Annotated in this window: 50 protein-coding genes (1 of these 50 running past the window's edge); 41 read left to right on the plus strand and 9 right to left on the minus strand. The window is 50.9% G+C overall.

The window, feature by feature from the left end; translation table 11 throughout:
- Positions 1 to 22 precede the first annotated feature (22 nt).
- Positions 23 to 1,036, minus strand: coding sequence for an asparaginase (locus tag ACXMYH_RS04425; protein ID WP_118529377.1), 1,014 nt, complete (start codon positions 1,034 to 1,036; stop codon positions 23 to 25).
- Between the two features lie 94 nt (positions 1,037 to 1,130).
- Between ACXMYH_RS04425 and ACXMYH_RS04430 the strand changes: the two genes are divergently transcribed.
- The 12 genes from ACXMYH_RS04430 (at position 1,131) to ACXMYH_RS04485 (ending at position 15,631) form a co-directional block, all read left to right on the plus strand.
- Complete coding sequence (locus ACXMYH_RS04430; RefSeq protein ID WP_118604958.1) at positions 1,131 to 1,310, plus strand: DUF4250 domain-containing protein; 180 nt, start codon at positions 1,131 to 1,133, stop codon at positions 1,308 to 1,310.
- 210 nt (positions 1,311 to 1,520) lie between these two features.
- On the plus strand, positions 1,521 to 1,952 hold the full coding sequence (locus ACXMYH_RS04435; RefSeq protein ID WP_329751604.1) for a putative ABC transporter permease: 432 nt from the start codon (positions 1,521 to 1,523) through the stop codon (positions 1,950 to 1,952).
- A 343-nt stretch (positions 1,953 to 2,295) separates the two neighbouring features.
- Positions 2,296 to 3,036 (plus strand): lysophospholipid acyltransferase family protein, encoded by a 741-nt coding sequence (locus tag ACXMYH_RS04440; protein WP_405580477.1) that lies wholly within the window; start codon positions 2,296 to 2,298, stop codon positions 3,034 to 3,036.
- 118 nt (positions 3,037 to 3,154) lie between these two features.
- Positions 3,155 to 4,291 (plus strand): prephenate dehydratase, encoded by a 1,137-nt coding sequence (gene pheA, locus ACXMYH_RS04445; protein ID WP_118298552.1) that lies wholly within the window; start codon positions 3,155 to 3,157, stop codon positions 4,289 to 4,291.
- 53 nt (positions 4,292 to 4,344) lie between these two features.
- A complete protein-coding gene (locus ACXMYH_RS04450; RefSeq protein WP_118529595.1) occupies positions 4,345 to 5,910 on the plus strand; it encodes a Ppx/GppA phosphatase family protein in 1,566 nt (521 codons plus the stop codon).
- Positions 5,911 to 6,039: 129 nt separating this feature from the next.
- Positions 6,040 to 8,238: an RNA degradosome polyphosphate kinase gene (locus tag ACXMYH_RS04455; RefSeq protein ID WP_118321548.1), complete on the plus strand. Its 2,199-nt coding sequence runs from the start codon at positions 6,040 to 6,042 to the stop codon at positions 8,236 to 8,238.
- A 330-nt stretch (positions 8,239 to 8,568) separates the two neighbouring features.
- Positions 8,569 to 10,575, plus strand: coding sequence for a molecular chaperone HtpG (htpG, locus tag ACXMYH_RS04460; protein ID WP_118529381.1), 2,007 nt, complete (start codon positions 8,569 to 8,571; stop codon positions 10,573 to 10,575).
- Positions 10,565 to 11,533, plus strand: a complete 969-nt coding sequence (locus ACXMYH_RS04465) for a CPBP family intramembrane glutamic endopeptidase (RefSeq protein WP_215703132.1) — start codon at positions 10,565 to 10,567, stop codon at positions 11,531 to 11,533. Before htpG ends, ACXMYH_RS04465 begins: the two co-directional genes overlap by 11 nt.
- A 334-nt stretch (positions 11,534 to 11,867) precedes the next feature.
- On the plus strand, positions 11,868 to 12,383 hold the full coding sequence (locus tag ACXMYH_RS04470; RefSeq protein WP_118298547.1) for a dCTP deaminase/dUTPase family protein: 516 nt from the start codon (positions 11,868 to 11,870) through the stop codon (positions 12,381 to 12,383).
- Between the two features lie 143 nt (positions 12,384 to 12,526).
- Positions 12,527 to 13,348 carry a tetratricopeptide repeat protein gene (locus ACXMYH_RS04475; RefSeq protein ID WP_182426711.1) on the plus strand — a complete coding sequence of 274 codons (822 nt, stop codon included), beginning with the start codon at positions 12,527 to 12,529 and terminating at the stop codon, positions 13,346 to 13,348.
- 8 nt (positions 13,349 to 13,356) lie between these two features.
- Positions 13,357 to 14,610, plus strand: coding sequence for a GTPase HflX (hflX, locus tag ACXMYH_RS04480; protein WP_118529384.1), 1,254 nt, complete (start codon positions 13,357 to 13,359; stop codon positions 14,608 to 14,610).
- A gap of 151 nt (positions 14,611 to 14,761) precedes the next feature.
- Positions 14,762 to 15,631, plus strand: coding sequence for a YitT family protein (locus ACXMYH_RS04485; protein WP_215703134.1), 870 nt, complete (start codon positions 14,762 to 14,764; stop codon positions 15,629 to 15,631).
- A gap of 167 nt (positions 15,632 to 15,798) precedes the next feature.
- Here the strand turns inward: ACXMYH_RS04485 and ACXMYH_RS04490 are convergent, their stop codons facing one another.
- Together ACXMYH_RS04490 and ACXMYH_RS04495 are read right to left on the minus strand one after the other, a co-directional pair.
- The gene (locus ACXMYH_RS04490; RefSeq protein ID WP_118529386.1) at positions 15,799 to 16,749 is read right to left on the minus strand and encodes a substrate-binding periplasmic protein; all 951 of its coding nucleotides are present in this window, start codon (positions 16,747 to 16,749) and stop codon (positions 15,799 to 15,801) included.
- A 137-nt stretch (positions 16,750 to 16,886) separates the two neighbouring features.
- Positions 16,887 to 17,363, minus strand: coding sequence for a hypothetical protein (locus ACXMYH_RS04495; protein WP_118529387.1), 477 nt, complete (start codon positions 17,361 to 17,363; stop codon positions 16,887 to 16,889).
- A 212-nt stretch (positions 17,364 to 17,575) separates the two neighbouring features.
- Here ACXMYH_RS04495 and addB point away from each other — a divergent pair, with 212 nt between their 5' ends.
- Together addB and addA are read left to right on the plus strand one after the other, a co-directional pair.
- A complete protein-coding gene (addB, locus tag ACXMYH_RS04500; protein ID WP_405580493.1) occupies positions 17,576 to 21,049 on the plus strand; it encodes a helicase-exonuclease AddAB subunit AddB in 3,474 nt (1,157 codons plus the stop codon).
- Positions 21,049 to 24,795, plus strand: a complete 3,747-nt coding sequence (gene addA, locus ACXMYH_RS04505) for a helicase-exonuclease AddAB subunit AddA (RefSeq protein WP_486555599.1) — start codon at positions 21,049 to 21,051, stop codon at positions 24,793 to 24,795. The genes addB and addA overlap by 1 nt, the downstream gene beginning before the upstream one ends.
- 260 nt (positions 24,796 to 25,055) lie before the next feature.
- On the opposite strand, the gene ACXMYH_RS04510 is transcribed toward addA, so the two are convergent.
- Positions 25,056 to 25,676 carry a hypothetical protein gene (locus tag ACXMYH_RS04510; RefSeq protein WP_118298539.1) on the minus strand — a complete coding sequence of 207 codons (621 nt, stop codon included), beginning with the start codon at positions 25,674 to 25,676 and terminating at the stop codon, positions 25,056 to 25,058.
- A gap of 275 nt (positions 25,677 to 25,951) precedes the next feature.
- Here ACXMYH_RS04510 and ACXMYH_RS04515 point away from each other — a divergent pair, with 275 nt between their 5' ends.
- The 4 genes from ACXMYH_RS04515 (at position 25,952) to ACXMYH_RS04530 (ending at position 30,592) form a co-directional block, all read left to right on the plus strand.
- A complete protein-coding gene (locus ACXMYH_RS04515) occupies positions 25,952 to 26,485 on the plus strand; it encodes a dihydrofolate reductase (protein ID WP_118529390.1) in 534 nt (177 codons plus the stop codon).
- 230 nt (positions 26,486 to 26,715) lie between these two features.
- Positions 26,716 to 27,603, plus strand: coding sequence for a sulfide/dihydroorotate dehydrogenase-like FAD/NAD-binding protein (locus ACXMYH_RS04520; RefSeq protein ID WP_118529391.1), 888 nt, complete (start codon positions 26,716 to 26,718; stop codon positions 27,601 to 27,603).
- Positions 27,604 to 27,625: 22 nt separating this feature from the next.
- Positions 27,626 to 29,020: an NADPH-dependent glutamate synthase gene (gltA, locus tag ACXMYH_RS04525; RefSeq protein WP_142411048.1), complete on the plus strand. Its 1,395-nt coding sequence runs from the start codon at positions 27,626 to 27,628 to the stop codon at positions 29,018 to 29,020.
- A gap of 189 nt (positions 29,021 to 29,209) precedes the next feature.
- Positions 29,210 to 30,592, plus strand: a complete 1,383-nt coding sequence (locus ACXMYH_RS04530) for an MATE family efflux transporter (protein WP_486555600.1) — start codon at positions 29,210 to 29,212, stop codon at positions 30,590 to 30,592.
- Between the two features lie 267 nt (positions 30,593 to 30,859).
- Here ACXMYH_RS04530 and ACXMYH_RS04535 read toward each other — a convergent pair whose 3' ends face one another.
- Entirely contained in the window at positions 30,860 to 31,879 is a 1,020-nt protein-coding gene (locus ACXMYH_RS04535) for a GGGtGRT protein (protein ID WP_486555601.1), read from the minus strand.
- Between the two features lie 19 nt (positions 31,880 to 31,898).
- A complete protein-coding gene (locus tag ACXMYH_RS04540) occupies positions 31,899 to 32,591 on the minus strand; it encodes an iron-sulfur cluster assembly scaffold protein (protein ID WP_118298532.1) in 693 nt (230 codons plus the stop codon).
- A gap of 407 nt (positions 32,592 to 32,998) precedes the next feature.
- Here ACXMYH_RS04540 and ACXMYH_RS04545 point away from each other — a divergent pair, with 407 nt between their 5' ends.
- Both ACXMYH_RS04545 and ACXMYH_RS04550 read left to right on the plus strand, forming a co-directional pair.
- Entirely contained in the window at positions 32,999 to 33,241 is a 243-nt protein-coding gene (locus tag ACXMYH_RS04545; RefSeq protein ID WP_182426547.1) for an acyl carrier protein, read from the plus strand.
- Between the two features lie 81 nt (positions 33,242 to 33,322).
- A complete protein-coding gene (locus ACXMYH_RS04550; protein WP_118298529.1) occupies positions 33,323 to 33,976 on the plus strand; it encodes an endonuclease III domain-containing protein in 654 nt (217 codons plus the stop codon).
- A 157-nt stretch (positions 33,977 to 34,133) separates the two neighbouring features.
- Here the strand turns inward: ACXMYH_RS04550 and ACXMYH_RS04555 are convergent, their stop codons facing one another.
- On the minus strand, positions 34,134 to 34,979 hold the full coding sequence (locus ACXMYH_RS04555; RefSeq protein WP_118529482.1) for a D-amino acid aminotransferase: 846 nt from the start codon (positions 34,977 to 34,979) through the stop codon (positions 34,134 to 34,136).
- A 255-nt stretch (positions 34,980 to 35,234) separates the two neighbouring features.
- On the opposite strand from ACXMYH_RS04555, the gene ACXMYH_RS04560 reads away from it, so the two are divergent.
- A complete protein-coding gene (locus ACXMYH_RS04560; RefSeq protein WP_118298527.1) occupies positions 35,235 to 35,966 on the plus strand; it encodes a GTP pyrophosphokinase in 732 nt (243 codons plus the stop codon).
- A 94-nt stretch (positions 35,967 to 36,060) separates the two neighbouring features.
- Here ACXMYH_RS04560 and ACXMYH_RS04565 read toward each other — a convergent pair whose 3' ends face one another.
- Positions 36,061 to 36,921, minus strand: a complete 861-nt coding sequence (locus ACXMYH_RS04565; RefSeq protein ID WP_486555602.1) for a GNAT family N-acetyltransferase — start codon at positions 36,919 to 36,921, stop codon at positions 36,061 to 36,063.
- A 362-nt stretch (positions 36,922 to 37,283) separates the two neighbouring features.
- On the opposite strand from ACXMYH_RS04565, the gene ACXMYH_RS04570 reads away from it, so the two are divergent.
- The 16 genes from ACXMYH_RS04570 to purD all read left to right on the plus strand — a co-directional run bounded on the left by ACXMYH_RS04570 (position 37,284) and on the right by purD (position 52,441).
- Positions 37,284 to 37,643 (plus strand): CidA/LrgA family protein, encoded by a 360-nt coding sequence (locus ACXMYH_RS04570; protein WP_118529483.1) that lies wholly within the window; start codon positions 37,284 to 37,286, stop codon positions 37,641 to 37,643.
- Between the two features lie 2 nt (positions 37,644 to 37,645).
- The gene (locus tag ACXMYH_RS04575; protein ID WP_118298524.1) at positions 37,646 to 38,320 is read left to right on the plus strand and encodes an LrgB family protein; all 675 of its coding nucleotides are present in this window, start codon (positions 37,646 to 37,648) and stop codon (positions 38,318 to 38,320) included.
- 28 nt (positions 38,321 to 38,348) lie between these two features.
- A complete protein-coding gene (gene pepF, locus ACXMYH_RS04580) occupies positions 38,349 to 40,145 on the plus strand; it encodes an oligoendopeptidase F (protein ID WP_486555603.1) in 1,797 nt (598 codons plus the stop codon).
- Between the two features lie 175 nt (positions 40,146 to 40,320).
- A complete protein-coding gene (locus tag ACXMYH_RS04585) occupies positions 40,321 to 41,088 on the plus strand; it encodes a nitroreductase family protein (protein WP_486555604.1) in 768 nt (255 codons plus the stop codon).
- A 318-nt stretch (positions 41,089 to 41,406) separates the two neighbouring features.
- A complete protein-coding gene (pyrF, locus tag ACXMYH_RS04590) occupies positions 41,407 to 42,324 on the plus strand; it encodes an orotidine-5'-phosphate decarboxylase (protein WP_118298521.1) in 918 nt (305 codons plus the stop codon).
- A 135-nt stretch (positions 42,325 to 42,459) separates the two neighbouring features.
- Complete coding sequence (locus tag ACXMYH_RS04595) at positions 42,460 to 43,293, plus strand: dihydroorotate dehydrogenase electron transfer subunit (RefSeq protein ID WP_118298520.1); 834 nt, start codon at positions 42,460 to 42,462, stop codon at positions 43,291 to 43,293.
- Positions 43,290 to 44,192 (plus strand): dihydroorotate dehydrogenase, encoded by a 903-nt coding sequence (locus ACXMYH_RS04600; RefSeq protein ID WP_118298519.1) that lies wholly within the window; start codon positions 43,290 to 43,292, stop codon positions 44,190 to 44,192. The genes ACXMYH_RS04595 and ACXMYH_RS04600 overlap by 4 nt, the downstream gene beginning before the upstream one ends.
- 112 nt (positions 44,193 to 44,304) lie before the next feature.
- Positions 44,305 to 44,979 (plus strand): orotate phosphoribosyltransferase, encoded by a 675-nt coding sequence (gene pyrE, locus ACXMYH_RS04605; protein WP_118298518.1) that lies wholly within the window; start codon positions 44,305 to 44,307, stop codon positions 44,977 to 44,979.
- A gap of 15 nt (positions 44,980 to 44,994) precedes the next feature.
- Positions 44,995 to 45,144 (plus strand): hypothetical protein, encoded by a 150-nt coding sequence (locus ACXMYH_RS04610; RefSeq protein ID WP_182426546.1) that lies wholly within the window; start codon positions 44,995 to 44,997, stop codon positions 45,142 to 45,144.
- A 166-nt stretch (positions 45,145 to 45,310) separates the two neighbouring features.
- Entirely contained in the window at positions 45,311 to 45,778 is a 468-nt protein-coding gene (locus ACXMYH_RS04615) for a VanZ family protein (protein ID WP_215703146.1), read from the plus strand.
- A complete protein-coding gene (locus ACXMYH_RS04620; RefSeq protein ID WP_118529487.1) occupies positions 45,759 to 46,076 on the plus strand; it encodes a calcium:proton exchanger in 318 nt (105 codons plus the stop codon). The genes ACXMYH_RS04615 and ACXMYH_RS04620 overlap by 20 nt, the downstream gene beginning before the upstream one ends.
- Positions 46,077 to 46,095: 19 nt before the next feature.
- Positions 46,096 to 48,165 (plus strand): aminopeptidase, encoded by a 2,070-nt coding sequence (locus ACXMYH_RS04625; protein ID WP_486555605.1) that lies wholly within the window; start codon positions 46,096 to 46,098, stop codon positions 48,163 to 48,165.
- A gap of 551 nt (positions 48,166 to 48,716) precedes the next feature.
- Positions 48,717 to 49,235, plus strand: coding sequence for a 5-(carboxyamino)imidazole ribonucleotide mutase (gene purE / locus ACXMYH_RS04630; RefSeq protein WP_215703148.1), 519 nt, complete (start codon positions 48,717 to 48,719; stop codon positions 49,233 to 49,235).
- Positions 49,236 to 49,457: 222 nt separating this feature from the next.
- Entirely contained in the window at positions 49,458 to 50,489 is a 1,032-nt protein-coding gene (purM, locus tag ACXMYH_RS04635; RefSeq protein WP_118298513.1) for a phosphoribosylformylglycinamidine cyclo-ligase, read from the plus strand.
- On the plus strand, positions 50,483 to 51,076 hold the full coding sequence (gene purN, locus ACXMYH_RS04640) for a phosphoribosylglycinamide formyltransferase (protein WP_118298512.1): 594 nt from the start codon (positions 50,483 to 50,485) through the stop codon (positions 51,074 to 51,076). The genes purM and purN overlap by 7 nt, the downstream gene beginning before the upstream one ends.
- 87 nt (positions 51,077 to 51,163) lie before the next feature.
- A complete protein-coding gene (purD, locus tag ACXMYH_RS04645) occupies positions 51,164 to 52,441 on the plus strand; it encodes a phosphoribosylamine--glycine ligase (protein WP_118529490.1) in 1,278 nt (425 codons plus the stop codon).
- Positions 52,442 to 52,574: 133 nt separating this feature from the next.
- On the opposite strand, the gene ACXMYH_RS04650 is transcribed toward purD, so the two are convergent.
- On the minus strand, positions 52,575 to 53,345 hold the full coding sequence (locus tag ACXMYH_RS04650; RefSeq protein ID WP_118529491.1) for a hypothetical protein: 771 nt from the start codon (positions 53,343 to 53,345) through the stop codon (positions 52,575 to 52,577).
- Positions 53,346 to 53,638: 293 nt separating this feature from the next.
- On the opposite strand from ACXMYH_RS04650, the gene ACXMYH_RS04655 reads away from it, so the two are divergent.
- From ACXMYH_RS04655 to ACXMYH_RS04670, 4 genes are all read left to right on the plus strand, one after another.
- Entirely contained in the window at positions 53,639 to 55,036 is a 1,398-nt protein-coding gene (locus tag ACXMYH_RS04655; RefSeq protein ID WP_486555606.1) for a P-loop NTPase family protein, read from the plus strand.
- A 534-nt stretch (positions 55,037 to 55,570) separates the two neighbouring features.
- Positions 55,571 to 56,950 (plus strand): Na+/H+ antiporter NhaC family protein, encoded by a 1,380-nt coding sequence (locus ACXMYH_RS04660; protein ID WP_118529494.1) that lies wholly within the window; start codon positions 55,571 to 55,573, stop codon positions 56,948 to 56,950.
- A gap of 98 nt (positions 56,951 to 57,048) precedes the next feature.
- Positions 57,049 to 57,408, plus strand: coding sequence for a TIGR04076 family protein (locus ACXMYH_RS04665; RefSeq protein ID WP_118321574.1), 360 nt, complete (start codon positions 57,049 to 57,051; stop codon positions 57,406 to 57,408).
- A gap of 19 nt (positions 57,409 to 57,427) precedes the next feature.
- A protein-coding gene (locus ACXMYH_RS04670; protein WP_118298506.1) for an aldo/keto reductase crosses the window boundary here: on the plus strand, positions 57,428 to 57,671 show its start. Its footprint extends 806 nt past the window's final position; only the first 244 of its 1,050 coding nucleotides appear in the window; its start codon is at positions 57,428 to 57,430; the stop codon falls past the right edge of the window.

Consider the following 57,671-nt stretch of genomic DNA (forward strand, 5'->3'; position numbering starts at 1 on the left):
ACATTTTTAAAGTCACGGTAATCTACCGTCTCCCTGTATTCCACAAAATATCATGGTTGATCGTCTCGTAGAACATTTCGCGGACTTTGTCGTGGTCTTTTGTCTGGCCGAGGATCCACATGAGTTTGGTGACGGTGGCTTCCAGGGTCATATCGTAGGATTCGATGAGACCGAAGGCGTTTTTGATCTTCTGGCCGACTTCGTAGACAGACATGTTGCTGCCTTCCTGGGTGACCTGGGTGGTCATGACAATGACTTTTCCCATGGAGATCCATTTTTCGATGGAGCTGTAGAAATCGCCGGATTCATAGGACGGAAGACCGCCGACGCCGAAGGATTCGATGACGACTGCGTCGTAATGCTCTGCCATATAGTCGAGCAGGCTGGAGTCCATGGACGGGATCAGCTTTAAGAGGCTGACCTGGCTGTCCATCTCGTGGTAGAAGCGGACGCTCTCGCGGTCCTGCCATTTATCGTCGATATAGTATAAAATGTGCTCGTCCTGGATCACGGCGAGATACGGGAAATTGATGCTGGAGAACGCGTTGTAGCTCTTGCTGCGCTCTTTCTTTCCGCGGGTTCCGGCGATCACTTTTCCGTCAAATACGATCGTAACGCCGTGAGCACGGTCGGAAGCGGCAAATCGCAGGCTGTCTAAAAGGTTGGTCCTCGCATCCGTCACATCAAGGTCGATCGGCTTCTGGGCGCCTGTGATGACGATCGGCTTGCTGGAGTGCTGGACGAGGTAGGACATGGCGGCAGCCGTATACGCCATCGTATCCGTTCCGTGGCAGATCACGAAGCCGTCGTAATTGTCGTAATTCTCTTCCAGAACCTGAGCAAGCTTCAGCCAGTGCTTCGGGTGCATATTTGTGCTGTCAATGTTTAAGACCTGGATGGTCTCCACCTCACAGAATTTTTTTGCATCCGGTACATAAGACAACAGTTCATCACCGGTAAGAAGCGGTGTCAGACCGTTTTCTCCTCTCTTGCAGGCGATGGTTCCTCCTGTTCCGAGCAGCAGAAGATGTTTCATATTTTAAAAATCCCCTTTCGTTTGCAATCATCTCACATATGGGTTATAGTATAACACAGGAGGAATCAGAAAGTAAAGGAAGGAGAAGAGTCAGATGGCAAATATTCCAAAAGATCCCGTGATGCTCTTGAGTTACCTGAACACCCAGCTGCGGGACTTTTATCCGGACATGGATGAGCTCTGCCGGGCTCTCGATCTGGACCGGAAGACGGTGGACGAGGCGATGGCGTCGATCGATTACGCATATGACAGCGCGAAAAACCAGTATGTGTGAGAAACCAGCAGGAAGATGAACCGCAGGCGGGAAAAGCGTCAGCATCGGCAAACTTTCACTCCGGAAAATTCTGCCTGTGAAAAGCAACAGACAATCTGCATAGTCCATATTTAAATCACCAATACTGATTCCATGAATAAATGGAATCAGAAATGCCGGAGAAAACCGAAAAAAATAGGGAGATCCCGGACAGGGATCCGGAGAAAATATGTGGAGAATTTTATCATCTGCGGGCTGACCGGATGGGGACTCGAGATCCTGCTCACATCCGCGGAGAGTCTTGCGGCCGGGGACTGGAAAATGATGGGAAGAACATCCCTCTACATGTTTCCGATCTATGGGCTGGGAGTGCTGCTTGGACCGATCGGAAGAGGAGTGGACGCGTGGATCGGGGACTTCGGGGAAATCTCTGTGCGGGACTGGATCATTCGCCATGGGATCCTTGATATGGTGCTGATCTTTCTGACGGAGTATCTCACCGGATCACTTTTAAGAAGATTCGGGATCTGCCCATGGGACTATACCGGAAGAATGCTTCAGATCAACGGGGTGATCCGCCTGGACTTCGCTCCGTTCTGGTTCGGGACCGGTCTCCTGTTTGAGTATCTGACAGGCCGGAAGACAAAAAGCCCGTTGCCGTAGGGGCTGTGTGCCAGTGGCACACGTTCAGCACCGGCCGAAGTGTACGGAACAGTTACAATTTGAGATGGATTTGAGATGGATTTCACCTGTATTTGAGTTGCAAATGAAGGTCATATTCGGTATAATAAATCCATATGAACCTCAACACAGTAACTCTTTAAAGTGTACGAAAAAAAGGGAGTCCCGGATAAAAGAATGTGCCCGGGAATGTGACCCGGAACACACGCCGTTCTGTGTGAACGTCCGCGGAATTTCCGGGGCGCGCAAAAGACAGAAAAGAGTAAGAAACAAGAGACAGCCGCGGAAAATGACGGCTGTGATCAGACAAGGGAGGTTTGTACTTATGATTCGATTGATTATGGTCCTGGTCGTTCTGGTCGGATTTCTGATCGTCAGTTATCCGTTCCTGGTGGCCCAGGTTTCACTTGGAAAAAAAGATCCGCATGCGAGAGATCTGGAGTCGATCCGGGTTGTCCGGGCAGTGTTCCGGTGTCTGTTAAAGCTTGCGGGTGTGACGATCACCGTAAAGGGTGAGGAGAATATTCCAAAGGACACAGCAGTCCTCTATGTGGGAAACCACAGAAGCTATTTTGACATTCTGACCGGTTATACGACGGTTCCGACGCTGCTCGGATTTGTGGCGAAAAAGGAGATGGAGAAGATCCCGATCCTCAGAACCTGGATGGCCAACGTGAACTGTCTCTTCCTGGACAGAAAAAATATCAAGGAAGGTTTAAAGACGATCCTTCAGGGGATCGAGAAGGTGAAAAATGGTATCTCCATCTGGATCTTCCCGGAAGGAACGAGAAATACGAACGAAGATATCACGGAGCTTCTTCCGTTTAAAGAGGGAAGCCTGAAGATCGCGGAAAAATCCGGCTGTCCGGTGATCCCGGTGGCGATGACAGGTACTGCGGAAGTTCTGGAAAAGCATTTTCCGTTCATCACTCCGTCCCATATCACCGTTTATTACGGAAAACCGATCAATATTAAAGAGCTGGATCCGGAAGACAGGAAACATCCGGGTGCATATACGAGAAATGTGCTGATCGGGATGCTGAAGGAGATGCAGGAAGAAAAGTGATAAAAGACCATACCGGTCGATCACTTCACAAATTCCGGAAGAAAAAGAGCGGATCACGTTTAAGGAAAAAAGGGTCCGCGTGCTGTAAAATGACAGAAAGCAGAGGCAATAGAAATACATGAAGAATCTTGACTTAAAAGAATGCAGGGACAAGCTGGATGTGATCGATAAAGAGATCGTCCGCCTGTTTGAAGAGCGCATGTCCGTCTGCGGAGATGTTGCAGAATATAAGATCGGAACGGGAAAAGCCGTTTATGATGCGACGAGAGAGGCGCAGAAGATCGCGGCAGTCCAGGATCTGGCGCACAGCGATTTTAACAGAGAGGCAGTGAAGGAGATCTTCTCCCAGCTGATGTCGATCAGCCGCCGGTATCAGTATGGTCTGTTATCCGCCCATGGAATGGGAATGGATACCGGTTTTTCCGAGGTAGAAGAGATCGCCAAAAAAGGAAAACGGATCGTATTCCAGGGCGTTGAGGGCGCATACAGCCATGCAGCGGCCAAAGCATACTTTGGTGAGGATGCGGATCTCTACCATGTTCCGGAGTTTGAAGATACCATGAAGGAGGTCGAGGAAGGACGCGCCGATTACGCGGTACTCCCGATCGAAAATTCCACGGCCGGTTTCGTGATCAACAATTATGACCTGCTCTTAAAATATAAGAATTACATAGTAGGCGAGATCTATGTTCCGGTTGCCCACATGCTTCTCGGCGTTCCGGGTGCAAAGCTCTCCGATATCAAGACAGTCTATTCCCACGCCCAGGCGCTGGCCCAGAGCTCTGATTTCCTCTCCGCCCATAAGGAATGGAAACAGATCGCAGTCTTAAACACAGCCGTTGCCGCGAAGAAGGTCATGGAGGAGCAGGATCCGTCCCAGGCAGCTGTTGCGAGCCGCACTGCGGGGGAACTCTACGGAATGGAGGTCCTCGCGGAGGAGGTCAATAACGTAAAGGGAAATACGACACGCTTCCTGATCCTCGGGAAAGAGCCGGTCTACGCAAAGAAAGCCGGAAAGATCAGTGTGGCGTTTGAGATTCCGCACAAGAGCGGATCTCTTTACAACATTCTCGGAAACTTCATCTTCAACAATGTCAATATGATGATGATCGAGTCCAGACCGATCCCGGAGAAGAGCTTTGAATATCGTTTCTTCGTGGATTTTGAAGGAAATTTAAGCGACGCGGGAGTCCGCAACGCCCTGACGGGGATCGCGGCGGAAGCTTCCGTCATGAGAATTTTAGGAAATTATTGATGAAAGACGGTCCGGTATTTTCCGGACCGATTCTTATAAGAGGAGGAAAAGCTATGGCAGCCCTTACATTTGCAGCCATCGATGTGGGATCGTTTGAGGTTGAGATGGGGATCTATGAGATCTCAAACAGGAACAGGATCCGGAAACTGGACCATATCCGCCATGTCACGGCGCTTGGGAGCGATACTTACAACAACGGAAAGATCAGCTATGAGATGGTGGAAGAGCTCTGCGATGTACTTGCGGGGTTTGCCGGGATCATGAAATCCTACAAGGTCACGGAATACCGTGCCTATGCGACGAGTGCGATGCGTGAGGCGAGAAACAACCGGATCGTTCTCGATCAGATCCGCGTCCGCACCGGCATCCAGGTCCGTATCATCAGCAACTCGGAGCAGCGATTCCTGGGATACAAGGCGATCGCCGTCTCGGATGATGAGTTTGATGAGAATATCCAGCAGGGGACCGCGATCGTGGATGTGGGATTTGGAAGCATGCAGATCTCGCTTTTCGACAGGAACCTTCTTGTGACCACGGAAAATCTGCCGCTCGGTGTTTTGAGGATCCGCGGCACTCTTCAGGACGTCAATACGACGGTGGAGCAGTACCGGGATCTCATCGGAGAGATGGTGGACAATGAGCTGGAAAACTATAAAAAGATGTACCTGAAGGATAAGAAGATCAAACATCTGATCGGGATCGGAGAAAATATCCTCTATCTGTTCCGGTATGAGGATCACGGAAAACCGCTCCGCAGAGTCACGAGAGAGCGCTTTGACGAGTTCTATGCGCGCCTTGTCACGATGAATGAGACACAGATCGAGGAGGCATTCGGTGTGAGCCGGGAGTATGCATCTCTGCTTCTTCCGTGCGTGGTGATCTATAAAAAGTTCCTTGAGATGACAGGAGCGGAGATGATCTGGATCCCGGGGATCCGCCTCTGCGACGGGATCGCGGCCGAGTACGCGGCGGACAAGAAACTCTTGAAATTCCGGCACAATTTTGACAATGACATCATCAGCACCTCGCGCACGATGGCGAAGCGCTACCAGTGCATGAGCCGTCATACGGAGACAGTGGAAAAATATGTGCTCCAGATCTTTGACACGATGCGGAGATACCATGGAATGGGGCAGAGAGAGCGGCTTCTGTTACAGATTGCCGTGCTGATCCACGCCTGCGGAAAATTTATCAGCGTCCGCAACTCCAACGAGTGCGCCTACAATATCATCATGTCGACGGAGATCATCGGGATCTCGCACCTGGAACGTGAGATCATCGCAAATGTGGTCCGCTACAACATCCGGGATTTCGATTACAACATGGTCCGGATGGAGACCGAGCTGGACGCTGTGACAGACAGCTTCGGCGGGCAGAATGAGGTCATGCTCCTGATCGCGAAGCTGACGGCGATCCTGCGTCTGGCAAATTCCATGGACCGCGGCCACGGGGACAAACTTGCTGACTGCAAGATGGCAGTAAAAGATGGAAAGCTCATGATCACGACGGATTATCCGGGCGATATCACGCTGGAGGCGGTATCCTTTGAACAGAAGGCGGCATTCTTCGAGGAGATCTTCGGGATCCGGCCGGTCCTGCGGCATAAAAAATACAGCTAGATGCCGGAGTGCAGACAGGGATATTGCTGCGAAACACGATGAATTCAGGATGTGAAAGGGTGTCCGGAGCCGGTTTTCGTCTGCGCACAGCGTGAACCGTGGACCGGCCGGATACAGGAAGGCAGAGAAATGAAAAAAGAGTTAAAAAAGGGGAATGCTCAGAAAGAACGGAAGGAGCAGGATCCGGCACGCTTCAATGATCCGAAAAATTATGTAAACCGAGAACTCAGCTGGCTGGAATTTGACTGCCGTGTTCTCGAAGAGGCAAGAGATAAGACGACACCGCTCTTTGACCGGCTGAAATTCTTAAGCATCACGGCATCGAACCTGGATGAGTTTTTCATGGTCCGGGTCGCATCCTTAAAGGATATGGTCCATGCGGGATATAAAAAGCCGGATATCGCGGGGATGACCGCGTCGGAGCAGCTGGAAAAGATCAGTGTGCGGACCCATGAGCTTGTCACTCAGCAGTACAACACATATAACCGGTCGCTGCTCCCGGCTCTTCGGAGCATCGGACTGAACCTCATCGAGAATCACGAGGACCTGACCCCGGAGCAGGGCGAATTTGTGGACCGCTATTTCCGTGAGGAGGTCTATCCGGTCCTGACACCGATGGCGGTGGATTCCTCAAGACCGTTTCCGCTTGTCAGAAACAAGTCCCTGAATATTGCGGCGCTCTTAAAGAAAAAAGAGGGCGGCAAGGAGCTGGAGTTCGCGATGGTGCAGGTCCCGGCTGTCCTTCCGAGGATCATCAGCCTCCCGGTGACGACCGATGAGAACAATCGTGAGATGCGGAATGTGATCTTCCTGGAGGAGATCATCGAGCGGAACATGCAGCAGCTGTTCTTAAACTATGATATCGTGACGTCCCATCCGTTCCGTATCATGAGAAACGCCGATTTCTCCCTGGACGAGGAGGAAGCTGTGGATCTTCTCGAGGAGATCGAAAAGCAGTTAAAGCGCAGACAGTGGGGCGAAGTCATCCGTCTGGAGATCGAGGACAAGGCGGACCAGAGACTTTTAAAGATCTTAAAGAGAGAGCTGGAGGTCAACGAGGAAGACATCTTTGAGATCCCGGGTGCGCTCGACCTGACGGTCCTGATGAAAATGTACGGGCTTGACGGGTACGACCACTTAAAGACCCCGAAATATACGCCGCAGCCGGTTCCGGCTCTGATGAATGACGATGATATCTTTACGAACATCCGGAAGGGCGATATCCTTCTGATGCATCCGTATGAGACTTTTGATCCTGTCGTGGACTTCGTGCGGAGCGCGGCAAAGGATCCGGAAGTTCTGGCGATCAAGCAGACGTTATACCGTGTCAGCGGCAACTCCCCGATCATCGCGGCTCTGGCGGCGGCAGCCGAGAACGGAAAGCAGGTATCGGTTCTCGTCGAGCTGAAGGCGAGATTTGACGAGGAGAACAACATCATCTGGGCGAAAAAGCTGGAAAAAGCCGGATGTCATGTTATTTACGGACTCGTCGGCTTAAAGACGCACTCAAAGATCACACTCGTGGTCCGCAGGGAGGAAGACGGGATCCGGAGATATGTCCATCTTGGAACCGGAAACTACAACGATTCCACTGCAAAACTTTACACAGACTGCGGAATCATGACCTGCAATCCGATGATCGGAGAGGATGCGACTGCGGTCTTCAACATGCTCTCCGGATATTCCGAGCCGTTAAACTGGAACATGCTTTCGGTTGCCCCGCTGTGGCTCAGAACGAAATTCCTGCATCTAATCAACCGGGAGACGAAGCATGCAAAAGACGGAAAGCCGGCATCGATCATCGCGAAGATGAATTCCCTCTGTGACAAGGAGATCATCGCCGCGCTGTATGAGGCGTCCTGCGCAGGGGTGAAGATCCGCCTGGTTGTCCGCGGCATCTGCTGTCTGAAGGCGGGGATCCCGGGACTTTCCGAGAACATTGAGGTCCGCTCGATCGTCGGAGAATTCCTCGAACATGCGAGGATCTTTATCTTTGAGAACGACGGAAGTGAAGAGATCTACATGGGAAGTGCCGACTGGATGCCGAGAAACCTGGACCGCCGTGTCGAGATTATGTTCCCGGTATTGAGAGAGGAACTCAAAGACAGGATTCGCAGATATATGGAGCTGGAGCTGGAGGACAACTTAAAGGCCCATGTGCTTCAGCCGGACGGGACATATGAAAAGCCGGATCGCCGAGGAAAACTTCCGGTCGGCTCCCAGATGGCACTCTGCGAGATGGCAGTCAATGCTGCGAAAGAGGAGCGGAAGAAAAAACAGCAGGACGAACAGGCCCGCGTGTTTATTCCGATCGAGAGTGAAAACTGATCCGCGAGCGGCTGTAAAGCCGGCAGCAGAAGTGCAGCTCCGTGACTGACAGAGAAAAATCAAAAAGTTTATAAAATTTTTATTAGCACTCATCAAAAATGAGTGCTAATTTTATTGACATTTTGATTTTCTGGTATTAAAATATGTCATGTTGAATCGAACAGCTGTTAAAAATCCCGGAGATCCGGGGCGATACCGGCTGTCCTGAAAGAAGAAAAAAGTAGCTGTTTAAGAATGGAACGGTTACAGAGAAAATAAAAAACAGCGGTCCGGCGGGCGGCAATACAGATCGTCCCCCGACGCGCGAATGGAAATAAGGAGTGGTTTAACATGGCAAAAAGCGGAAGTCTTTCAATCAACAGTGAGAATATATTCCCGATCATCAAAAAATGGCTGTATTCCGATCATGATATCTTTTATCGTGAGTTAGTCAGCAATGGCTGCGATGCCATCACAAAATTAAAGAAACTGGCTCTGATGGGCGAGTATGAGACCCCGGACGATGAAACGTATAAAGTCCAGGTTACTGTAAATCCGAAGGAAAAGACGATCAAGATCGAAGATAACGGTCTCGGTATGACAGAGGATGAGGTTGACGAGTATATCAACCAGATCGCTTTCTCCGGCGCCCAGGATTTCCTGAACAAGTACAAGGATAAAGCGAATGAAGACCAGATCATCGGTCATTTCGGACTCGGTTTCTATTCCTCATTTATGGTAGCGGACAAAGTAACGATCGATACCTTATCCTACAAGAAGGACGCAAAACCGGTCCACTGGGAGTCTGAGGGCGGTACCGAGTTTGATATGAAGGAAGGCACTAAGGAAGGCCACGGAACCCTGATCACCCTGTACTTAAATGAGGACAGCGCTGAGTTTGCGAATGAGTACCGCGCAAGAGAGATCCTCGACAAGTACTGTGCATTTATGCCGGTCGAGATCTACTTAAACGATGAGACTGCTGAGCCGCAGTACGATACGATCGAGAAAGAGGAACTGACCGACAAGGATACGATCATCGAGACGATCGTTGAGCCGGCAAAGACCGAGGAGAAGGAAAAAGAGGACGGATCGAAGGAGACTGTTGAGGTGAGCCCTGCGAAAGAGAAATATAAGATCGCAAGACGCCCGGTTCCGGTCAATGATACGAACCCGCTCTGGAACAAGCATCCGAACGAGTGCACCGATGAGGAGTACAAGGAGTTCTACCGCAAGGTATTCCAGGACTTCAAGGAGCCGTTATTCTGGATCCATCTGAATATGGACTATCCGTTCAACTTAAAAGGAATCCTCTACTTCCCGAAGATCAACATGGAGTACGAGAGCATCGAAGGAAAGATCAAACTCTACAACAACCAGGTATTCATCGCGGATAACATCAAAGAAGTTATTCCGGAATTTCTGATGCTGTTAAAAGGCGTGATCGACTGCCCGGATCTTCCGCTCAACGTATCCAGAAGTGCTCTTCAGAACGATGGATTTGTAAAGAAGATCTCCGATTACATTACAAAGAAAGTTGCTGATAAGCTCTCCGGCATGTGCAAGACAGATCGCGAGAACTACGAGAAATACTGGGATGATATCAATCCGTTCATCAAATTCGGCTGCTTAAAGGACGAGAAGTTCGATGAGAAGATGAAAGATTACATCCTCTATAAGAACCTGGACGGCAAATATCTGACACTCGCTGACTGCCTTGAGGAGAACAAGGAGAAACACGAGAACAAGATCTTCTATGTAACGGACGAGAAAGAGCAGAGCCAGTACATCAACATGTTCAAGGAAGCCGGGATCGACGCTGTGATCCTTCCGAACCCGATCGATTCCCCGTTCATGCAGCATGTGGAGCAGAAGAATGAGGGCTTAAAGTTCCTGCGTATCGATGCGGATGTCAACGAGACATTCAAAGAGACGGAGGAGACCGATGAGGCCGCGAAGGAGCAGGAGAAGAAGGACGCCGAGACTCTCGCTGAGGTATTTAAGAAGGCGATCGGAAACGACAAGCTGAACGTGAAAGTCGAGAAGCTGAAAAATGAAGGTCTCGCTTCCATGATCACAGTCTCCGAGGAGAGCCGAAGAATGCAGGATATGATGAAGATGTACAGCATGTACGGCGGCGGTTCCGATATGTTCCCGGCTGAGGAGACATTAGTCATCAACGCAAACAACGGTCTTGTAAAATACGTTCTTGCCAACAAGGACGGAGAGAAGACACCGATGCTCTGCGAACAGCTCTATGACCTTGCGAAACTTGCTCACGGAAGTCTTTCTCCGGAGCGTATGACAAAGTTCATTGCGAGAAGCAGTGAGATCATGAAGGAAGAATATGGTGCATAAGAGAAGAGATTTTCTGATCACATTTACAGTTTTATGTCTGGCCATGTGTGCCTGCTCAGGTCTTCAGTACCTGGGCAGTGCGTTCTATCTCATGGTGCAGCACTGGGTGTTCAGCCTGGAGAGCGGCGGGGGTCGTCTGCTCTCCGGGCTCTTTTCGTCCCCGTGGACCGGAGTCCTCGTGCAGTATGTCTTCAGCATCGGACTTCCGTTCCTTGCGGTGATCCCGATGACCTGGTTTCTGCGGTCAGACCGGAGACCGGCCCAGAAACTTTCGGCGGAAGTATGGGTTTCTGCGCTGTTCATGGCGCTGGGACTCGGCTATATCTTTAACTTCCTGGGAGTCTTTCTTGACTCGTTTATTTCCATATTTACCGGTGTTCCGGCTGGAGATATGAACCCGGTGATGGACGCACTGGATGCACTGACGCCGGGAATGGTGATCTATACCTGCCTGGTGGCTCCGTTTATGGAGGAACTGCTCTTCAGGGGAGTGCTGTTAAGAAAAGCGAGACGATTTGGAGACCGGACGGCGGTCGTATTCACGGCGGTCATGTTCGGGCTGATGCATGGGAATCTGAACCAGTTCCTGTATGCGGTGGTGATCGGACTGGTACTCGGTTATCTCGCGGTGCGGACGAACCGGATCCTTTACAATGTCCTGCTCCATATGGCAGTGAATTCGTTTTCGATGCTGCTCGTGATGGTGGAGGACGGGCTCTATGCGCTGGGGCTTTCCTGGGCGGCAGCGGCGTTTTCGTTTGCCAGTTTTCTTATGGTCCTGCTCCTCATCGCGGCAGGGATCTATTTCTTCTTCCGGGACGGACGCCGTTACTGGTGGCAGATGGGGCAGCAGAACGGAGTGCCGACATCGTATAAAAAATATGTGTATCTGAATCCCGGATTTCTTTTCTATGTGATCATTTTCGGGATGGAGATGCTGTCGTATATGATGAAATGAGCGCAAGAGAGCCAGAAAACTGCTTGCAGATTTATGGCGAACGGCGAATGCCGATCACGATAGCTGCAATAGCAGCGGAGAATCTGAGTTTAAGATGATTTTGTACGTCACAGACGGATTGATCCGGCAGAATATACTGCGGGCAGTGGACACACTGCCGCGATAACGTGGTATGTTCTGCCGGATTTTTCGTTTGAAATGCTTGAAATGGGACCGGGCTCTTGGTATAGTAGTGGGAGACATCCGGACGGTCCGACAGGAGAAATGATCCGGGAGCGCACGCCGATCCGGAAAGGAAGAGCGGGGCGTCAGAATGAGAGTAAGAGGAGACAACATGCAGAGAATCGCGAAATTTGAAAAAGTAAGCTTTGAGCAGTTTAAAAAAGACTGGCAGGGGGAACACCCGCAGGATACAGACGATATGATAAAGGAGATCTATGACGGGATCCGTCTCCCGAAACGGGCGACCGCAGGTTCCGCCGGATATGATTTCTTCGCACCGGCCGCATTCACACTGAAACCTGGTCAGATGACAAAGATCCTTACCGGGATCCGCGCACGGATCGACGATGGCTGGGTGTTAAAGCTCTATCCGAGAAGCGGACTTGGATTTAAGTTCCGCCTGCAGTTAAACAATACCGTCGGGATCATCGACAGCGATTACTACGGATCCGACAACGAGGGCCACATCCAGGTGAAGCTCACCAACGACAGCCGTGAAGGAAAGACTGTGGAAGTGGAAGCCGGAACCGGTTTTTCCCAGGGAATTTTTGTGGAGTACGGCATCACGGTGGATGACGAGGCCGATGAAGTGAGAAACGGTGGATTCGGAAGTACGACACGCGCGTAGGAGACAGAGCATATTTCCGAAGGCGCGGAGGATGAAGAATCAGAAGTATCACAGAAAGAACAAAATTAAACATATAATTGAAAATGTATAAATATTATCAAAAATCAGAAAAAAGAGAAAAATCAAAAAAAGATGTACTGAATTTGAACTACGCACCGGCTGCGGTCGTCTGTGAAGACCGGCAGTTCCATGCGAAAGTTCGAAAGCATATCGCATCAGCTCTTCTCATCGCTGGCATGCTTTTTCTCCTTACCGGCTGCGGTCATGTGACAGAGGAGATGAAGGCGGGGAAGGAAAACGGGATCGCTCTCATGGAGAACGGCGATTATGAGGGCGCTGTCGCGGAGTTTGACAGCCTGATCGATCAGACAAAGCATGTCTCATCCTTTGAGATCGATGTATTAAAATACCGCGGTGAGGCAGAATTTATGCTGGGAGATTACGGTGCCGCGGCGTACACATATGATACGCTGGTGAAGGTGGATAAACCGAGAGCGGAATACTATTATCTGGGCGCGGTGAGTCTCGCAAATTCCGGCGATGCGGAAGGCGCTGAAAACCGTCTGGAGTCCGGAACAAAGGCGGACGAAAAACATGCAGCTGCCGGCTATGCTGAAGCGATGGAAGCTCTTGGGGCGGCTTATATGACGGCCGGAGATGAGACGAAGGCAGATGAGATCTACCAGACGCTGGTGGAAGAAGGATTTTCTAGCACGGAAGTCTATAACCGCTGGATGATGGCGGCGATGAAAAAAGGCGATTACGAGGAAGCGCTGCAGCACGGGGAAGCGGGACTTGCACTCTCCGATGACAGGGCGAAGAAGGAGATCGCCTTCAACCAGGCGGTGTGTTACGAGTACCTGGGGCAGTATGAGAAAGCGCTGGAGCTGTTCCGGAGCTATGAGGAACAGTACGGACAGGATGAGAAAGCGGATCATGAGATCGCGTTTCTTGTGACGAGATAGGAGAAAGAATGGCAGAATTGATAGAGATCGGTGAGCAGCAGGAGCGGGTGATCCTGTTTGCCGCCAGCACGAACGACTCCGATGACACGGAAGAATCCGTGGAGGAGCTGAAAGAGCTTGTAAAGACCGCGGGAGCGGAGACCGTCGGGACCGTGATCCAGAACCGGGAAAATATCCATCCGGGAACCTACCTTGGAAAGGGAAAGATCCAGGAACTGAAGGAGATGGTCTGGGAGAGCGGAGCGACCGGAGTTGTCTGTGACGATGAGCTCTCCCCGGCACAGCTCAAAAACCTGGAGGATGCCCTGGACACAAAGGTCATGGACCGGACGATGATCATTCTTGATATCTTTGCGGCCCGCGCGAAGACCAGGGAAGGAAAGATCCAGGTCGAGCTGGCGCAGCTCAGATACCGTGCCGTCCGTCTTGTCGGACTCAGAAATTCTCTGTCGAGACTCGGCGGCGGAATCGGCACGAGGGGGCCTGGTGAGACGAAACTCGAGGTGGACCGCAGACGGATCCATGAGCGGATCAGCCAGTTAAAATCGGAGCTTCAGGATGTGGAGCGCCACAGGGATGTGGTTCGGAAACAGAGAGAGCAGAGCGGAACTCTGACGGCGGCCATTGTCGGCTATACGAATGCAGGAAAGTCCACACTCTTAAATAAGCTCACCGGCGCCGGGATCCTGGCGGAGGATAAGCTCTTTGCAACTCTGGATCCGACGACGAGAGCACTTGTGCTTCCGGGTGGGGAGAAGGTCCTTCTGACGGATACGGTCGGATTTATCCGGAAGCTTCCGCATCACCTTGTCGAGGCATTCAAGAGTACGCTTGAAGAAGCGAGGTACTGTGATGTGATCCTCCATGTGGTGGACTGCTCGAATCCGCAGATGGACATGCAGATGCATGTAGTCTACGAGACGCTGCGCCGACTGGACATCAAGGACAAAGAGATCATCACCGTGTTCAACAAGGTGGACCGTCCGGATGCGGACACTGCCTGCCGGGACATGTCTGCGGACTATAAGGTACGGTTATCGGCAAAGACAGGAGAGGGCATCGGGGAACTGCTCGATCTTTTTGCCGTGATCTTAAGAAACCGCAGGATCTATTTTGAGAAGGTCTTTGCATACAAAAATGCCGGGCGGATCCAGACGATCCGGAAGAGCGGACAGCTTCTCTCGGAGGAATACCAGGACGACGGGATCCATGTGAAGGCATATGTTCCTGTGGAACTGTTTGAAGAGCTGTATAAGGACTAGCGGACCGGCCGGTCAGCATCGGGAACTTTCTGTCCGGACGGGCAGAAAGCCGGAAGACAGAGAACGCTGACAGGGCGGACAGACACGCTCCGGCATGTGGGGAATGCCGGAAAATCGGACTTTGCAGCATTTGATATGAGGGGGTAATCTTATGGGGAAGACACGGGGAAAAGAATTTGCCCTGGATTTTCTGGCAGATGTGGCGGGCGGTTTTATCCAGGCTGTTGCGCTGCACTGCTTTATCGACAACATTGATATCGCGCCGGGAGGCGCCAGCGGTATGGCGATCCTGCTCAACCGTCTGACGAGCCTGCCGATCGGTACACTGACATTTTTGATCAACATCCCGCTTCTGATCGCGTCCTGGATCTATCTGGGGAAGGAAAAGACGATCAAGACATTGAAAACCGTGGCGATCATGACGGTGATCCTTGATGGACTGGTGACGCCGTATTTCCCGGTGTATTCGGGGGACAAGATGGTGTCCTGCCTTTTCGGCGGAGTGCTCATGGGGATCAGCCTGGCGGTCGTATTTATGCGCGGTTCCACAACGGGTGGCGGCGATATCGCCGCGAAGCTTTTACAGAAGTTCCGCCCGCACATGCAGACCGGAAAGGCTGTCATGGCTACGGATCTCGTGATCATTCTCCTGTCCATGGCGGTGTTCCGGAATATTGAATCGGGTCTTTACGGACTGATCAATATGGTAGTCGGAACGTATGTGATCGATGTGATCCTCTATGGTATGAATAAGAGCACGATGATCACGGTGATCAGCCCGAGATCCGGGGAGATCGCAAAGGAGCTGATGAGGAATCTGGAGCGCGGCTGCACACTGCTAAAGAGCCGCGGTGCCTACCGGGAAGAGGAAGGCGAGACGGTGATCTGCGTGCTTGATAAAAAACAGTTCTACCGTGCGAAGAAGATCGTCTACGGGATCGATCCGACCGCATTCATGATCGTATCCGAGGCTCAGGAAGTCTACGGGGAAGGATTCCTTGATTCTGACTGGGAAGTGTAAAAAATAAAGAAACGAAAAAGACGATCCGCCAGGTAATTTGCGGATCGCCTTTTTTCGTCACGGGAGTTCTGGGGGAACTCTCATGAGATGACTTCCGGCATCTGGGGAAGACGCCGGTGAAGGGGTACGGCCTGACCGCGGCCGCGGGGTTATATCAAAGGATCGAATTATTCGATAATGCCAAGGCTCTTAGCGTACTCCGTATACTCGTCGTACCATTCATTGTAGAGATTCTGATCAACAACTTCATCGATGATCTCGTTGATCCTGTCTGTCAGGGCATCTTCCCCTTTCGGGATACCGATTCTTGTTCCCTGTGTCTCCGGATCAACTTTAAAGTAGAGGTTCGGAACGATCACGAGGTTGCTGTCCGGGTTGGATTCCAGATATAATCTTGCCATTCTGAGAGCAGCGACCATGACATCGGCTTTGCCGGTCTGGACCATCAGGAAACCATCGTTTGTGGAAGAAACACGGTTGTATTTTTTATAGCTCGGGATCTGTTCCTGTACGAACTGTTCCTGAAGGGAACCGTTCTGTGCAACGACAACCTTGTCCGAGAGATCATTGAAGGATTTGATGCTGTCGACATCTTCCTTGCGGACCAGGATACCGTAAGCAGTCTGCGGATCTTCGTCTCCGAAGTAATAACCTTTGGAGAGGTTCATGGTCTCAGCTCTTGCCGGTGTGTAAGCCAGAGCGGAGATCGCGAGATCATATTTGCCGGTCGTGATGCTTCCGAGAACGCTTGTGAAGTCCATCGGTTTGATGCGGACCTCAACGCCGAGGGATTCGCCGATATAGTTCGCAAGCTCGATATCGGAGCCGACATAGGCGTCATCTCCGCTCTTTGTCGGATCGATGAACTCGTTCGGAGCGAAGTACGGCTCGGTCGCGATCTCGATGTATCCGCGCTCCAGAATGTCGTTTAAACGATTGCCGGAACCGGTCGTCTCTGCTGCTACCAGACCTGCGTCTGTCTGCGGAGTTGTTGTCTCAGATGCCGTTGTCTGCGGGATCGTAGCGCCCATCGCGGAGGAACCAGAACATCCGGTGAGTGCCGCAGCGGATAATAAAAGTGACGTACCTAAGATGAAAAGCTGATTGAATTTCTTCATGGATGGTTCCTCCTTGTATGCTCTTGATTCAGTATGCTAATGAACTTTCGATTTAGCGTGGTAAATTGTTATCATGGTGAAGAGTATACAGGAGGAAAAGAGATTTGTCAAGTGGGTTATTAAAAAAAATTTGAGATCTACTTCGCGGATGCCTTGGAGAGCGCCGTTTTCACCGCCGATACGAGCGCCATGGAGGTGTACTGGGACCCGGCGGGGTATTCCAGACCTTCCAGACTCTGGTTTTCGAGGATCTGTTCTGAGATGAGATCCATGGCAGGAGCCATTAGAGGATACATAGTCTCAACGGAGTCGCTTAAAGGGACAAGGGACACGGAGCGGATCCCCGTGTGATCCACAGCGACCTCCACATTGACGTTCTCGCTGCCTAAAACGATGGGAGATGAATAAAGTCCCGGAACATATGTAACAGAGGCGGGAGCGGCCTGTGAGGAGCTCTCCGATGCCTGATCAGGAGCATCATGGGAGATGTTGTCCTTTTTAGGGCGGAACATAAAGAGAAACAGCATGATGAGGACGATGGCGAAGCCGATAAAAAGAGCCGTGTAGATGATCTCCTTCATCCTGAGGACGATGATCTTTGTTTTTGAACTCATAGAATAATAGATCCTTTTGGGGATGGTTTGTATTAATCATATGAGAGCGGATGAGAAAAAATACATGGCATTCCTTTTGCATGGCCCGGAGCATGGGCCGGAAGCCGGACAAAAAACTTGACATTTTTGTCCGGAACATATACGGTTTACATATCTGAAATTGAATAATGCCTGACCGGCGGAAATGCGGTCAGGGAGCAGGAGGACATAGAATGGGATTGTGCATGGTGATGGGCGGTTCCGGAGCCGGGAAAACAGAATATATCTATAGGAAGATCATCGAGCTGTCCATGAAGGAGCCGGATGGCCGTTTTTTTGTGGTGACGCCTGAACAGGCGACGATGCAGGCCCAGAAGGAGATCGTGAGACTGCATCCGAATCATGGAACGATGAACATTGATGTTGTGAGCTTTGAACGTCTGGCTTACCGGATTTTTTCAGAACTGTCGATTCCGCAGCCGGAGGTCCTGGACGATACGGGAAAAAATATGATCCTGCGGAAACTTGCGGGGGAGAAGAAGGACGAACTTACCATGTTTTCGTCTCATCTGAACCGCCCGGGGTTTATCGGGGAGATCAAGTCCATGCTCTCGGAACTCTACCAGTACGGGGCAACTCCGGAAGACCTTAAGATCCAGTCGGCAGGAGACGGTGTCGGTCAGATCCTTTCGGCAAAGCTCTCCGACATGGAGGTGATCTTTGAGGCATTCCGGGAGTTCACAAAGGAAAAGTACATTACTCTGGAGGAACTTTTGGATGTGCTCTGTCAGGTGGCGGAGCGGTCGGAGCTTTTAAAGGACAGTGTTATGGTTCTCGACGGGTATACAGGTTTTACCCCGATCCAGTACCGGCTGATCGGAATCCTGTTAAAAATCTGCCGGGATCTCTTTGTGACGGTTTCTGCGACAATGGAGCCGGGACTGGATCTTTCTGCGGAGTCCGATGAGACCGATCTCTTTGATATGAGCAGGAAAATGACCGGAAAACTGAAAAAACTGGCGGAAGAAAACGGCATAAAAATCTACCGCGATCTGATCTTTTACAAACGTCCGCTGGTGCGCTTCCGGAACAGTCCTGCGCTCGACCATCTGGAACGGACGTTTTTCCGTTATCCGTATCCCAGATACCGCGGCGGCACGGAAGAAATCCTTCTCGTGCAGGCGAAAAATCCTGAGGACGAGGCAGACTTTATAACAAACAGGATCGAGACTCTTGTAAAAAAGAACGGATACCGGTATCGCGATATTGCTCTGGTATGCGGGGATCTTCCGGGATACAGCCGTGAGATCACCAAGAGCTTTGAGGAAAATGGGATCCCGCTTTTCCTCGATGAGAACCGGGATGTCTCCGGAAATCCACTGATCCGCCTGATCCAGAGTGCTCTCGATATCCTGCAGAAAGGATTTGATTACGAGAGCATGTTCCGATATCTCCGAACGGGACTTGTAACAGATCAGACTGAGAAAGTGGACCGGATGGAAATCTATGTGCGTGCGATGGGAATCCGCGGCTTTGCCAAATGGGATGCAGTCTGGGACCGGACGTTTGATGGCGGAGAAAATCTGAATCTTCTTGAAATGAATGCTTTTAAAGAGGAGATCATGGCGCCACTGCGGCTGCTCCGGGAACAGTGTGGCGGCCGGGGAGTTCCGGTAAAGACAGTCACGGATGCACTGGCGGAGCTTCTGGAGATGCTCGGCGCGGAGGAAAAGCTGGAAAAACTGTCGGAGCAGTTTAAAACTTGCGGTATGGACCGCGAGGCGAGAGAGTATGAGGAAATTTTCGGTCTTGTCACGGAACTCTTTGAGAAATTTAAAAGTCTCCTGGGGGACGAATATGTGGCCAGAAGAGAGTACGCGGAGATCCTCTCCGCCGGTTTTTCAGAACTTTCTGTCGGGATGATCCCTGCAGGCGCGGACCGTGTGGTCTGCGGAGACTTAAAGAGAACACGTCTCGACAAGATCAAAGTCCTCTTTTTCCTCGGAGTCAGCCAGGGAATTGTTCCGGCGGACCATTCAAAGGGCGGACTATTTAGCGACAATGAGAGGGAGATCTTAAAAAAGAATTCCATGGAGCTTGCACCGACCGCCAGGGAAGAGGGCTTTATGGAGCGGTTTTATCTGTATCTCATGATGACAAAGCCGTCCGACCAGCTGATCCTCTCCTGGCCGGCGGTGACGGCGGAAGGAAAAGAGATCCGTCCATCCGGCATGATCGGGGAGATGAAAAAGAGATTCCCGGATCTTGTGATCCATGAGAGCGGGGAGGAGAAATGTCCGGATGTATCCGTGACGGCAGCAAAAAAATCCGTGCTTTCCTGGCTGCAGGAGCCGGAGAAAATGATGGATCCGGCGCAGGAAGAGCCGAGAGTGCTTTACCGCTTTCTCTCCTCGGAGAAAGAGACGGAGGCCGAGATGGAAAATCTTGCAAAAGCTGTCGCCTATTCTTATAAAAAAGGAGAGATCGGCAGAACGGCTGCGCGGGAACTCTATGGGACGCTGCTTCGGGGAAGTGTCACGAGAATGGAGGGATATGCGGCATGTGCCTATTCCCACTTCCTGAATCACGGACTTGGACTGCGTGCAGGAAAAGAGTATGAGCTTGATCTTTCCGATATGGGAAATCTGTTTCACCAGTCGCTCGATACGTTTTTCAGAAATATCCGGGATCACGGGAAGGATTTCAGAACGATCACGGATGCGGAGCGGCGGACTCTGGTAAGAAAAGCGGTGGAGGAGGTTTCTGCAAAGTACCGGAATACGATCATGAAAAGCTCTGCGAGAAATGCATATCTCGAAAAGAAAGTGGAGAGGATCACGGACCGGACCGTGCGGGCACTGATCTACCAGATCCGGAAGGGCGATTTTGAGCCGGAAGAGTTCGAGGTAGATGTCAGCACGAGGATCCCGCTGAAAGATGGGGAGGCGCTGAATCTCCGGGGAAGGATCGACCGGATGGATGTGTTTGAGGATGAGGATAAGGTCTATGTGAAGATCATGGATTACAAATCGGGAAGCACATCCTTTGATCTGGCGCTTTTATATCACGGACTGCAGCTTCAGCTCGTGGTCTATATGGATGCGGCGCTGAAAATGCAGGAAAACCGGCATCCGGGGAAGCAGGCGGTCCCGGCCGGGATCTTTTATTATCATATCGATGACCCTGTGATCGACCGCGAGGACGGGATGACGGACGAGGAGATCGAAGCCGGGATCCTGCGCAGGCTCAGAATGAACGGACTCGTGAACAGCAGTCTGGATGTGATCCGCCATATGGACCGGGACATCGAAAAGGAATCCGATGTGATCCCGGTTGCGTTAAAGGACGGATATGTCCAGGAGGTAAAGTCCTCTGTTGCCGGGGGAAAGCGGTTTGCCAGACTTGCAGATTTTGTGAACGGACAGCTGAAGACTATGGGAGGTGAGATCCTGGACGGAAATGTGGCGGTCAATCCGTATAAACAGGGAAACAGGACAGCATGTGACTATTGTCCATACCACAGTGTCTGCGGATTTGATCTGAAGACAGACGGATATGGATTCCGCCGTTTCCGCCCGATGAAGGCGGAGGAGATCTGGAAGGAGATCGACCCGGAGGAATCAGATGAAAATGAGACAGAGGAACAGGAAAGCGGAAACAGAAAACCGGAACCGGGGAGACGCAAGGACGGAGAGGAGAAGATGTGATGGCGACAACATGGACGGATGAACAGTTACAGGTCATTGAGACGAGGCATAAGAATCTTCTTGTCTCTGCGGCCGCAGGAAGCGGAAAGACTGCGGTCCTCGTTGAGAGAATCATCCGCATGATCACAGATCCGGATCAGCCGGTGGACATTGACAGACTGCTCGTCATGACGTTCACCAACGCGGCGGCCGCGGAGATGCGGGAGCGTGTGGAGACGGCTCTCGGATCACTTCTCGACGAAGACCCGGGAAATAAAAATCTGGAACGGCAGAGCACGCTGATCCACCATGCGAAGATCACCACGATCGACAGCTTCTGCCTGAATCTACTGAGGGAACACTTCCACGAGCTGGATCTGGATCCGGGATTCCGGGTGGCGGACGAAGGCGAACTTCTGCTCTTAAAAGCCGATGTGATGAAAGAGCTCCTGGAGGAATATTACGGGAGAGAAGATGAGCGGTTCCTGCAGTTTGTGGACACTTATGCGTCAGGGCGGACGGACGGAGGTCTCGAGGACTATATTTTAAAGGTATGGGAGTTTTCACAGAGTAATCCGTGGCCGGGAGAGTGGATCGCCGCCTGCCGGGACGAGCTTTCGGAGAGCAGTGAGGAAAGTTCCGGGGAAAAAGGCGGAAAGGAACCGGCCTGGATGAAATTCCTGATCCGGGATGTGGGACGCCAGGCGGAGGAATTTCTGGATGGTCTTTATGAGGCAGCAGAACTTGCCGCTGAGGAGGACGGACCGCAGGCGTATGCCCCGATGCTGGCGGAAGATATCCGGGCAATGGAAATACTGAAAGAAGCGGAGACTTACCGGGAGATCGCAGATGGGATTGCCGGACTGAAATTCGGACGTCTGGCGGCTGTCAGGGGAAAACAGGTGGATCCGGAGAAGAAAGAGCGGGCGGCAGCGCTCAGAAATGCCGCAAAGGACGGCATCAAAAAGATGAAAGCCCTTTATCTTCCGGGTGATGTGGATTCTGTGTTTTCCGACATGGATGCCTGCCGGGGACCGATCCGGATGCTTCTGGAACTTGCGGAAGAGTTTTCCGCCAGGTTCCAGGAGGCAAAAGAAGAAAAGAATCTGGTGGATTTCAATGACCTGGAACATTTTGCACTCGAAATCCTTACAGGCGGCAGTCCGGATCACAGACCGGGAGCAGTGGCGGATGAACTTTCGGGAATCTATGAAGAAATTCTCGTAGATGAGTATCAGGACAGCAATGAGGTCCAGGAGACACTGATCCGCTGTGTATCCAGAGAACGGTTCGGGACACCGAATGTTTTTATGGTCGGCGATGTGAAGCAGAGCATCTATAAGTTCCGACTGGCGAAGCCGGAGCTTTTTCTGGAAAAATATGAATCTTACGGGGATGAGGATGATCTGTACCAGAAGATCGAGCTCCATAAAAATTTCCGGAGCCGACGGGAGGTCCTTGAAAGCATCAATGATGTGTTTTATCAGATCATGACAAAGCAGTTGGGAAATATCTGCTACACGGACGATGCGGCCCTGTATGCGGGAGCAAAATTTCCGGAAACGCCCAAAGAAGGCCAGGCAAAGACGGAGGTCCTGCTCTTAAATACGGGAGATCCTCTTTTTGACGGCATGGATGAGGAAAAAGCGGATTACACAGCACGGGAAGCGGAGGCGAGACTGATCGCTGCAAAGATCCGCGAGCTGACTGATCCGGAATCCGGAATGCAGATCTATAACGGAAAGACCGGTCAGTATGAACGATTAAAGAAAAAGGATATCGTGATCCTTCTGCGGAGTCTTTCCGGATGGTCAGAGGAATTTTTAAGTGTTCTCGGTGCAGCAGGAATCCCGGCGTATGCGGAGTCCAGGACCGGGTATTTTACAGCAGTGGAAGTTGAGACGATGTTAAATATGCTGGCGCTCATCGACAACCCGATGCAGGACATCCCGTTAGCCGGAGTGCTGAAATCTCCGATCGGCGGAATGAAGGACCGGGAGCTTGCCATTGTGATGGCGGACTTTAAGCGGGATCCGGACCGCGGGGAAGATATCGGATTCTATGGGGCAGTGAAGCACTATCTGGAAAAACATGGGAAACATGATGAAACGATGGCATCGGTCCGGACCGGGGAAGAGAGCGAAGAAGAGACAATCTTCCGGAAGCTGCAGACCTTTATGGATCTGCTTGCGGAGTTTCGGAGAGAATCCCTGTATCTTCCGGTCTCCAGACTGATCGGCCGTATCTTTGATCGGACAGGATACGACAAATATGCGGCTGCCATGCCGGCCGGGAAGACTCGGCAGGCAAACCTTGCCATGCTGGTACAGAAGGCGGAAGATTATGAGAAAACAAGCTATCAGGGGCTGTTTGACTTTATCCGCTATATCGAAAAACTGAAGAAATACAACACGGATTTCGGAGAGGCATCCCGGTCCGGGGAACATGATGATGCGGTGCGGATCATGAGCATCCACAAAAGTAAAGGACTGGAGTTCCCGGTCGTATTCCTCGCCGGATGCGGAAAAAAATTTAACCGCCAGGATGCAAGAGGGCGGATCCTGATCGACGAAGAGCTCGGGATCGCGGCAGATTTTCTGGATCCGGTGAAGAAAGTCAAGGCGCCTACTTTAAAGAAAAATGTGCTCGCAAGGCGCTCCAACCTCGAAAACATGGGGGAGGAGCTGAGAATCCTCTATGTCGCGATGACGCGTGCAAAAGAAAAGCTCATCATCACGGCTGGGGACAAGTACCTGGAGAACAAGATCGAAAAATGGGGAATGACCGGATCAGTGGGAGCACTGCCGTTTACCGTGCTGAGCGCGGCGTCCTCCTATCTGGACTGGATCTTGATGGCAGCCGGGGGCGCAAAAAGAACGATCGATGTGAAAAATGTCCCGATGAAGGATCTCCTTGTGGAGGAAGAAAAAAATCAGGAAGAGAAGGCAAAACTTTACCTGGAACTGGAACAACTCCGCGGGGAAAAGCCGGAAAAAATTCCGGAACTGATTCGGAAACCGTATCCGTTTGAGACAGATCTTTCCCTGCATGCGAAGATGTCCGTCTCGGAACTGAAGATGCAGGGACAGTTCACGGATGATGCGGAAAGCGCGTTCCTGGTCCGTTCGGAGCGGGAAGATCCGGCGGAAGAAACGGAACGGGGGCCAGAGGGAGAGCCGGAGAAATCTCCGGAAGCGGAAGAACGTCTGTCTGCCGCTGAGAAGAGGGCACGTCAGAAACAGGCAACAGACCGCGGTACCGCCTGCCACCGGATGCTGGAACTGATCCATTTTTCGGATATTTCCGGGTATGAGGATGTGAAAAAAGAATTTGACCGGGTTCTCTCTGAAAAGAGAATGCAGCCGGATGCGGTCCGCCTGGTGTCACCCGGCATGATCGCGAAGTTTTTCCGGTCCGGGATCGCCGGCCGGATGAAGATGGCAGACAGGCAGGGAAAACTGAGAAAAGAGAGCCAGTTTATCCTTGGAATTCCGGCCCGGGAGATGAAAGCGGCGGATTCGAATGAACTCGTTCTGATTCAGGGAATCATCGATGCATGGTTTGAGGAGAAGGACGGACTTGTGATCGTAGACTATAAAACCGACAGAGTGAAGGAAGGGGAAGAACAGACTCTTCTGGACCATTATCAGGTCCAGCTTCAGTATTATGCCCGGGCGCTCTCCCAGATCACAGGAAAAAGAGTGAAGGAAGCGGTCATCTATTCCCTGACGATCCAGAAGGAGATAAACGTACCGATCGGGCAGTAGAGAAGGCAGCTGCGGAAGGCTGCCGGAGCTGACTGAAAAGGAAGGCTGCATAAAAAAGACTGCCCGATGTTGTGAAAAAAGGTTACTTTTCACGGGTAGGAATTTTCTGAACTGAAAATTCCGTATGATACCGTTGTGGTCGCGGATTTTGCCGATTTGGAATGCGAAGCATCGGCAAAATCCTGTTACAGTACGCGGGCATGGAGTGACCGTGTACTGTAACGAAAAAAGCGCCGGGCAGTCTTTTTATGCAAACTTATTTATTCCGCGATGATCAGCTCTTTCGCATACGGGAGGGATGCGATCCAGTCGCAGAAGGTGTGCCACTCGGTGAGCTTATGATTCTTTCTCGCGTGATAGATGTTCACGAGAGTCTCATAGTTCATCGTGCAGGTGCGCATCTGGTTGTAGCTGGACGGGAGGAGCTGGATCATATCGTACCAGTCCTCTTTGTTCTTGCCCTCGTTCATGTATTTCAGGCGGATCTGCTCAAGGCGGTCCACAACGGTCTGCATGTAGGCGAGAGTGTCCGGAGTCATATGGTCGTGGCTGAAATCGTCGATGTCGAACGGTTTGGAATGGATCTTGTGCATGGTACTCGTGGAGTTTGCGACGGTCGCCACTTTGTAGGTATCATATTCCTTCCACCAGTAGAGCGGAGCTGTAATGTCCACGGAGACGAAGATCTGGCGGATGAATTTGCGGTGGTCGCTTCCGGCCATGCGGAGACGTTTCGCAAGATCGATGTCATTCGGGCCGAAGACGAAATTTCCATCCTCATCGTAGCTGCTGTCCATGCGTGCCCAGCTGTTCATCGGGTTTCTTGCGCCGCGCATGGCGTTCTCGAAATTCATGACGCTTGTGCGTTCAAATTTTATCATAATGGGTGTTCTCCTTCATAAAAAAGTCTGGCGGAAGAGAAAGCAGCGGAAGGATTTTCCAACCGTCTGTCCTGCGCCGGATGCTTTCCCTATTATAACGGGTTTTGTGGGAGGATACAAGATGAAAATTAGGAGGATCACATGCTTTTGGGGCTGTTCTTCTGGGCAGATCGGGAATGCGGATATGACAGCTTGCGATTCAGGCGTCTTTTCGCTATAATAGGGAAAAAAGAAAGAAGAGTGGCTTTGCCATCAATATAAAGGAGGAAACAGCCATGAATATCATTGCGGCGGTGGATAAACACTGGGCGATCGGAAACAGGGGGAAACTTCTGGTGACGATCCCGGATGACCAGAAGCTTTTCCGTGAGGAGACAAAAGGAAAAGTGATCGTCATGGGAAGAAAGACGCTGGAAAGTCTTCCGGGCGGGCAGCCGTTAGCGGGGAGAGTCAATGTCGTTCTCACGAGAGACGAGTCTTACAGGGCAAAGGGGTGTGAGATCTTTCATGATCTCTCTTCAGCCATGGAATATTTAAAACAGTTTGCGTCGGAGAATATCTACATTATCGGCGGCGCGGAGATCTACAGGGCGTTCCTGCCGTACTGCGACACGGCCCACATCACATGGATCGACTACGAGTACATGGCGGATACATGGTTCCCGGATCTCGACAAAGATCCGGACTGGGAAGTGACGGCGGACAGCGATGAGCAGACGTATTTCGACCTTTGCTATGAATTCCGGCGGTATGAGCGCACGGGAAAGAAGGCTCTGGCACTGGGAGAAAAAACAGATTCTTTGCTGTGACGCATAAAAGTGATACAGAAATGCAGAAAAAACGCAAAACCGGAAGAATCGATGTTGCGTATCTGACTAAAAAATGTTACACTGAACTCAGTGTGTGTCAGTGACTTTGCAGACCCAGCTCCGATGGAGGGCGGGAGAATGATCTGAAAAGTTCTGTGTTGCAATCTGATTTCAGCTGCCGGAAAAGTCTTTTCGGCGGAACATGTTTGAGAAAACAGGAGGTATGGGATATGTATCCTATTTTAGAGGCAAAAAAGCTTGCGGATAAGATCTATCTGATGGTCGTAAAAGCTCCGAGAATTTCCGCAAACTGCAAACCTGGTGAGTTTGTGATCGTAAAGATCGATGAGAAAGGCGAGCGTATTCCGCTTACGATCTGCGATTATGACCGCGAGAAGGAGACGATCACGATCGTATTCCAGACAGTCGGTGCGTCCACAGAGCGTATGTCCACATTACAGGTCGGAGATTCCTTCCGTGATGTTGTCGGACCGCTCGGAAACCCGTCTGATTTCGTAAAAGAAGACATCGAAGAATTAAAGAAGAAAAAATATCTGTTCGTTGCGGGCGGTGTCGGAACAGCTCCGGTATATCCGCAGGTAAAATGGTTAAAAGAACATGGGATCGACGCTGACGTCATCATGGGATCCAAGACAAAAGATCTCCTGATCCTCGAGGACGAGATGAAGGCGGTTGCCGGAAACCTCTATGTGACGACCGATGACGGTTCCTACGGACATAAAGGAATGGTTACCGAGGTCATCAAAGAACTCGTAAATGAGCAGGGAAAGAAATATGACGTCTGTGTTGCGATCGGACCGATGATCATGATGAAATTCGTATGTCTCCTGACAAAGGAGCTTGAGATCCCGACAGTCGTAAGCTTAAACCCGATCATGGTAGACGGAACCGGAATGTGCGGTGCATGCCGTGTGACGGTTGACGGAAAGGTAAAATTTGCCTGTGTTGACGGACCGGAATTTGACGGACATGCCGTAAACTTTGATGAGGCAATGAAACGCCAGCAGATGTACAAGACAGAAGAAGGCCGTGCCCTTTTAAAACTCCGTGAGGGCGAAACCCACCACGGCGGATGCGGAAACTGCGGCAACGATTGATCGGTGATATGGAGGAAATGACATGGATGGAATGAAGAAAGTCCCGGTAAGAGAACAGGAGCCGAAGGTTCGCGCAACGAACTTTGAGGAGGTCTGTTACGGATATAATGAGGAAGAGGCTGTCGCTGAGGCGTCCAGATGCTTAAACTGCAAAAACGCGAGATGCGTTCAGGGATGCCCGGTCAAGATCGATATTCCGGCATTTGTAAAAGAAGTAAAAGAAGGAAACTATGCTGAGGCTGCAAAGGTGATCGGAAAATCTTCCGCACTCCCGGCTGTCTGCGGCCGTGTGTGCCCGCAGGAGAGCCAGTGTGAAGGCCAGTGCGTCCGCGGCATCAAGGGCGAGGCTGTTTCCATCGGTAAACTTGAGCGTTTTGTTGCCGACTGGTCCAGAGAGAACGGGATCGTTCCGGAAAAGCCGGAGAAGACAAACGGCATCAAGGTCGCTGTCATCGGTTCTGGCCCGTCCGGACTTACCTGTGCAGGCGATCTCGCGAAACTTGGCTATGAAGTAACGATCTTCGAGGCACTTCACGAGCCGGGCGGAGTTTTAACATACGGAATTCCGGAGTTCCGTCTTCCGAAACAGGGCGTTGTACAGCCGGAGATCGAGAACGTGAAGAAACTCGGCGTTGACATCGAGACAAACGTAATTATCGGCAAGTCTGTAACCGTTGACGAGTTGATGGACGAAGAGGGCTACAAGGCAGTCTTCATCGGTTCCGGTGCCGGTCTTCCGAGATTTATGGGAATCCCGGGCGAGAACGCAAACGGCGTATTCTCCGCAAACGAGTACCTGACAAGAAGCAACCTTATGAAGGCGTTCCGCGACGATTATGACACACCGATCGCTGCTGGTAAGAAAGTTGCTGTTGTCGGCGGTGGAAACGTAGCGATGGACGCAGCGAGAACGGCTCTCCGTCTCGGTGCAGAGGTTCATATCGTATACAGAAGAAGTGAGGCAGAGCTTCCGGCAAGAGCAGAGGAAGTTCACCATGCAAAAGAAGAGGGGATCATCTTCAATCTCTTAACGAACCCGACTGAGATTCTGACCGATGAAAAGGGCTGGGTAAAAGGCATGGTCGTAAGAAAGATGGAACTTGGCGAGCCGGATGCATCCGGAAGACGCCGTCCGGTCGAGATCGAAGGTTCCGATTATACGATCGATGTTGATACGGTCATCATGGCACTCGGTACTTCCCCGAACCCGCTGATCTCCTCCACAACAGGCGGACTTGAGATCAACAAACATAAATGCATCGTTGCGGATGAGTCGAACGGAAAGACTTCCCGTGAGGGCGTATTTGCAGGCGGAGATGCTGTGACAGGTGCTGCTACCGTTATTCTTGCCATGGAGGCAGGAAAAGCAGGAGCGCGCGGAATCCACGAGTATCTGAGCGGTAAGAAAGCTGAATAAAAAGAGTTGTGCCTGACGGAACGCAGATGCGTTCCGAAAGGCACCTGCTTGAGTCATCATGACAGAAAGAGCTGCCGTTGGAAGGGGATTCTTCCGCAGGCGGCTCTTTATACTATCTGGCCCTGGGGCGGCAGGATGGGACAGCCGCACCTTTTGCAGAGTTAATATACGAAACGGAGGAAAAAGAACATGAAGAGCCCCATGACCCAGGAACAACGCTACATAAAAATGACGGAAACCCCGATCTCCCGGCTGATCCCGAGCCTGGCGATCCCGACGATCATCAGTATGCTGGTGACTTCCATCTACAACATGGCGGATACATTTTTCGTGAGCCGGATCGGCACGAGTGCATCGGCGGCCGTCGGCGTGAGTTATTCGTTGATGTCCATGATCCAGGCACTTGGATTTACGCTCGGAATGGGAAGCGGAAACTATCTATCGCGGGTCCTCGGAAGCAGGGATGAGGAAAAAGCAGAGCGGATCGCTTCCACCGGCTTTTATTCCGCGATCCTGATCGGGCTCCTGTTCGCGGTCGTGTGTCTGCCGAATCTTGATGTGCTCGTGAGACTTTTAGGAGCTACGGACACGATCGCTCCTTACGCAAAGGATTATGCAAAGTATATCCTGATCGCGGCCCCGGTCATGACAGGGTCGCTGGCAATGAATAACCTGCTCCGTTTCCAGGGACTGGCTGTCTACGCGATGATCGGGATCACGACCGGAGGCATCTTAAATATGATCCTGGACCCGATCTTTATCTTCGGACTGGATCTCGGGATCTCCGGCGCCGCACTTGCGACTGCACTCAGCCAGTGCATCAGTTTCGGGATCCTGTTTTTCCAGAGTCTTTTGAGAAAGGACTGTGTGCACCTGAAACCGGGAAAAATCACGCTTTCTTTATCCCTCTACGGTGAGATCCTTCACGGCGGGATCCCGTCCCTCTGCCGCCAGGGGATCGCGAGTATTGCGACTGCTGCGCTGAACCTTGCGGCAAACCCATTTGGGGATGCGGCGATCGCGGCTCTCTCCATCGTGAGCAGGTATATGATGTTCATCGGCTCCGCCATGATCGGATTCGGACAGGGATTCCAGCCGGTCTGCGGCTTCAATTTCGGTGCGAAGCGGTATGACAGAGTCCTGGAGTCCTTCTGGTTCTGTGTGAAGGTCTCGGTTGTCTTTCTGGCAGTTCTTGCAGTCGGAAGTTTTGTCGGTGCGCCGCAGATCATGCGTGCATTCCGGAAAGAGGACCTCGATGTGATCGAGATCGGGACCTGGGCGATGCGGTTCCAGTGCGTCACCCTGCCGCTGTCCGCCTGGATCGTCATGTCCAACATGATGACCCAGACGATCGGATACGGGTTCCGCGCATCACTTGTCGCGTCCGGCCGCCAGGGACTTTTCCTGATCCCGGCGCTCTTCATCCTTCCGTCCGCATTCGGGATCCGCGGACTGCAGTTATGCCAGGCGGTCGCAGATGCGCTGACATTTGTCCTGGGCGTGGTGATCGTTCTTGGAATTTTGAGGGAACTGAAGGAAAAGCAGAGGGAAGAAGTGCAGATGCAGCAGTAAAGGAATCCCGGACGAGGCGCAATTGCTGCTTCAAAAAGATGGAAATTTCTGAACCGGAGATTCTGCAAGATACGGTTGAGCGTGAAGTTTTTGATGATGTCAACAAGTGAAAACACGATTCGCGGTTTTTCCCTTGTTATCGCGACAGTCGCCAAGGTCTCGTGCAAGCGCGGACTTTGGTTCCTTGTTCGCATAAATAGAAAAGCCCGGGGAATTATGATCCCCGGGTTTTTCGTATGACGCTTCGCAAGGAAGCGCCTGATTTTTTTAGAATTTACCTTCATCAGCAGCCTGCTGTACAGAAACAGCAACAGCAACGGTAGCGCCGACCATCGGGTTGTTGCCCATACCGATCAGACCCATCATCTCAACGTGAGCCGGAACGGAGGAGGAACCTGCGAACTGTGCGTCGGAGTGCATACGTCCCATGGTATCTGTCATACCGTAGGAAGCCGGACCTGCTGCCATGTTATCCGGGTGAAGAGTACGGCCTGTGCCGCCGCCGGATGCTACGGAGAAGTACTTCTTGCCTTTCTCTACGCATTCCTTCTTGTATGTACCTGCAACCGGATGCTGGAAACGGGTCGGGTTGGTGGAGTTACCGGTGATGGAAACGTCTACGCCCTCTTTCCACATGATCGCAACGCCCTCTGTTACGTCGTTAGCGCCGTAGCAGTTTACTTTTGCACGCGGGCTCTCCGGATCTGTGGAGTAGCATTTGCGGAAAACTTCCTCAACTTCGCCTGTGTAGTAGTTCATCTTTGTCTCAACATAAGTAAAGCCGTTGATACGGGAGATGATCTGTGCAGCGTCTTTTCCGAGACCGTTTAAGATAACACGGAGCGGTTTTTTACGAACTTTGTTTGCTTTCTCAGCGATACCGATCGCGCCCTCAGCGGCTGCGAAGGACTCGTGACCTGCGAGGAAGCAGAAGCAGTCTGTGTCCTCTTCCAGGAGCATTTTTCCGAGGTTGCCGTGTCCGAGACCAACTTTTCTCTGGTCAGCAACGGAACCCGGGATACAGAAAGCCTGAAGACCTTCACCGATCGCAGCAGCAGCGTCTGCGGCACGGCGGCAGTGCTTCTTGATCGCGATCGCAGCGCCTACTGTGTAAGCCCAGCATGCGTTCTCGAAACAGATCGGCTGGATCTTCTTTACCTGGTCATATACGTTAAGGCCTGCATCCTTTGTGATCTTCTCAGCTTCTTCAATGGATGCGATGCCATAGCTGTTTAAAACGGAATTGATCTTGTCAATTCTTCTCTCATAGGATTCAAATAATGCCATTGTTTTCTTCTCCTTCCAATCATTCCTGACGCGGGTCAATGATCTTCACTGCATCTGCTACGCGGCCGTACTGACCTTTTGCTTTTTCGTAAGCAGTTGTCGGATCGTCGCCTTTTTTGATGAAGTCGGTCATCTTGCCGAGGTTTACGAACTGGTAGCCGATGATCTGGTCATCAGCGTCAAGAGCGATACCGGTAACATAACCTTCTGCCATCTCGAGGTAACGCGGACCTTTCTTTAAAGTACCGTACATCGTACCAACCTGGGAACGAAGACCTTTACCGAGATCCTCAAGACCAGCACCGATCGGAAGACCTTCCTCGGAGAATGCACTCTGGGTTCTTCCGTAAACGATCTGGAGGAAGAGCTCTCTCATTGCTGTATTGATCGCATCACAGACAAGGTCTGTGTTTAATGCTTCAAGAATTGTTCTGCCCGGAAGGATCTCTGCTGCCATAGCTGCGGAGTGAGTCATACCGGAACATCCGATGGTTTCCACAAGAGCCTCCTGAATGATACCTTCCTTTACATTCAGGGTCAGCTTACAGGCACCCTGCTGCGGAGCGCACCAGCCAATACCGTGTGTCAGACCGGAAATATCTTTGATTTCCTTGGACTGTACCCATTTCGCTTCCTCCGGGATCGGAGCTGCGCCATGGTTTACGCCCTGCGCAACCGTGCACATCTGTTCTACTTCATGTGAATAAATCATGTTGAGACTCCTTTCAATATATGGTTTTTAATGCTCGTTAAAAAAATCACATCATACCCGTTCCATTTTCTCACAAAAATGAAGTTTCGTCCATACCTTTTTCCAAAATATTCAGGTTTTGGGAAGGAATTTCAACAGAAAAAAGAACCTCCCCGGGTAGGAATAAGAATGGGATTTCTTATTGCGAAACACATTCTATATAGCGGAAAAACGATGGATCAAACCAATGAAATCCTGTTCATACAGGAGAAGAGAAAAGAGATTGTAAACTCGGGATTTCAGCGTTATACTAAAAGGAACGAAATGTGATCGGGGCGGCGGTCAGATCCTGCCTGGTGCGGGAAACGATCGGCGGCTCATGTAAAAAATAACGAGGTGGATCAATGAACCTTCATGAGGATGCAAAGATGAAAATCGAACGGAAGGAAGAGCAGGAACTGGAAATTCTCGGAGAGATCCTGGAAGCGTATGTCGATACGCCGATCAAAAAGGATGCGTTTCTGATCGGAGATCTTGGTCTCGATTCCTTTCTGATTGTATATTTTATATCGGAAGTAGACGATCGTTTCGGCGCTGCGATCGAGATGCCGGAACATGTGGAGTATATGACGGTCCAGGATGTGCTGGATCAGTTAAACGGGAGAAAGTGACCGGCCAAAAAGGTGTGAAGCCGCAGCCGGATACCGGAAAGCGGCTCGTACAGCAGAACCGGAGGACAGGAGAAAATACATATGGAAAAAACACTGGAAGAGAAAAAAGAACTTGCTGCGAAGGTGATCGCGGCATTAAAAAAAGAGTATCCGGATGCGGACTGCACGCTGGATTACAACGAAGCTTGGAAACTTTTGGTCAGCGTGCGCCTGGCGGCCCAGTGCACGGATGCGAGAGTCAATGTGGTCGTTCAGGATCTCTATAAAAAATTCCCGGATGTGAAATCGCTGGCGGAAGCGGATGTGAACGAGATCGAGGAGATCGTCCGTCCCTGCGGACTCGGGAAGAGCAAGGCGCGCGATATCAGCGCCTGCATGAAGATCCTCTGGGAACAGTATCATGGAAATGTGCCGGATGACTTTGACGCACTCTTAAAACTCCCGGGCGTCGGAAGAAAGAGCGCGAACCTCATCATGGGTGATGTCTTCGGAAAACCGGCGATCGTCACCGATACCCACTGCATCCGCCTGACAAACAGGATTGGTCTCGTGGACGGGATCAAGGACCCGAAAAAAGTTGAGATGGCGCTCTGGAAGATCATTCCGCCGGAGGAAGGAAATGATTTCTGCCACCGCCTCGTGGAACATGGACGGGCTGTCTGCACTGCGCGAACAAAGCCGTACTGTGACAGGTGCTGCCTGGCGGAGTTCTGCGAGAAGAACGGGGTAGAGTAAAGAAGGTCTGAACTGCCATGAATCCGAACGGAACTATCGGTGGCAGATCGTGTAAATGAATATAAAGAAAGGTCAGAATGGAAAGGCGTCCATTCTGACCTTTTTGGTATCAGGATTCGTTTTTGCGATCGTGCAGTGGGAAATCAGGAACTCTGACCTAGTTTGCCGTCTCGTTCTCAAATTTCTCCATGTATTTTTCCTGAATCAGCTTTACGAGTTCCGGAGCTTTTCCGCCGATCGGAGTTCCGTTCATCTCGCAAGCCGGAGAGCAGAATTTTGTGGAGCTGGAGACGATGATCTCATCGGCATCCATGAGTTCCGCCATTGTGAACGGTGTCTCATCGACCGGGATCCCGTTGTCTTTGCAGATCTGGATGATGTGCATTCTTGTGATGCCCGGGAGGATGTAGTGGTCGGTCGGGTGAGTCTTGAAGATCCCGTCTTTGATGATGGAGACATTGCTGTGGGCGCACTCGGTGACAACATCGCCGCGGTGGAAGACGCATTCCCCGCATCCCATGGACTCGGCTTTCTCAGCAGCCATAACGTTCACAAGGAGGTTTAAGGTCTTGATGTTGCAGTGAAGGAACCGGGTATCCTCAACATCGGTGAGCTTCAGGCGTTTGCTGGAATCTGCCGGTTTTCCCGGTTTCATAAAGATCCAGAGATTCGGCTTTGTGCCTTTTTCCGGGAACTGGTGCTGGCGGATGCCGGTTCCGCGGGTCATCTGCCAGTAGATGAAGATATCGCTGTCGTCCATCTTCGCGAGCATGTCATAGAGGATCGCGGTCAGTTCTTCCCGTGTATAAGGAATCTCGATCCTGAGAAGGCCCGCACTGTTGAAAAAGCGGTCGAGATGTTCTTTTAAGGCGAAGATCTTTCCGTTTCTTGCAAGTGTTGCTTCATATACACCGTCCCCGAAGTAGCAGGCACGGTCATTCATCGGCACGGTCATCTCCTCGAGAGGACCGAATTTCCCATTGTAATATCCAAGTGTTTTCATAATGATTTCCTCCTGAATTCAAGTGGTTGCGGCACAAGGGCAGGGCTTGTTCCCTTTGTGGTATCATAGCATGAAACGCGGGCGTTGTAAAGAATATGGGGTGAACAGGGTTGTGGAAACTTCATAAAAAGTTCGGAAATCTTTCGTTGTAATATGGCATATTTTCCGGTATAATAGGAATGATCATGAAAAGAAACCACCTGTGCAGAAATGGGTGGCGAGCATAATATTGAAGGAAAGTGCAGGAAATTACCAATGAACATCAGTATGAACCCAAATGGTGAACTGTACCAGTCGGCTGTCAACGCGCCGGGAGCGATCGATATCCCGGAGAGCTTTTTAAATGAGGCACGTCAGTTCCGGGAGTTAAATATGCGCTACGCATGCGCGATCCGGGAAGTGAAGACAAAATTGGAAGTATTGAACGACGATCTCGCAGTTCGGAATCAGAGAAACCCGATCCAGATGATCAAATCCCGAGTGAAAAAGCCGGAGAGCATCATCGAAAAACTCCACAGAAGAGGATTCCCGATCTCCGTAGAGTCGGTGCGGGAAAATCTCTACGATGTGGCGGGAATCCGCGTGATCTGTTCGTTTGTGGATGATATCTATACCGTCGCCGAGATGCTGGCGCGGCAGGATGATATCAACGTTCTCATGGTAAAAGACTATATCCGCTGCCCGAAGGTCAACGGATACCGCAGCTACCATATGATCATCGAAGTTCCGGTATTTTTCTCCGACCGGAGGGAAAACATGCGCGTGGAGGTCCAGATCCGGACGATCGCGATGGACTTTTGGGCGAGTCTGGATCATCAGATGAAGTATAAGAAGGATGTGGAAGATGCGAGTGAGATCAGCGATGAACTGAAAGAGTGTGCAGAGGTGATCGCACAGACGGATCTTAAAATGCTGGCGCTCCGCCGGAAAATCGAAGATCGTGAGAGCAGGGAAAATCCCCTCAAGTTTGATAAAGATCTGCCGTAGGCCGAAAAGAACAGCCGGCAGCAGATGCAAAAAAGAGAAGAGTGGGCAGACGACAAAAGAAAGCTGAGGAAAAAGCTGTTTGTCGAATGCGTCCTTAATAGAGATAGCAGCACAGGGTTTCGGTGATCCGGAACCCTGTTTTTTTGTACAGGGTAAGAGCCGGAGTGTTATTTCCGGCAACCTGAAGGAGGACCGGACGTTTATGATCACCAGAAGCACCGGTGCGGGATGAAACCGCGACCGGGGTGTCGGAAACAGTCCGACCGGTGTAAAGATCCGTCAGGAGATTTTCGGTGTCTGAAAACAGTCCTACAAGGACAGTCTGTAAAAATGAGGTTCCGTATCCTTTTCCACGCTGCGATCTTTCCACTTCAAAACCGTAGAGATAGTAGTGGGACGGGAAGACAGAAAAATTTACGATGGCATGTCCGGATCGAAAACAGAGTGTCAGGGTCCCGTCGATATCCAGAGTTTCGAGCTGAACATCGGTGAGAAAGCCGGATGGTGCAGCCGCAGATTCCGCATGGTCAGTTCGCCGGACAGCAGTAGAAAAATCCTCCGGCAGCAGCTCCATCATATGTTCCTCAGAGTCCTGTTCCGCTCCGATCGCCTCAAGGACAGCGGCAGTGTTCCGGTCTTTCTGATCCACATAGAAGAGCAGTTCGGAATCCTCTGGAAGTTCCTGGATCCCCTGATCCAGAAGCGCAGAGAAGAGTCCCTGACCGCGGAATTCCGGATCTGTAAAGGCGGAGCACTCAAACAGAAGGTCATCCACCGGAACAAAAGCGATGGCGGAGACGATGCGCCCGTCGTATTCAGAAAAAAGAAACAGGGATGCATCCTCAAAAGGGAAAGAGAGCGAGGTGTGATCGTGAGCTGTGCATGTATTTACCATGGTTTGGATCTGGTCTTTCCGGAAAGAATCTAAAGAAGAGACGCAGTATGATTTCATCATAAACCTCCTGTAACTAAGTGGAAAAATCGGTGAAAAACATTCCCTTTCAGGAACAAAGTATGTGGATCCGGCGGGAGTTTTATTTGCCGGGGATAAAAATGCAGAAGTGAAATGCGGAAGAGAGACAAATTTCGCACCATAGAATCACTGCCGCCATCGTGTTCAGATGAAGATAAGTATATACAGAAAAATACTTCAATTCAAGGAATTTTCCGTGTTTTTTTCTATTGCCGCCATGCAAAAGGGGTGATAAAATGGTTCCTAGTCTCAAAAATGGTTGGACCATTTTATACTGTCTCTCCGCAAGTCTGCGAAGATCGCAGAAAACAGAGACAGAATTTGACAACAGGAGGAAAACAAAAATGAAGTACGTGAAAGAAATTGTGATCATTTTCGGGATCACGATGGTGGGGGAACTCTTGAATATGTTCATTCCGCTGCCGGTTCCCGCCGGAGTGTATGGACTGTTCATTCTTCTCGGCGGTTTATGCACGAAAGTGATCTCCCTTTCCGATGTGGAAGTGACGGGAAACCTGCTTCTGGATCTGATGCCGGTCATGTTTATTCCGGCCGCTGTCGGGATCATCGATAAGATCGAAGAGTTAAAAGCCATTATGATCCCGATGCTCATCATCACCTTTGTGACCACTTTCATCGTCATGACCATCACCGGCAAGACGGCAGAGTGGATCATCAAGAGACAGAAAAAGAGGGAGAAATAGAAATGTCATTGTACTTTGGAGTATTTATCAGTCTGTTCGCATACCTGATCGGTATGAAGTTAAAGAAAAAATTCGGATGGCCAGTGTTAAACCCGCTGCTCGTCGCGATCATCCTTGTGATCGCATTCTTAAAAGCGACCGGGATCAGCTATACCGATTACAACACAGGTGCATCCTATATCAGTTATTTTTTGACACCGTCAACGGTTTGTCTTGCAATTCCACTGTATAAGCAGTTAGAATTATTAAAGAAGAACCTGACAGCAGTCGCAGCAGCGATCACAGCCGGAGTCATCGGAAGTGTCGTCAGCGTCTATGTGATGTCCATGATCTTCCGTCTGGAACATGTCCACTATGTTTCCCTGCTTCCGAAGTCCATCACGACAGCGATCGGAATGGGAGTATCGGAGGAAGCCGGCGGGATCGTGACGATGACGATCGTCAGCATCATCCTGACGGGAATCCTCGGTAATATCGTTGCAGATGGCTGGTTTAAGCTTGTCGGCATCAAGGAACCGATCGCGAAAGGACTGGCACTCGGAACTTCCGCGCATGCGATCGGAACCGCAAAGGCGCTGGAGCTCGGTGAGGTAGAAGGTGCGATGAGCAGCCTGTCGATCGCAGTAGCAGGTCTTATGACGGTCGTTGCAGTGCCGATCATGTCAGGATTGCTCTAAAATAAAAAGTGCAAAAGGAGAGAAAACCATGGCTGAGAGAGTAAAGAAACGTTCAGAGATCAGAGAACAGGATACCTGGAAACTGGAGGACATGATCGCATCGCCGGAGAAGTTTGAAGAACTTGCGGACGGAGTGGAAGAGCGGATCCCGGGGTATGAGACATACCGGGGAGAACTCGGAAGTTCGGCAGATCTGCTTAAAAGTTACCTGGAATTTGATGAATCGATGGATGAGACGATCTCTCTCCTCTATGCGTATGCGATGCAGAAACGCGATCAGGATACCTCTGTCAGCGAGAATCAGGCACTGGTGTCCAGAGTCCAGTCTCTTGCGGTAAAAGCAATGGCTGCTTCGTCCTTCGCCCAGCCGGAGATCCTGGAGATCCCGGATGAGACGATGAACGGATTCCTGGAAACGGATGAGTTAAAGGCGTATAAACTCCAGATCGAACGTCTGCTCGCGAAAAAACCGCATATGCTTTCAGAGAAGGAGGAAGCAATCTTAGCGTCTGCTTCCGAGATCGCGCACACTCCGTCATCGGTATTCTCCTTATTTAATAATGCAGATTTGAAATTTGACCCGGTTGAGGACGAGAACGGGGAACTCGTTGAGGTGACCCACGCGAGATACGGGAAACTTATCGAGAGCAAAAAGCGGAGTGTCAGAGAGGCGGCTTTCCATTCCCTCTACAAAGGATACCGCCAGTTTGCGAACACGATCGCGGCAACCTACGAGGGAAATGTCAAGCAGGGAAATTTCTATGCGAGAATGCGTCAGTATCCGTCGGCAAGAGCCATGTACCTTGCGGAAAACGAGATCCCGGAGCGTGTTTACGATAACCTCCTGGAATCAGTCCATGATGCGCTCCCGCTGCTGCACCGGTATATGGGATTCCGGAAAAAATGCCTGGACCTTCCGGAGCTGCACATGTATGATCTCTACGTGCCGCTCACGGATGAGTATGAGAAAACGTACTCCTACAAAGAGGCACAGGAACTGATCCTGAAGGCATTAAAACCTCTCGGAGAGGAATATTTAAACCTCTTAAAGAATGGTTTCGGGAACCGCTGGATCGATGTCTATGAAAATGAGGGAAAGCGGAGCGGCGCCTACTCGAACTGCGTTTACGGCGTGCATCCGTACGTGCTGATGAGCTTTGACGGAACGCTGGATTCCGTCCTCACCCTGGCGCATGAGATGGGACATTCGATCCACTCCTGGTACTCCAATGCCAGTCAGACCTACACGTATGCCGGATATAAGATCTTTGTGGCGGAGGTTGCATCGACCTGCAATGAGATCCTGGTCTTAAATTACATGATCAATGAGACGAATGACAGGAAGGAGAAGTTTTACCTCATTAACCAGCTCGCCGAGCGGTTCCGCACAACGCTGTTCCGCCAGGCGATGTTCGCGGAATTTGAGGCAGAGACCTACCGGCTTTCCTGGAGCGGGACTCCTCTCACAAAAGATTTGCTCTGCAGTCTTTACCATGAGCTGAATTCGGAGTATTATGGAGAAGAGACTGTGATCGATGAGGATATTGATCATGAGTGGGAACGGATCCCACACTTCTACATGCAGTTTTATGTCTACCAGTACGCGACAGGATTTTCCGCGGCGATGGCGATCGCAAGGCGGATCCTTTCTGGGGACGAAAAGACAAAAGAAGGTTATTTCCGGTTCTTAAAGGGCGGATGCTCAAAGACGCCGGTGGAGCTTTTAAAGTTAGTCGGGCTTGACATGGAAAAGCCGGATGTCGTCAATGAGGCGATGAAGGTGTTTGAAGGACTCATCAAAGAGTTGGAAGGTTCCTTTTCATGAACGGAAATTTTCTGAACTGAAGATTCCGTGTGATCAGCTGCGGGGCGGATCTTGTCAGACCGTCTTCCGGACTGAATTGGTGAGGAGCGGACCGGAGTGGATGGAAAAAAGGAATTGACAGTTTTGCCGGATATGGCGATCGATCATCCGGCATGAGGGGAAGAGGCGAGCGGTTATGAGTATTTATGAGGCGATTTTTAACAGATGTTCGGTCCGCGAGTATGAGATGGAGAAACTTGCACCGGGACGGCTGGAGGCGCTGGAGCGGTATCTGGAGAATATCGCGCTCCTCGATGAGGAGAAAACGGTAAAATTTGAGATCATAGACAATTCAGACGGAAAGCAGAAGATCCATGGCCTCTGGAAGGTCGAGGCGCCGTACTATCTTGCCGTCTACTGCGGGGATGACCAGCTGTCTGTGCGGAATGCCGGATATGCGGCTGAACAGGCAGTCCTTTACCTCACATCAAAGGAACTCGGAACCTGTTATCTCGGGGCGACGAAGGCCGGAGAGGAGAAAAAAGACGGTCTGAAACGTTTCCTCGTGATCGCGTTCGGACGGGCTGCGGGACGCCCGTCCCGCGATTCCTCCCTGGCTCACCGCGCTTCCCTTGCGGCGCTCTGCGCGTTCAAGGACGAACCGGGGGAGCAGGTGAAGGCGATCCTGCGTGCCGCGAGACTCGCTCCGTCCTCATTCAATTCCCAGCCATGGCGCTTTGTCGTCTATTCGGACCGGATCTATATCTTTGCGAAAAAAACACTCCCGTTTTCCGGAAAAGAAAAGCGCGCCTTTAAGGAATTCAACATCGGCATCATGCTCGCCCACATCATGCTGGCCGCCGAGGAGCTCTGGATGAACATGGAGACCCAGGTGGAAGACCAGTTCGCGAAGAAAGATTACAAGAACGGGGAATACGTCTGTACGATCGTGTTCCACAGTTGATAAAAGTATAAAAACAGAGAACGGCAGCTGGCGTGGGTACCAGGTGCCTAAGATGCGCACTCGCGCGAAGATGAAGGTTGTCGCAGGCGACCGCGCTCGGCGCGAGAATGTGCCGAGGCACATTCCATTTTGTTTAGCAGATGAATTGAACATCATAACGATGCAGAAAAAGACTTCTGTCACAATATTTGAAAAATCTTTGCAAAATGCGGAAATTTTTTCAGAACCTATATTTTTACTTGAAACAGAAAAACTCTTATGCTAAAATTGGTAAGAATAAGGTGTTTTAGAAACGTAACTACATCGGAGGAGGAAACTATGATCAGTCAGCTCATACAGAAGATTCAGAAGACAAAGGCACCGATCTGTGTCGGTCTTGACCCTATGTTAGGTTATATCCCGAACCATATTGTACAGAGAGCATTCAAGGATTTCGGCGAGACCATGGAAGGCGCTGCCGAGGCTGTATGGCAGTTTAATAAAGAAATTATCGATAACACTTATGATTTGATTCCCTCAGTGAAACCGCAGATTGCAATGTATGAGCAGTTTGGCATTGAGGGTCTTAAAATATATGCCCGCACGATCGAGTATTGCCAGAACAAGGGACTCCTTGTGATCGGCGATGTCAAGAGAGGCGATATCGGATCCACTTCCTCCGCGTATGCAGTTGGACATATCGGAAGCGTAAAAGTCGGAAGCAACGTATGCCGTGGCTTCAATACAGACTTCATTACCGTAAATCCGTACCTCGGAACAGACGGCATCAAACCGTTCGTCAATGTCTGCAACGATGAAGACAGAGGACTTTTTGTTCTCGTTAAAACCTCCAACCCGTCCAGCGGTGAGTTCCAGGACCGTCTTGTAGACGGAAGACCTCTCTATGAGTTAGTCGCTGAGAAGGTCGTTGAGTGGGGCGAAGCGAGCATGGACGGCGATTACAGCAACGTCGGTGCGGTTGTCGGCGCTACTTATCCGGAGATGAGCAAGATCTTAAGAAAGCTCATGCCGAAGACTTATTTCCTGGTACCGGGTTACGGTGCACAGGGCGGTACTGCGAAAGACTTAATGCACTGCTTTAACGAAGATGGACTCGGAGCTGTTGTAAACTCCTCCCGTGGTATCATCGCAGCTTATAAGCAGGAGAAATATGCGAAATTCGGTCCGGAGCACTTTGCAGAGGCATCCAGACAGGCCGTTATCGACATGATCGCAGATATCAATTCTGTATTATAAATGAAAAAACGCAATTGTTCAGAAAAGTATTGTAACCAGAAAAGCTGTACAACTGCGGAATGATCCACATTGAAAAAATAATCATCAGCCATGGCCATTCGTCCGTGGCTGATGTGTTGTAATAAGGAGGGAACCATGGCACAGAAAAAAGTAAACGCTGTGATCCACAGCCAGGAGAAGCTGGCGGAGGGGATCTACAGCATGTGGCTTGACGCACCGGAGATGGCAGAAGCGGCTGTTCCGGGACAGTTTATCGCTGTTTACACAAATGACCCGTCAAAACTTCTTCCGCGTCCGATCAGTATCTGTGAGGCGGACAAGGAGAATGGAAGACTTCGGATCGTTTACCGCATCGCGGGAGCCGGCACAAAGGAGTTTTCCGAATGCAAGGCAGGCGATACCCTGGATATTATGGGGCCGTTGGGAAATGGATTCCCTTTAAAGAAGAAAAAGGCATTCCTGATCGGCGGAGGGATCGGAATCCCGCCGATGCTGGAACTCGCGAAGAACCTGGACTGCGAAAAGACAGCAGTCATCGGTTACAGAGATCAGGAGACCTTCCTTGCGGACGAGCTTCGCAAATATGCTGATGTTGTGATCGCAACGGAGGACGGAAGCGTCGGAACAAAAGGAAATGTCATCGATGCGATCCGCGCGGAGAAGCTCACCGCGGATATCATCTACGCATGCGGACCGACTCCGATGTTAAAGGCACTGAAAGCCTATGCGATGGAGAACGGGATCGAGTGTTACATTTCCCTGGAAGAGAAGATGGCGTGCGGGATCGGTGCCTGTCTTGGCTGCGTATGCCACAGCAAAGACATCGATGAGCACAGCAACGTGAGAAACAAGAGGATCTGCAAGGACGGTCCGGTCTTCCGCGCCGAAGAGGTAGAGCTCCTGACTCCGGACGAGCAGCGCGAGCGCATCGCCTCCGGCATCATGATCAAAAAGGAGGAACAGGCATGAATACAAAAGTAACACTGGCCGGTGTGGAGTTAAAGAACCCGGTGATGACCTGTTCCGGTACCTTTGGTTCTGGTATGGAATACGGCGAGATGATCGACCTTGACCGTCTCGGAGCTGTTGTGACAAAGGGAATCGCAAATGTTCCGTGGCCGGGAAATCCGACTCCGCGTGTGACGGAAGTTTACGGCGGAATGTTAAATGCGATCGGTCTTCAGGGACCGGGTGTTGATGTTTTCATGAAGCGCGACGTTCCGTTTTTAAGACAGCATGATACAAAGATCATCGTCAATGTCTGCGGAAAGTCCGAGAGCGACTATGTGGACGTTGTGGAGCGCCTTGCGGACGCCGACGTGGACATGCTCGAGATCAACATCTCCTGCCCGAATGTAAAGGAAGGCGGGATCGCATTCGGTCAGGATCCGAAATGCGCGGAGCAGATCACAAAGGCAGTCAAAAAGGTTGCAAAGCAGCCGGTGATCATGAAACTTTCCCCGAACGTGACCGACATCGCGGAGATGGCAAGAGCCGTTGAGGCAGGCGGAGCGGACGTGGTATCCCTGATCAATACGATCACGGGTATGAAGATCGACATCAATAAGCGGACCTTCGCGCTGGCAAACAAGACCGGCGGTATGTCCGGTCCGGCGATCAAACCGGTCGCTGTCCGCATGGTATATCAGGTTGCGAACGCAGTAAAGATCCCGGTAATCGGAATGGGCGGCATCATGACAGCTGAGGACGCGCTGGAGTTCATCCTCGCGGGCGCGACAGCCGTGTCCGTCGGAACCGCGAACTTCATCAACCCGGATACAACGATCCAGGTGATCGAGGGAATTGAGGCATATATGAAGAAGTACGGCGTGGAGGACATCCACGAGCTGATCGGCGCCGTACACTGAACATAAGGATCGCATTCCTGCACGGCAGGGACGCCATCTGACAAAAAGCCGGCAGATAACGATATCGGAAATCTGCGAAACAGTATATTATCTTGAAAGGAATGGATGAAAAATGGAAAAGTACAAGCAGGAATTTATCGAATTCATGGTTGATTGCGGCGTATTAAAATTTGGAGACTTCGTGACAAAGAGCGGAAGAAAGACCCCGTTCTTCGTAAACACAGGATTCTATCGCACAGGCGCTCAGCTTCGCAAGCTCGGCGAGTACTATGCGAAAGCGATCAATGACACATTTGGAACAGACTTCGATGTTCTCTTCGGACCGGCTTACAAGGGAATCCCGCTGACTGTTGCGACCAGCATGGCGATCAACGAGCACTTCGGCGCAGACATCAAATACTGCTCCAACAGAAAAGAAGTAAAAGATCACGGCGACAAGGGAATCCTTCTTGGCAGCCCGATCGCTGACGGTGACAAGGTTGTGATCATCGAGGATGTAACAACAGCAGGTACTTCCATCGAGGAGACTCTTCCGATCATCAAGGCACAGGGCGATGTCGATGTTCTCGGTCTTGTTGTCTCTGTTGACCGCTGCGAGAGAGGAAAAGGCGAGAAATCCGCACTCACAGAGATCCAGGAGAAATACGGTTTCCGCACAACAGCGATCGTAACCATGAAGGAAGTCGTTGAGCACCTTTACAATAAGGAGTACAAGGGAAAAGTGATCATCGACGATACATTAAAAGCAGCGATCGACGCATACTATGAGCAGTATGGTGTAAAATAATAAAGGAGCGGTTCTATGGAAAAGATTTATAAGACCATGAGAAACACAGGCGCAGCGAGCATCGCGGTCGGAATCATCGTTGCATCTGTCGGACTTGCTGCCGGGATCATCGCGATCGTGAACGGCGCACTGCTTCTTAAGAGAAAATCAGATATTACTTTCTAAAAAATTGATTTCAGGGAAAGATGATGCAGCGGGAGATGCGGCTGAAATGGCGGCATCTCCTTTCCTGCTTTTCTCCCGTAAGGTCCGGTTCTGCAAGAAATGCGAAAAGAATGCGGGAAAGCACCTGCCCGGGAACGGGAGAAAATAAAAATGGAGAAGTTTGAAGATGAAAAAACACAGACATCGGATTCTTGGGGCGGTCATTTTCGTCCTGTATCTGGTTCTGCTGACATATTTCCTGTTTTTCGCCGAAGAAATGGGGCGCAGCCCCGACGCAAGGGCCGAATATTCCTACAACCTGACCCTTTTTAAAGAGATTCGGCGTTTTATTTTATACAGGGACATTCTTGGCTGGCGCGCGGTATTTTTAAATATTTTCGGCAACGTGCTGGCGTTTATGCCGTTTGGCTTTTTTTTGCCGGTCATCTGGGAGCGGACGAGACACTGGTATATCACCGTGATCTTAAGCTTTGCCATGAGTCTCACCGTGGAAACGATGCAGCTCGTCGGCAAGGTTGGAAGTTTCGATGTGGATGATCTGCTCTTAAATACCATCGGCGGTTTTGTCGGGTATATTATTTTTGCCCTTGCGAAAGGCGTGTGGGAGAGATACAGTGGAACGAATCGGAAATAAAGTATCGTATATAAAAAAGCCGCTGGCAAAAAACAGTTTTGTGGCGGCGGGACTTGTGGCGGCGGCGCTTCTTTTTTACGCCGCTGCCATCGGTTTTTCCTATCACACCCAGGGGAATGCGCCGCTTGCGGCAGCAGCTCTGGGTTTTTGCAGTATTATCACTGCGGTATCATCGGTGGTCTACGGGATCTTCGCGATGATGGAGAAGGAGAAAAATTACATTCTGGCGAAGATCTGTCTCGCGGCGGCGGGGATCCTGCTGCTCGTGTGGGCACTGATGATCGTATTTGCTCTGTAATGAAATGGAGGCATGAGACATGGAACAAGATCTGATCAGAGAGCGCTATGACCTTTCCATGGCGCGGATCCGGGATTTTCTGACGGAAGAGACAGTACCGGAAGTTTACCGGGATTATTTTAAAAAGGTGACGGAGCTCATCATTCAGTGCGGCGAAGTCCTGAAGGCAAAGAAAGACGGAAGTCTTGACAAGATGACTCTGGAAGAGGGGAGAGCCTTAAATCAGAAGCTCTATGCGGACGTTCTCCCGGGAGCTTATGAGACAAGTTATGCGAATCCGGCTTATGCTGTGCAGACGCTCGGAGAGGAGTATGGAAAGCTTCTTTCTTATCTCTATGCGGAGATCCGTGCGGACATCGTCTATGCATTTGAGGGGCGTGTTCTCGATCTCGTGATCGGAAACGAGGCGCTGATCGAGATCTACAACCTGTTTGAGGGCGAGGCGCTTCCGGCGGCGAAGGAGATCAAGGACGTCCTCTACTGGAGTGCGAGCGATTACTGTGATGTGACATTGACTTATCGTGTGCGGGAAGGTGTCGATCCGACGCTTGATTTTGCGAAGAAGATCATCATGGAGAGTGATCTCTCGGATCTTTCTTACCTGTACCGCTTCGGCGAGTATATCTCCCCGGAGGAGGAAAAGATGGCGGCGTTCTTAAACAGCCTGCCGGAGGAAGAGATCAGGAAGATGGCGGATACCTATACAGACGGATATATCCGCGGGTTTGAGGTCATGGGACGTGATCTCGCAAAGAAGGAAACGGCGGCAATCCGGTATCCGGTCGGAATGGAGCGTATGGTTCGCCAGGCGGTGAAGAATTTCGAGGCAGCAGGTCTTTCTGTGATCTTCCCGCGAGGTGCGGTCGGCAGCATCAACCGGAATCCGGCGGGGCGCGGCGGCTATACATCGTCTTCCCCGAACAGACAGTACGACTATGATCACCGGTATGACAGCGCGGTCTACATGGACAAGGCGTTCCGTGACCGGAAGATCGGCGTTTTGAAGACGGCGTATGAACAGTATAAGAAGGAGGCGGCTGTCTATGCGGGACCGGCGGTCATCGAGACGTTCGGTGAGCCGGGATTTGAGCCGGTGAACAAGCCGGAGGCGTGGGCGTTTACGGAGAAACAGCAGAATCTTTATCTGGAGTACCGGAATCTTTCCATGCCGGTCGTGAACGAGTATATTCCGGGAGATGAGACGAGCTTCACGATCATTGCGTTCCCGGTTCCGGCAATTGGGGAACACTTCACGGAAATATTTAAAGAGACGATCCGAATCAACACTTTGGACTACGAGCTTTACCGCGATATGCAGCAGAAGATCATCGATGTGCTCGATACAGCAGAGTATGTGGAAGTGATCGGAAAAGGTGAGAACCGGACGAACATGCAGGTACGTCTGGCGGCCCTTTCTGATCCGGAAAAGCAGACGAAGTTTGAGAACTGCGTGGCCGATGTGAATATTCCCCTCGGTGAGGTGTTCACTTCACCGAAGCTTGCGGGGACGAACGGAATCTTAAATGTGGGAACGGTCTATATCGGAGATATCCAGTACCGGAATCTTCTGATGGAGTTCAAAGACGGACGTGTGGTTTCTGCAGTCTGCGACAACTTTGCGGAAAATGGAGAGATCGATAAAGAGGCGGGACACCGCCTGATCGTGCAGGGGATCATGAATGGACATGAGATCCTGCCGCTCGGCGAGTTTGCGATCGGAACGAACACGACGGCGTATGCGATGGCGGAGAAGTTCGGGATCCTGGACCGGCTGCCGATCCTGATCGTGGAGAAGATGGGGCCGCATTTTGCGGTCGGTGATACTTGTTACAGCTGGTCGGAGGACAGTCCGATGTATAATCCGGATGGGAAAGAGATGATCGCGCGGGACAATGAGGTTTCGATCTTGCGGAAGGAAGATGTCTCGAAGGCGTATTTCGGAGTGCATACGGATATTACGATCCCATATAAGGAGCTGGAGAGGATTTCGGCTGTGCGTGAGGATGGGACGAAGGTGGATCTGATCCTTGATGGGAGATTTGTGCTGGCGGGTCTGGATGAGTTGAACAGGCCGCTGGGGGAGGAGTAAGGTCGCTTTTTGAGTTGAAATGGGTGCCTTTGGAGGTGCAGGTGAGCTGCATGTTCGGGGGCGCCTTTTTTTGTGTATTGGCGAGGGTACGCGGTGAGCTTCCGGGCTGGAGTGCACAGGGATGCGGGGATGGTTCCTCTAAGCCTGCAGGTGACTGCTAAGGGCGAAAACAAGACGACACAACTCGCTGCGCTCAGACAAGTGTCGTCTTGTTTTCAACGCAGTCACCCGCGGGCTAAGAGGAAGCCAGATCCCCGGATCAAGGCACTCCAGCCCGGAAGCTCACCGCTGGGATGTGGCAGAGATTGCGCTCGTGCGGGGCGCATCGCTGAGAGATGCGGCAGATGTATGCTCGCGTGGGGCGCATCGCTGAGGAGTGGCAGGAATAAGATTGGAGGGACGCTCGTGCGGGGATGTGGCAAAATCTACGATTCCCACTTGACGTGCATGGAAAAACCTTGTATTATGATTGATAAGGAATTATTGTTATTCAAATGCTATATATTAGTGGAACTTATCAATATTTGTTACACTCATAAGGAGAAAAGACAATGGCAAAAGTTGGAATTGTAATGGGCAGTGACTCTGATATGCCGGTTATGGCGCAGGCTGCCGAGGTACTGGAACAGTTTGGGATTGATTTTGAGATGACGATCATTTCCGCACACAGGGAGCCTGATACTTTCTTTGAGTATGCGAAGAGTGCTGAGAGCAGGGGCATGAAGGTGATCATTGCCGGTGCAGGTAAGGCGGCTCATCTTCCGGGAATGTGTGCAGCGATCTTCCCGCTTCCGGTTATCGGAATCCCGATGAAGACTTCTGACCTTGGCGGGGTGGATTCCCTCTATTCGATCGTGCAGATGCCGTCCGGGATCCCGGTTGCAACGGTAGCGATCAACGGCGGAAAGAATGCTGGTATTCTTGCTGCAAAGATCCTTGCGGCTTCGGATGCGGATCTCCTTGAAAAGTTAAAGGCTTATTCTGAGAAGATGAAGACGGAAGTGGAGAGCAAGGCGGAGAAGCTCGACAATATCGGATATAAGGAGTATCTTGCTTCCATGAAGAAGTGATCGGATGATACCACCATCCCAAACCATGAATAAGCAGCCGTTTTGCGCAGGAAAATGAGCAGAGTATGGCTGTTTTAGGAAATTGCAGGAGCACGAAGTGTGGAACAATACGGTATCAGGGGGGCAAAAAATTTTGCACACGATATCATCTGATATAGAAAAATTAAGGAAAGGAAAAGCTATCATACATCTTTTGGATGTCTGCGATAGCCGGGAATACATATGGATTACAAGAAAGCCGGAGTTGATATTGAGGCTGGTTACAAGTCTGTGGAGCTGATGAAAGAGCATGTGAAGAAGACGATGCGTGAGGAAGTTTTAGGTGGTCTTGGAGGATTTTCCGGTGCTTTTTCTCTTGCAAAGATCAAGGATATGGAGGAGCCGGTTCTTCTTTCCGGTACGGACGGATGCGGAACGAAGGTAAAGCTTGCGATGATCATGGACAAGCACGACACGATCGGTATCGATGCAGTTGCGATGTGTGTGAATGATATCGCATGTGCGGGCGGCGAGCCGTTATTCTTCCTGGACTATATTGCATGCGGCAAGAACTATCCGGAGAAGATCGCGGATATCGTCAAGGGTGTTGCGGACGGCTGTCTCCAGTCCGAAGCTGCTCTGATCGGCGGTGAGACTGCGGAGCATCCGGGTCTGATGGCTGAGGATGAGTATGATCTTGCCGGTTTTGCGGTTGGCGTCTGCGATAAGAAGGAGATGATCACAGGTGAGAATCTCCAGCCGGGTGATGTCCTGATCGGAATGGCTTCCACGGGTGTTCATTCCAACGGTTTTTCTCTTGTACGCAAGGTTTTTGAGAAAGAGATGACAAAAGAGGGCTTAAATACCTATTATGATGAGCTTGGAAAGACTCTCGGCGAGACGCTTCTTGCTCCGACAAGGATCTATGTAAAGGCTTTAAAGAACGTAAAGAATGCAGGTGTTACGATCAAGGCGTGCAGCCATATCACAGGCGGCGGCTTCTATGAGAATGTTCCGCGTATGTTAAAGGATGGCGTCCGTGCGGTGATCCACAAGGACAGCTATCTGATCCCGCCGATCTTCCCGATGATGCAGCAGAAGGGTGAGATCGATGAGAAGATCATGTACAACACGTTCAACATGGGAATCGGTATGGTCGTTGCAGTCGCTGAGGAGGATGTCCGTGCGGCGATGGCAGCCATGAAGGCAGCGGGAGATACCCCGTACATCATCGGTTCCATCGAGGCAGGAGAAAAGGGAGTGACCTTATGTTAAGAGTCGGCGTTCTCGTTTCCGGAGGAGGAACAAATCTTCAGGCGATCCTCGATGCGATCGATGCGGGTACGATCCGCAATGCGAAGGTGGAGGTCGTGATCAGCAACAATGCGGGTGCATTTGCCTTAGAACGCGCGAAAAAGCACGGGATCCCGGCAGAATGCCTGTCCCCGAAGGAGTTTGCGTCCAGAGAGGAATTTAATGAGGCGCTTGTCGCGAAGATCGATTCCTACCATCTGGATCTGATCGTGCTGGCCGGATACCTGGTAAAGATCCCGGCGGCCATGATCGAAAAATACAGAAATAAGATCATCAATATCCATCCGTCCCTGATCCCGTCCTTCTGCGGTGTCGGCTTTTACGGACTGAAGGTCCACGAGGCTGCGCTTGCGAGAGGCGTAAAGATCACCGGTGCGACGGTGCATTTTGTGGATGAGGGAATGGATTCCGGTCCGATCATCCTGCAGAAAGCGGTTGAAGTGGAAAAAGGCGATACGCCGGAGGTTCTTCAGCGCCGTGTCATGGAGCAGGCGGAGTGGAAGATCCTTCCGAAGGCGATCGACATGATCGCGAACCACGAGATCTGATCGTATCTGTCCTGGCTGATATGTATTTTTACATGTTGCCAGGACAGTCGGCTTATGTCATAGGGAAGTTTACAGGAGGAAGAATAGATGAAGGTTTTAATCGTTGGAAGCGGCGGAAGAGAGCATGCGATCGCATGGAAGGTCGCCCAGAGCAAAAAAGTCGACAAGATCTACTGTGCGCCGGGCAATGCCGGAATTTCCGAGGTGGCGGAGTGCGTGCCGATCGGAGCCATGGAATTTGATAAATTAGTTGCATTTGCAAAAGAGAAAGAGATCGACCTGACCGTGATCGGAATGGATGATCCGCTCGTCGGTGGGATTGTGGATGTCTTCGAGAAAGAGGGACTCCGCGTATTCGGACCGAGAAAGAATGCGGCGATCCTTGAGGGCTCAAAGGCATTCTCCAAGGACCTCATGAAGAAATATCATATCCCGACAGCCGCTTATGAGACATTCACAGACCCGGAGAAGGCGCTGGAGTATCTTGAGACGGCGAAGATGCCGATCGTCTTAAAAGCGGACGGTCTTGCGCTCGGAAAGGGCGTTCTGATCTGCCAGACATTGGAAGAGGCAAAAGAGGGCGTGAAGACGCTCATGATGGATAAGAAATTCGGCTCCGCAGGGGATGAGATCGTCATCGAGGAGTTTATGACCGGCCGTGAGGTTTCCGTTCTGTCCTTTGTGGACGGAAATATCGTGAAGATCATGAGTTCCGCCCAGGACCACAAGCGTGCAAAGGACGGCGACCAGGGCTTAAATACAGGCGGTATGGGAAACTTCTCCCCGAGCCCGTTCTACACGGAGGAAGTCGATGAATTCTGCAAAAAGTACATCTACCAGCCGACCGTTGATGCGATGAAGGCAGAGGGAAGACCGTTCAAGGGCGTGATCTTCTTCGGACTGATGCTGACACCGGAGGGACCGAAGGTCTTGGAGTATAACGCGAGATTCGGCGATCCGGAGGCGCAGGTTGTTCTTCCGAGACTGGAGAACGATATCGTGGACGTCTTTGAGGCGTGCATCGACGGAACGCTCGATAAGGTAGACTTAAAGTTCGACAATGATCGTGCGACGGTCTGCGTTATCCTTGCATCCGACGGCTACCCGGTCGAGTACAAAAAGGGATTCCCGATCGAAGGACTTGAGAAGTTCAAGGGAAAAGACGACTATTATGTCTTCCACTCCGGAACAAAATTCAACGACAAAGGCCAGATCGTCACAAACGGCGGCCGTGTCCTCGGTGTGACCGCAACCGGAAAAGACCTGAAGGAAGCCAGAAAGAAAGCCTATGAGGCGACGGAGTGGGTTTCCTTTGAGAATAAGTATATGAGACATGATATTGGACGGGCGATCGACGAGGCGTAAGGGATCCGGAAAATTTTCTGGATCTGCAGGATCAGAAGAAAAATGACAGATTGATATTGAGAAAACCGGCGATGAATAAATCTTCGCCGGTTTTTCTGCTCTCATGCATCTGAAATGCTCTCATAGCTCATCATCACAAGCTGGAAGATGATCCTGAATCCTCAATAACAACTTTAACAGATGGGATATTGCATTTTGCTGTTATTTGGGCTCCGCTTATTCTGCGGAAAACATCTTCAGTACAGAAGGCTGCTTCATTAACTAAATCAGAGATATCGTTTAATGCACCCCGATTATACCGAAATTGAAAGGTTTCTGAAATATAATTATCGTTTTCAAACGCCATTTCCTTTTCTGGTGCACTTCCTTCTTCATTCAAAACAATATCTCCTATTTTTAAGGTTGCCATTACTGGAACGATATCCTTAAATGACTCGATCGAAATTGTTATATCAAAAACTCCGGTATATAATTTATCTACAGTGACTGAAGTGATAGAGAACCAAGGTTCATCAGCATAGTAAGCCACACTTCCAACGCTGCATGGTGTCATGGATGAGTTTGATCTGCCTTGTTCAAATACATAAATATCTGGTGCCTTTATATAAATTTTATCAGGCAGTGTGTCATATTGATAATTATAAATATGTTCATTTGTATTTCCATCGGAACTTTCTGAAATTTGTTGAAGTTCATGTAAGAACTTGTTATCTATGGCACATTCCATCGTAGAAACCGGTGTTATAACGGCAGTTTCATATTCTGGATACTTTATTGTAACGCTTAAGGTTCCGTCCTCATCAGCGGGCTTGCTATAATAACTCCATATCAGAACTGCAGACAAAAAAACGCACACAAAACAAATAACAGGAACAATTATTTGGGATTTTTCCGCTTTATTCATATGGCCTCCTGAAAATTCTGCTTATCTTGGTTTTATGCGATAATATACTGACAAAAATAAGATTTTGTTTAAATTATACTTATATAATAACGGTTTGCTGATCCAGTGTCAACATTCAAGCTCCCATTACAGTGCACGGTCACTGCCATATCAATAAAACAATTGACAGGATGAAATTTTTGTTTCATGATGTTAGAATATTGATGTGATGACCGATGTGCTCACATTGGCGCATTGTAACTGTTCAGTAGGTCTGCGCACTTACGACGCATTTTATATTCAGGAGTGTATCCATGAAATCAATATCCATCTACGCACTGACTAGAAAACAGAATATCGCCTGTCTTTCCAGGCTGGAGCATCAGCTGTCGGGCAGGGAAAAACCTTTAAAGATCCGGACATGGGAACTGAACAGTATGCGGGCATTTGTGGATCACCTGGAAGAACATATGCCGGAGGTGTACCGGCTCCGCTTCTTTTATTCTTTCCAGATCCCGCGTCTCGGAAAAGAGTTTGACCTGCTCCAGGTGAAGGAAAAACAGATCGTGAACATCGAGCTGAAGAGCGGCGCTGTCTCCGGGGACGCGATCCGCAGGCAGCTGATCCAGAACCGTTATTACTTATCGGTGCTGGGGAGACCGATCCGGTCCTATACCTATATCAGCAGTGAGGACCGTCTGGTCCGTCTGACGAATCATGATAACCTTGTGGATGCGGACTGGGACCGGCTATGTGAAGAGTTGAAGGAGCCGGGTAAGGATGAGCCGGGAGATCTCGAAGACTGCTTCCGGGCAGAATGGTATCTGATCTCCCCGCTGACACAGCCGGAGCGGTTTTTGCAGAAGGAATATTTCCTGACGGCCCAACAGAAGGATATTGAGCGGCAGATCTTAAAGAAAGTCCGCGCGGAGCGAAGCGGATATTACTCATTTTCCGGACTTCCTGGGACGGGAAAGACGCTGCTTCTCTACGATATCGCGATGAAACTTTCCGGGCGTCAGAAGGTCTGCATGATCCACTGCGGGACATCGGGAGAGGAGTGGAAGAAGCTTCATGAGAGACTCAGGCGAATTCTCTGGATGTCGGACCGGGAGATCACGGAGGAGACCGGTTTTGAGGATTATGGTGCTGTTTTTGTTGATGAGGCGCATCTGCTGAGTGAGGAGCCCCTGAAGCGGATCATACGGGCAGCAGGAACACGTCCGGTTATCTTTTCCAGTGACTGCGAGGACCAGCTCTCCCCGGAAGAGGCGGACCGGAGTGCGAAGAATGAGCTGGAAAAACTTCCGGGGATCCAGCTTTTCCGACTGACAAACAGGATCCGGACAAATGTGGAGCTTTCCTCGTTTATCCAGAATCTGATGCACCTTCCGGACCGGAAGACCACCCGGCATTTCCCGAATGTCACAGTGCTGTATGCAAATGATGAGCGGGAAGCGGAAAAGCTGATGTTGGATGCAGGGGAACACGGGTTTCAGATCCTTTCGCGACAGGAAGACAACGGGAAGACGATGGACCGGCTGGCGGTGCTGTTGGATGAGAAGTATTATTACGATGAAAACAGGTATCTGCGATCGCAGGCTCATACGGTGCGCACACTGTTTTACAGGCTAAACGGTGCGAAGGAGAAGCTGATGATCGTAGTGAAAGAAAATGCTCCGGTTTATGAGAGAGTATTGGAGTTGTTGTGAAGAGCATGGGAGAAGATAGTTGGGATATCAGCAGCCAGTTTCCGATAAAAAATTCTTGACAAATCCGTATGATATTGCTATTATTGCTTTAAACCGTTGAAGAGGAAGTTGTACCAGAAAGAACAGTCTCCCAGAGAGTCCGGGGCGGTGGGATCCGGACAGAGTGTTGTGGTAAGTGGGCCTCAGAGGGCAAGGTGAAAAAGAGGAACGGATCAAGAGGAATCTTTAGTAGCCGAGACGCAGGGTCAGCGTTACGAGACCAGGAATGTAACTGCATTCTGTAAAGAGTGGGTGCTTGGCACCAAACAAGGTGGTACCGCAGGTATATGACAGCCTGTCCTTGAACGAAGTTCAGGGATGGGCTTTTTTGATAAAAAGATTTCCCGATCTTCTGAACTTGAAATGTCAGTCCTTTATGAAAGCCGGAAACCGGAGCGGTGAGAAAATGCATCGTGGCATGCAGAAACGCATAGTCTCCCGGGAGACTTTCGTATATGACAAGAGTTATGTTACAGAAGAAAGGAAGGCAATCGTATGAGCGAGGAGAGAAAACTTCAGTTTCGCGGCGGGATCGGAATGTCCCTGATCCCGGTAGCAATTTATGTATTCTTCTGCATGGTGCTGTTCATCGGCTTTAAAGCATTCAACATGGAAGCACTTGCAGTCGGAGGATTTTTAGCCCTTTTGATCGGCGGCGTGTTCTGCACGAGCTACAGTGAGTTCTGGGAGAGTGCGATCCGGGGAATTTCCTCGATCACGTCGGTATCGGTCGTTGTGATCCTGCTGCTCGTCGGCATGTTCAGCGCCCTGATCAAGCTGTGCGGTCTTTCCGGCGGATTCGTATGGATCGCCAACGCGGTCGGCATGAAAGGCGGGATCTTTGTTGCATTTACATTTCTTGCCACATGCATCGTATCGACAGCGACCGGTTCCTCGATCGGAACCATGTTTATCGCGTTCCCGATCTTTTACCCGGCGGGGATCATGCTGGGTGCCAACGAGATGATGATGGCCGGCTGCATCGTATCCGGCGCGATCTTTGGAGATAACCTGGCGCCGATCTCCGACACGACGATCGCTTCGGCTTCCACGCAGCAGTTTAAGAACGGAAAACCGGCCGATATCGGTGGTGTCGTGTCAAGCCGTATCAAGTATTCGCTGGTGGCAGGACTGATCACGATCGTGATCTTCGCGATTTTCGGCGGTGTTGGCGGTACTTATGAGGGAGGTTCCATCGATGCGGCGTCCAACCCGGTTTCGTTAGTCATGCTGATCCCGGTTGTCCTGATGCTGACGGTTTCGACAAAAACAAGAAATATCTATGAAGGCATCCTCGTTGGTCTTGCGACAGGAACGCTTGTCGGCCTTGCAGCGGGATTATTTACTCCGGCGCAGGTATTTTCCAACGACGCGGCAAACAACGCCGCAGTCGGCTTCCTGGTTGACGGGATCAACAATATTTTACCAACCTGTGCGCTTGTCATCTCCGTATTCGGCATCATGGGAGTTTTAAGCGACGCAGGCATGCTGAACCTGATCGCCGAGAAGATCCTCGACAGTAAGATGGCTGGTACAGCGAAAGGTGCGGAGCTCGTCTGCATGATGGGGATCGCATTTACAACGATCTTACTTGGCGGTGTGACGAGTGCCTCCATCCTGACATTCGGACCGATCTTAAATAAGATCGGAGCGGCGAGAAACATTCACCCGTACCGCAGAGCGAACCTTTTAGACGGAACGGCGAACAGTCTTCCGGCGATCATCCCGTTCATGAGCGTGTTCGTATTCATCGGATCCGCATTGACAGGTCTTTCCCCGGTCATCGTTGCGGGCGGAACGATCTACGGATTTGTCCTGTTCTTTGTATTCCTTGGAGCTGTCCTTACGGGATGGGGATGCCAGAAAGAAGAATAGGGGAGTGGTTTCCCGGATCTGGATCATGAAAGCTCATGAAGTGTCAGGATGGCACAGACATTGGAACGAGTACACGAGAGAAAAGAGGTTATGGAAAAATGGATGATACCTTTACATTATACGATCTCAAGGTGGAAGTAGTCGCCGGTGACCGCCCGATGGTGTGCAGCCACAAGGTGGGGGACTATTTCCTGGTACAGGGAGAAAACCTGGTGTTTCCGAAGGAAACATCGTTTTCCATGTATTCCCTGAGCGCCATCCTGCCGCTTCTTCCGGCAAAAGAACGGCCATTGGACCCGAACGACTGGATGCTCTCCGACGCGGAGATCGCCTGCCCGGATCCGAACTGCGGGGCGAGATTTAAGATCACAAGAGTCGGAAAGCGGATCCAGAGTCATGGGCAGTGCACGGTCGTGCCGCTCATGAGACCGGATGCGGGAAAATATCATGAGAATTAGATAATAAGGAGAATCGATCATGCAGAAAAAAGCTCAGTTTAAAAATGGATATACCTTCAACCGCGTCATCAATGGCTGCTGGCAGCTCTCCGCGGAGCATTGTCTTCAGGGACACCTGGACTATGACGATGCGATCCGCGCGTTCCACGAGCTGGTGGAGCAGGGATTTACGACGTTTGACTGTGCCGACATCTACACGGGCGCTGAGGAGGTCCTCGGCCGCTTTGTGACAGAGTTAAAGGCGAGCGGACATTATCAGGAGG

This window comes from Pilosibacter sp. NGB245 (assembly GCF_057397225.1).

Bases quoted from the DNA above. Each gene is read 5' to 3' on its own strand.
- ACXMYH_RS04425 (WP_118529377.1), bottom strand. From the start codon at position 1,036: ATGAAACATCTTCTGCTGCTCGGAACAGGAGGAACCATCGCCTGCAAG.
- ACXMYH_RS04430 (WP_118604958.1), top strand. From the start codon at position 1,131: ATGGCAAATATTCCAAAAGATCCCGTGATGCTCTTGAGTTACCTGAAC.
- ACXMYH_RS04440 (WP_405580477.1), top strand. From the start codon at position 2,296: ATGATTCGATTGATTATGGTCCTGGTCGTTCTGGTCGGATTTCTGATC.
- pheA (WP_118298552.1), top strand. From the start codon at position 3,155: ATGAAGAATCTTGACTTAAAAGAATGCAGGGACAAGCTGGATGTGATC.
- ACXMYH_RS04450 (WP_118529595.1), top strand. From the start codon at position 4,345: ATGGCAGCCCTTACATTTGCAGCCATCGATGTGGGATCGTTTGAGGTT.
- ACXMYH_RS04455 (WP_118321548.1), top strand. From the start codon at position 6,040: ATGAAAAAAGAGTTAAAAAAGGGGAATGCTCAGAAAGAACGGAAGGAG.
- htpG (WP_118529381.1), top strand. From the start codon at position 8,569: ATGGCAAAAAGCGGAAGTCTTTCAATCAACAGTGAGAATATATTCCCG.
- ACXMYH_RS04465 (WP_215703132.1), top strand. From the start codon at position 10,565: ATGGTGCATAAGAGAAGAGATTTTCTGATCACATTTACAGTTTTATGT.
- ACXMYH_RS04470 (WP_118298547.1), top strand. From the start codon at position 11,868: ATGCAGAGAATCGCGAAATTTGAAAAAGTAAGCTTTGAGCAGTTTAAA.
- hflX (WP_118529384.1), top strand. From the start codon at position 13,357: ATGGCAGAATTGATAGAGATCGGTGAGCAGCAGGAGCGGGTGATCCTG.
- ACXMYH_RS04485 (WP_215703134.1), top strand. From the start codon at position 14,762: ATGGGGAAGACACGGGGAAAAGAATTTGCCCTGGATTTTCTGGCAGAT.
- ACXMYH_RS04490 (WP_118529386.1), bottom strand. From the start codon at position 16,749: ATGAAGAAATTCAATCAGCTTTTCATCTTAGGTACGTCACTTTTATTA.
- ACXMYH_RS04495 (WP_118529387.1), bottom strand. From the start codon at position 17,363: ATGAGTTCAAAAACAAAGATCATCGTCCTCAGGATGAAGGAGATCATC.
- addB (WP_405580493.1), top strand. From the start codon at position 17,576: ATGGGATTGTGCATGGTGATGGGCGGTTCCGGAGCCGGGAAAACAGAA.
- addA (WP_486555599.1), top strand. From the start codon at position 21,049: ATGGCGACAACATGGACGGATGAACAGTTACAGGTCATTGAGACGAGG.
- ACXMYH_RS04510 (WP_118298539.1), bottom strand. From the start codon at position 25,676: ATGATAAAATTTGAACGCACAAGCGTCATGAATTTCGAGAACGCCATG.
- ACXMYH_RS04515 (WP_118529390.1), top strand. From the start codon at position 25,952: ATGAATATCATTGCGGCGGTGGATAAACACTGGGCGATCGGAAACAGG.
- ACXMYH_RS04520 (WP_118529391.1), top strand. From the start codon at position 26,716: ATGTATCCTATTTTAGAGGCAAAAAAGCTTGCGGATAAGATCTATCTG.
- gltA (WP_142411048.1), top strand. From the start codon at position 27,626: ATGGATGGAATGAAGAAAGTCCCGGTAAGAGAACAGGAGCCGAAGGTT.
- ACXMYH_RS04530 (WP_486555600.1), top strand. From the start codon at position 29,210: ATGAAGAGCCCCATGACCCAGGAACAACGCTACATAAAAATGACGGAA.
- ACXMYH_RS04535 (WP_486555601.1), bottom strand. From the start codon at position 31,879: ATGGCATTATTTGAATCCTATGAGAGAAGAATTGACAAGATCAATTCC.
- ACXMYH_RS04540 (WP_118298532.1), bottom strand. From the start codon at position 32,591: ATGATTTATTCACATGAAGTAGAACAGATGTGCACGGTTGCGCAGGGC.
- ACXMYH_RS04545 (WP_182426547.1), top strand. From the start codon at position 32,999: ATGAAAATCGAACGGAAGGAAGAGCAGGAACTGGAAATTCTCGGAGAG.
- ACXMYH_RS04550 (WP_118298529.1), top strand. From the start codon at position 33,323: ATGGAAAAAACACTGGAAGAGAAAAAAGAACTTGCTGCGAAGGTGATC.
- ACXMYH_RS04555 (WP_118529482.1), bottom strand. From the start codon at position 34,979: ATGAAAACACTTGGATATTACAATGGGAAATTCGGTCCTCTCGAGGAG.
- ACXMYH_RS04560 (WP_118298527.1), top strand. From the start codon at position 35,235: ATGAACATCAGTATGAACCCAAATGGTGAACTGTACCAGTCGGCTGTC.
- ACXMYH_RS04565 (WP_486555602.1), bottom strand. From the start codon at position 36,921: ATGATGAAATCATACTGCGTCTCTTCTTTAGATTCTTTCCGGAAAGAC.
- ACXMYH_RS04570 (WP_118529483.1), top strand. From the start codon at position 37,284: ATGAAGTACGTGAAAGAAATTGTGATCATTTTCGGGATCACGATGGTG.
- ACXMYH_RS04575 (WP_118298524.1), top strand. From the start codon at position 37,646: ATGTCATTGTACTTTGGAGTATTTATCAGTCTGTTCGCATACCTGATC.
- pepF (WP_486555603.1), top strand. From the start codon at position 38,349: ATGGCTGAGAGAGTAAAGAAACGTTCAGAGATCAGAGAACAGGATACC.
- ACXMYH_RS04585 (WP_486555604.1), top strand. From the start codon at position 40,321: ATGAGTATTTATGAGGCGATTTTTAACAGATGTTCGGTCCGCGAGTAT.
- pyrF (WP_118298521.1), top strand. From the start codon at position 41,407: ATGATCAGTCAGCTCATACAGAAGATTCAGAAGACAAAGGCACCGATC.
- ACXMYH_RS04595 (WP_118298520.1), top strand. From the start codon at position 42,460: ATGGCACAGAAAAAAGTAAACGCTGTGATCCACAGCCAGGAGAAGCTG.
- ACXMYH_RS04600 (WP_118298519.1), top strand. From the start codon at position 43,290: ATGAATACAAAAGTAACACTGGCCGGTGTGGAGTTAAAGAACCCGGTG.
- pyrE (WP_118298518.1), top strand. From the start codon at position 44,305: ATGGAAAAGTACAAGCAGGAATTTATCGAATTCATGGTTGATTGCGGC.
- ACXMYH_RS04610 (WP_182426546.1), top strand. From the start codon at position 44,995: ATGGAAAAGATTTATAAGACCATGAGAAACACAGGCGCAGCGAGCATC.
- ACXMYH_RS04615 (WP_215703146.1), top strand. From the start codon at position 45,311: ATGAAAAAACACAGACATCGGATTCTTGGGGCGGTCATTTTCGTCCTG.
- ACXMYH_RS04625 (WP_486555605.1), top strand. From the start codon at position 46,096: ATGGAACAAGATCTGATCAGAGAGCGCTATGACCTTTCCATGGCGCGG.
- purE (WP_215703148.1), top strand. From the start codon at position 48,717: ATGGCAAAAGTTGGAATTGTAATGGGCAGTGACTCTGATATGCCGGTT.
- purM (WP_118298513.1), top strand. From the start codon at position 49,458: ATGGATTACAAGAAAGCCGGAGTTGATATTGAGGCTGGTTACAAGTCT.
- purN (WP_118298512.1), top strand. From the start codon at position 50,483: ATGTTAAGAGTCGGCGTTCTCGTTTCCGGAGGAGGAACAAATCTTCAG.
- purD (WP_118529490.1), top strand. From the start codon at position 51,164: ATGAAGGTTTTAATCGTTGGAAGCGGCGGAAGAGAGCATGCGATCGCA.
- ACXMYH_RS04650 (WP_118529491.1), bottom strand. From the start codon at position 53,345: ATGAATAAAGCGGAAAAATCCCAAATAATTGTTCCTGTTATTTGTTTT.
- ACXMYH_RS04655 (WP_486555606.1), top strand. From the start codon at position 53,639: ATGAAATCAATATCCATCTACGCACTGACTAGAAAACAGAATATCGCC.
- ACXMYH_RS04660 (WP_118529494.1), top strand. From the start codon at position 55,571: ATGAGCGAGGAGAGAAAACTTCAGTTTCGCGGCGGGATCGGAATGTCC.
- ACXMYH_RS04665 (WP_118321574.1), top strand. From the start codon at position 57,049: ATGGATGATACCTTTACATTATACGATCTCAAGGTGGAAGTAGTCGCC.